A 57,671-nucleotide genomic window follows, 5' to 3' on the forward strand; every position below is an offset into this window, starting at 1 on the left:
GCTCGCGCCAAGCTGGTGCGTGACCTGGCCGCCAAGCACGGCCGCTTCGTCGCACTGCTGGGTGACCTGCAAGGCCCGAAGATCCGTATCGCCAAATTCGCCAACAAGCGGATCGAGCTGAAGATCGGTGACACCTTCACCTTCTCCACCAGCCACCCGCTGACCGAAGGCAACCAGCAAGTCGTGGGTATCGACTACCCGGACCTGGTGAAGGACTGCGGCGTCGGTGACGAACTGCTGCTGGACGATGGCCGCGTGGTCATGCGCGTCGACACCGCCACCGGCACCGAGCTGATCTGCACCGTGACCATCGGCGGCCCGCTGTCCGACCACAAAGGCATCAACCGTCGCGGTGGTGGCCTGACGGCACCGGCCCTGACGGAAAAAGACAAGGCAGACATCAAGCTCGCCGCCGAAATGGAAGTGGACTACCTCGCCGTGTCCTTCCCGCGTGACGCCGCCGACATGGAATACGCCCGTAAACTGCGCGACGAAGCCGGCGGTACCGCCTGGCTGGTAGCGAAGATCGAACGCGCCGAAGCCGTGGCCGACGACGAAACCCTCGACGGTCTGATCAAGGCCTCCGACGCGGTGATGGTTGCCCGTGGCGACCTCGGCGTGGAAATCGGTGACGCCGAGCTGATCGGTATCCAGAAGAAGATCATCCTGCACGCACGCCGCCACAACAAAGCAGTGATCGTGGCGACCCAGATGATGGAGTCGATGATCCAGAACCCGATGCCTACCCGTGCCGAAGTGTCCGACGTGGCCAACGCCGTGCTCGACTACACCGACGCCGTGATGCTCTCGGCTGAAAGTGCTGCTGGCCCGTACCCGCTGGAAGCCGTGCAGGCCATGGCGCGTATCTGCGTCGGCGCCGAAAAGCACCCGACCAGCAAGACCTCCAGCCACCGTATCGGTAAAGTGTTCGAAAGCTGCGACCAGAGCATCGCCCTGGCTGCCATGTACACCGCCAACCACTTCCCAGGCGTAAAGGCGATCATCGCCTTGACCGAAAGTGGCTACACGCCGTTGATCATGTCGCGCATCCGTTCGTCGGTGCCGATCTACGCGTTCACCCCGCACCGCGAAGCCCAGGCCCGCGCAGCGCTGTTCCGTGGCGTGTACACCATTCCGTTCGATCCGGCTTCGCTGGCACCGAACGAAGTCAGCCAGAAGGCGATTGACGAGCTGGTCAAGCGCGGCGTCGTGGAGCAAGGCGACTGGGTCATCCTGACCAAAGGCGACAGCTACCACACCACCGGTGGCACCAATGGCATGAAGATCCTGCACGTGGGCGACCCGCAGTACTGAGTGACACGCTGAAAAACAAAAGCCCCGCCATGTGAATGACGGGGCTTTTTGCATTGCAAGAGTTCGTGTCGAACTCGGTCAAATGTGGGAGCGTTACCGTCTCTGCAAATATGGCTTGATGAAAGCCATCAAGACAGTCGCTCCCACATTTTGATCAGCGCCGGGCGATAAACCCCGACAACGCCGCAATCGCCTCAGGCGATCTCAAGCGCTGGGTAAACAACGCCCCCTCCTCCTCGATCACCTGCCGCAACTGCTCACGATCAACACTCTTCATCAACTGCTTGGTTACCTGCACCGCCCCCGGCGCCAGGGTTTCGAAACGCTCCGCTACTTCCCGTGCCTTGGCCAAGGCCGCCTCGCCGCTGCCTAACGCCTCGGTGGCAATGCCCCACGCCGCCGCCTGCTCACCCGTAAACCCTTCACCCAACAGCAACAGTTCAGCCGCTTTCGCATGCCCCAGCAACCTCGGCAGGATCAGGCTCGAACCAAATTCCGGACACAGGCCCAGGTTGACGAACGGCATGCGCAACCGCGCATCTCGGCTGATGTACACCAGGTCGCAATGCAGCAACAGGGTTGTACCAATGCCCACGGCTGCGCCCGCCACAGCGGCAATCACCGGTTTTCGGCAGTTGAGCAGGCTCTTCATGAAATAAAACGGAGGGCTGTCGAGATCGCTGGGCGGCTGCTCGAGAAAATCGCCAATGTCGTTGCCAGCAGTGAAACACTCGCTGCTGCCCTGGATCAGCACACAGCGGATATCCCCATCCGCATCGGCCTGCTCCAGTGCCTCGGCCAGTTGCGTGTACATGGCACGGGTCAGCGCGTTCTTCTTGTCGGGGCGATTGAGCTGCAGGATCAGCAACCCGCGTTCGCGCGTTTGTTGGATGGCGTCGGTCATGGCGAATCTCGCGGCGGTGGCGTTCAGCGCTCAACCGCGGGGCAGGAACACATCCGCCAGCAGCTGATTACGCGGCAGTCCCGCCAGGAACAAGCGCTTGGAAAACGCCTCGACGCTGGCAGGGTGCCCGCAGAGTAAAGCCAGAGTTTGCCGCGAAACAAGCCGCAGTTGCGCCAATGCCTGGGCCGACCCGGCCGCGGTCCACAACTCCACCGCCAGGTTGGGATGCTGTGCAGCCAGTGCTGCCAGGGGTTCGGCCAGGTAATGGCCCTCGGCATCATGGGCCAGGTGAATCACACGGATGGCGCCCTGGTGATCCTGGCGCAGCGCCTCGCGCAATACGCCCCACAACGGGCCAAGCCCGGTGCCGGACGCCAGCAGCCACAAGGGCCGGGCTTGCCAGTCCGGGTCGTACTGCAGCGCGCCGCCGCGCAGCTCACCCAGGCGCAGGCGGTCGCCGACCTGAAACGTTCGAGCGGCATCGGTGAATTCACCGGGTTGGCGGCAATCGAGATGAAATTCCAGGTAGGGATCTTCCTGGGGCAGGCTGGCCAGGGAGTAAGGGCGCGCGACTTGCCCCGCCCACAACACCAGATGCTGACCAGCGCGATAACGCAGGCCTCGCTCCGGCTGCAAACGTAGGCGCAGCACCGTCACGTTCAACCAGTCGGCGCCCACCACCTCGGCCGGCAAACCATCGCGCGTCGGATCGTACGTTTCGACCTGCACGTCCCCCATCACCTGGCATTGGCACGCCAACCGCCAGCCGTCCTGGCGCTGCGCCGGGCTCAGGGTATCGGGCTGCTTGTCCTCGACCTCCCCCGCGCAACGCACCAGGCACGCATGGCAACTGCCGGCGCGGCAACTGTAGGGCACGGCCACACCCGCCTGGTTCAAGGCATCCAGCAGGTTGCTGCCGGCCGGTACCGACCAATGGCGTTCGCCGACGTACAGTTCAGGCATATAAGGACTCATCACAAGGGGCGTGCACAGGGAATCATGCCTGCGACAGTTTGACCATAGTCGGGTGTATCGGCCACCGCGTCGGGTTATACTGCCGCGCCTTTTTAGCGTCGCGCCAACAATACTTGCTCTTCTTGGCGACGCGCCTTGGAAAGGTGGCTTCAGCCGACCGATGCACTTCACTGAAGCCACCTTTATTGAATGTTCCCTTATAGAGGAGCGCGACTCATGACCGTGATCAAGCAAGACGACCTGATTCAGAGCGTTGCCGACGCCCTGCAATTCATTTCCTACTACCACCCCGTTGATTTCATCCAGGCCATGCACGAAGCCTACCTGCGCGAAGAGTCGCCAGCGGCCCGTGACTCCATTGCCCAGATCCTGATCAACTCGCGCATGTGCGCCACCGGCCATCGCCCGATCTGCCAGGACACCGGTATCGTCACCGTGTTCGTGCGCGTGGGCATGGACGTACGTTGGGATGGCGCCACCATGGGCCTGGACGACATGATCAACGAAGGCGTGCGTCGCGCCTACAACCTGCCGGAAAACGTCCTGCGCGCCTCCATCCTGGCCGACCCGGCAGGCGCGCGTAAAAACACCAAGGACAACACCCCGGCGGTCATCCACTACTCCATCGTCCCGGGCAACACCGTGGAAGTGGACGTGGCGGCCAAGGGCGGCGGTTCCGAGAACAAGTCGAAAATGGCCATGCTCAACCCGTCCGATTCGATCGTCGACTGGGTGCTCAAGACCGTTCCGACCATGGGCGCCGGCTGGTGCCCACCGGGCATGCTGGGTATCGGCATCGGCGGCACCGCCGAGAAAGCCGCGGTGATGGCCAAGGAAGTGTTGATGGAGTCCATCGACATCCACGAGCTGAAAAAGCGCGGCCCGCAGAACCGTATCGAAGAGATGCGCCTGGAGCTGTTCGAGAAGGTCAACCAACTGGGCATCGGCGCCCAGGGCCTGGGTGGCCTGACCACCGTGCTCGACGTGAAGATCATGGACTACCCGACCCACGCCGCCTCCTTGCCGGTGTGCATGATCCCCAACTGCGCCGCCACCCGTCACGCGCACTTTGTGCTCGACGGTTCGGGCCCGGCGTCGCTGGAAGCGCCACCGCTGGACGCCTACCCGGAAATCGTCTGGGAAGCCGGCCCATCGGCCCGCCGCGTCAACCTCGACACCCTGACCCCGGAAGAAGTGCAGAGCTGGCAGCCAGGCGAAACCGTGCTGCTCAACGGCAAGATGCTCACCGGCCGCGACGCTGCGCACAAGCGCATGGTCGAGATGCTGAACAAGGGCGAAACCCTGCCGGTGGACCTCAAGGGTCGTTTCATCTACTACGTCGGCCCGGTGGATCCGGTGCGCGAAGAAGTGGTTGGCCCGGCGGGCCCGACCACCGCGACGCGGATGGACAAGTTCACCCGTCAGATCCTCGAGCAAACCGGTCTGCTGGGCATGATCGGCAAGTCCGAGCGCGGCCCGACCGCGATCGAAGCGATCAAGGACCACAAGGCTGTTTACCTGATGGCCGTGGGCGGCGCTGCTTACCTGGTGGCGCAAGCCATCAAGAAGTCGCGCGTTGTCGCCTTCGCCGAACTGGGTATGGAAGCGATCTACGAGTTCGATGTGAAAGACATGCCGGTGACCGTTGCAGTCGATAGCAAAGGCGAATCCGTGCACATCACCGGTCCTGCCATCTGGCAGAAAAAGATCAGTGAAAGCCTGGCGGTAGAAGTGCAGTAAGCACTTCCCCTGCCGATAGAAAGGCGACTGCGGCTAAGGCCCGGTCGCCTTTTTTATGGCACATGGTATGGTGCTCACCCCTTACTGTGCCTGCCCATCACCGTATGATCGTGATCCCTCGCCCCCTGCGCCTGACGTTCTACTCCCTGCTGATCATCGCCGGTGCCGTGCTGGCTGCCGCCTTGGCCACCCGCCATGCCGAACGCCAGGCCCTGGTGGACGATGCCGCCCGTGCCAACCAGCAGTTGGCGCTGTATGCCAATTCCCTGCACACCCTGATCGAACGCTACCGCGCCCTGCCCGCCGTGCTGGCACTGGACTCGGAGATGATCAATGCCTTGAAGGGCCCGCTGGATACCACCACTCAGGACCTGCTCAACCGCAAGCTCGAACGCATCAACGGCGCAGCGCAGTCCTCCACACTGGAACTGATGGACCGTACCGGCCTGGCCGTGGCTGCCAGTAACTGGAACCTGCCCAGCAGTTATGTGGGGCATAACTATGCGTTCCGGCCTTACTTCAGCCAGACCTTGAGCCAGGGCACCGGGCGTTTTTATGCGGTGGGCGTGACCACCGGGATTCCTGGGTACTTCCTCTCCAGCGCGGTGCTGGATGAACGCGAGCAATTCCTCGGCGCCATGGTGGTCAAGCTGGAATTCCCCGAGCTTGAACGCGAGTGGGCCCAGGGCAATGACCTGCTGCTGGTCAGCGATGCCCGTGGCATCGTGTTTATCGCCAATCAACCCGGCTGGCGCTATCGCAACCTGCGACCGTTGTCGGCCAGTGACCTCGCCGAATTGAAGGCCACTCGCCAATACGACAAAAAACAACTGCAGCCGCTGGACACCCAGACGCTGCAGCGCTTTGACAAAAACAGCCACCTGATGCGCGTCAACGGCCCGGATGGCAACGCCAATTACATCTGGGAATCCCTCCCGCTGAAAGCCGAAGGCTGGACCCTGCACCTGCTGCGCAAGCCGCAGTTCGCCTTTGAGGATCAACGCAACGCTGGCCTGGCCGCCGCCGGTTCCTGGCTGGCGCTGGTGTTCCTGGTGCTGTTCCTGACTCAGCGCTGGCGCCTGGCCCGCTTGCGCCAGCGCAGTCGCGAGGAACTTGAGCAACTGGTAGAAGAACGCACCCAGGCACTGCGCACCGCCCAGGATGGCCTGGTGCAATCGGCCAAGTTGGCAGCGCTGGGGCAGATGTCCGCCGCCCTCGCCCACGAAATCAATCAGCCGCTGACGGCCCAGCGCATGCAGTTGGCTACCTTGCGCCTGCTGCTGGATCACGGTCGCATCGATGATGCCTACCAGGCGCTCACGCCACTGGACGATATGCTCACACGCATGGCCGCACTCACTGGCCACCTCAAGACCTTCGCGCGCAAGAGCCCGAGTGGCTTGCGCGAACGCCTGGACCTGGCCACCGTGGTCGATCAGTCCTTGCACTTGCTCGACGCACGCTTGCGCGACGAAGCCATCGGCGTGGTGCTGGACCTGACACGCCCCGCCTGGGTCCGCGGTGATGCGATCCGCCTGGAGCAGGTACTGATCAACCTGCTGCGCAACGCCCTTGATGCCATGGCCGACAAGCCGCGCAAACGCCTGGAAATCCGCCTGCATGCCGATCAACAGCTGTGGCAGCTCACCGTCAGCGACAGTGGCGGCGGAATTGCCGACGAACACCTGAACAGTGTGTTCGACCCGTTCTTCACCACCAAGCCCGTGGGTGACGGGCTCGGCTTGGGGCTGGCGGTGTCCTACGCTATCGTGCACGAACTGGGCGGACGCCTGATCGCCGGCAACCGTGGCGACGGTGCGGTGTTTACCCTGACCCTGCCCATTGCGCTGGAGACGCCCGACCTATGTTGAACGCAGTGATTGTGGTCGATGACGAAGCCAGTATTCGCACGGCCGTCGAGCAATGGTTGAGCTTGTCGGGGTTCGACGTGCAATTGTTCAACCGCGCCGAGGCGTGCCTGGCACAACTGCCCAAGGATTTTCCCGGCGTCATCTTGAGCGACGTGCGCATGCCGGGGCTCAGCGGCCTGGAGCTGCTGGCCGAAGTGCAGCGTCGCGATGCCGACTTACCAGTGATCCTCCTCACCGGCCATGGCGATGTGCCGATGGCTGTCGAAGCCATGCGCGACGGTGCCTACGACTTTCTGGAAAAACCCTTCAGCCCCGACGCCTTGCTCAACAGCCTGCGCCGCGCCCTGGACAAGCGTGGCTTGATCCTGGAAAACCGTCGCTTGCATCAACAGGCCGACCATCGGGCGCAGCTGGAATCGACGCTGCTGGGCGTGTCCCGGGGTTTGCAAACCTTGCGCCGCCAGGTGCTGGACCTGGCGAGCCTGCCGGTCAACGTGCTGATCCGTGGCGAGACCGGCAGCGGCAAGGAACTGGTCGCTCGCTGCCTGCACGACTTTGGCCCACGGGCGAAAAAACCCTTTGTGGCGCTCAATTGCGCCGCCATTCCCGAACAGCTGTTCGAAGCCGAGCTGTTCGGCCACGAAAGCGGCGCATTCACCGGCGCCCAAGGCAAGCGCATCGGCAAACTGGAATACGCCCACGGCGGCACGCTGTTCCTCGATGAAATCGAAAGCATGCCCCTGGCCCAGCAAGTGAAACTGCTGCGCGTGTTGCAGGAGCAGAAACTGGAGCGACTGGGCTCCAACCAAAGTATCCACGTCGACCTGCGCATCATTGCCGCCACCAAGCCGGATCTGCTGGACGAGGCCCGCGCCGGGCGCTTTCGCGAAGACCTGGCCTACCGCTTGAATGTCGCACAACTGCGCCTGCCGCCGTTGCGTGAGCGTCGAGAAGATATCCCGCTGCTGTTCGACCACTTTGCACAGAGTGCCGCCGAACGCCTGGGCCGTAATGTCGCCCCCCTGAGCGGCGCGCAACTGGGGCGCCTGCTCAGCCACGACTGGCCGGGCAATGTGCGTGAATTGGCCAACGTCGCCGAACGCCAGGTGCTGGGGCTTGGCGAACCGGAACCGGAAGGCATCGAGGCCGGGCAGTCACTGGCGGCGCAGCAGGAGGCCTTCGAGGCTCACTGCCTGAAAGCGGCGTTGACCCGGCACAAGGGCGATATCAAGGCCGTATTGGCCGAGCTGCAACTACCCCGGCGTACCTTCAATGAAAAGATGCAGCGCCATGGGCTCGTGCGGGAGACCTTCCTGTAGGACCCGGCTTGCCAGCGATGGCGTACTTGAGGACGCCATCGCTGGCAAGCCAGCTCCTACAATGGGCAGTGCGCGCCCGCGCCAATAAGCGGATTTCCGCTCACCCATCGAAAATCATCAGCGACTTTCCGCTCAAAAAAACCCTGGAACCCTTCTAGACCGGGCCTTCATCCACCTGGCACAGCTCCTGCTATAGCTCGAGCCAGGCAGCGTTCGCGCCGCTCCATAAAAACAACTAGATGAAGGATCCTTCAATGGATAACTCCAACGCCCTGCCTCTGGGGTCGGCGGCTGCGCCGGCGAAAGAGCGCACCACCTCCAGCCGTATCAAATCGATTTTCAGTGGTTCCGTCGGCAACATGGTCGAGTGGTACGACTGGTACGTCTATGCCGCCTTCTCGTTGTACTTCGCAAAAACCTTCTTCCCGAAAGGCGACACCACCGCCCAACTGCTCAACACCGCCGCGATCTTCGCCGTGGGCTTCCTGATGCGCCCCATCGGTGGCTGGCTGATGGGCCTGTACGCCGACAAAGTCGGGCGTAAAAAAGCCTTGATGGCCTCGGTCTACCTGATGTGCTTCGGCTCGCTGCTGATTGCCCTGAGCCCGGGCTATGAAATCATCGGTATCGGTGCGCCGATCCTGCTGGTATTTGCGCGCTTGCTGCAGGGCCTGTCGGTCGGCGGCGAATATGGCACCTCCGCCACTTACCTCAGCGAGATGGCCACCAAGGAGCGTCGTGGTTTCTACTCCAGCTTCCAGTACGTGACCCTGATCTCTGGCCAGCTCATCGCCCTGGCCGTGCTGATCGTGCTGCAACAATTGCTGACCACCGAGCAGCTGTATGCCTGGGGCTGGCGCATCCCGTTCGCCATTGGCGCGCTGTGCGCAGTGGTCGCGCTCTACCTGCGTCGCGGCATGGAAGAAACCGAGTCGTTCACCAAGAAGGAAAAAGCCAAGGAAAGCGCGATGCGCACCTTGATGCGCCATCCCAAGGAACTGCTGACCGTGGTCGGCCTGACCATGGGCGGCACCCTGGCGTTCTACACCTACACCACCTACATGCAGAAGTACCTGGTGAACACGGTCGGCATGAGTATTTCCGACTCCACCACCATCTCGGCAGCGACGTTGTTCCTGTTCATGTGCCTGCAACCGATCGTCGGCGGGTTGTCGGATAAAGTCGGCCGTCGGCCGATCCTGATCGCTTTCGGCATCCTCGGCACCCTGTTCACCGTGCCGATCCTCACCACCTTGCACACCATCCAGAGCTGGTGGGGCGCGTTCTTCCTGATCATGGCCGCACTGATCATCGTGAGCGGCTACACCTCGATCAACGCGGTGGTGAAGGCCGAGCTGTTCCCGACTGAAATCCGCGCCCTGGGCGTGGGCCTGCCATATGCCCTGACCGTATCGATCTTTGGCGGCACTGCTGAATACATCGCGCTGTGGTTCAAGAGCATCGGCATGGAAACCGGCTACTACTGGTACGTGACCGCGTGCATCGCGGTCTCGCTGGTGGTCTACGTGACCATGAAGGACACGCGTAAGCACTCGCGGATCACCACCGACTAACCGTTGAACGCAGTTCAAAATGTGGGAGCGGGCTTGCCCGCGAAAGCGGTGTGTCAGTCAACGATTGTAGAGACTGAACCACCGTATTCGCGGGCAAGCCCGCTCCCACATTGGGTATGATGCTGGTCCCGAAACCGAGAGCAGAACAGGCCATGTCCGACGATATCCATTTCTACGAACCCGCCAACGGCCACGGCCTGCCCCATGACCCGTTCAATGCCATCGTCGGCCCACGACCGATTGGCTGGATTTCGTCACACGACAGCGCCGGTCGCCTGAACCTGGCGCCCTACAGCTTTTTCAATGCGTTCAACTACATTCCGCCAATCATTGGGTTTTCCAGTGTCGGGCGTAAAGACAGCCTGAACAACATCGAACAGACCGGCGAGTTTGTGTGGAACCTGGCGACCCGCCCGCTGGCCGAGCAGATGAACCAGAGTTGCGCCGCCGTATCGCCCGAGGTCAACGAATTCGAATTGTCCGGCCTGACGCCGGTAGCATCGAAGATCGTTGGCGTACCTCGAGTGGGCGAGAGCCCGGTGTCGTTCGAGTGCAAGGTGACGCAGATCATCCAGCTTCAGCGCGCCGACACGGCATTGGTGCCTAGCTGGCTCGTGTTGGGCGAAGTGGTCGCGGTGCACATTGCCAAGTGGCTGCTCAAGGATGGCGTCTACGACACCGCCGCCGCCGAGCCGATTTTGCGCGGTGGCGGCCCGGCGGATTACTTCCAGTTGGGGCCGGAAGCGCTGTTCAAAATGTATCGCCCAGGCGCAACACCACGCTGACTGAAATGCAATAAAACCTGTGGGAGCGGGCTTGCTCGCGAAAGCGGTGGATCAGTCACAGCAGTATCGACTGACATGCCGGATTCGCGAGCAAGCCCGCTCCTACATTTGAATCAGCAGCGTTCTTTAGTTGGCAGCAGTAGCCCAAGAGAGTTGACCGTCTTCATCCACATCGACCAAGCACTCAAGCTGCAGGGTCGCCGCATCGTCGGCATCGGAGGCGGTCTTGAACTTTTGTCCATCAAGGATCTTGTGAAACTGCGGTGCGCCCATGCCATCCAGTGCCTTGACGGCGACGGCGGCGCTGTAGCCGCCTTCACCCGGTACTACGGCGGATACGGCTTCGTGGTGGGCAAATTGTTTACGTGCCATGTTGCAGGTCCTGGCCAATGGAAAAGTTGGCCATTCTAAACCTGATCAGCCGGCGAGTTGCAGGTACTCGCCGTAGGCGTGTGCAGCGGATGCATCGGTGAAGGTCTGGAAGTCCATGCTGCGCACAACCATGTCGTTCAACAGCTCGGTGAAGATCATCAGGGCCGGAGAGTTGAAGTAGGCGCTCATCGCCTGCTCGCTGCTCCAGAAGCCGGAGATCAACCAGACATCGGGATCGACCTGGGAATGCTGCAACGAGAATTGCAGGCAACCCTGAGCCTGACGGCCCGGTTCGATCAAACTGCTCAAGCGCGCACCGAGTTCGGTGCTGCACCCGGTGCGGGCGCGGATAAAGGCCATGTGGCTCGCGGGAATGGGGGTGGACATGTTCGACTCTCCCGTTGAGAAGTGATGCTCGGCAAGCACTGTGGGGGCGTGTTGCCACAGGATCAAAGATAACGGCGCGGGTGTGGGCGCGGTTAGTCGATTCCTGCCGGCTTATTGCACAATTCTGCGAGAAGCGTAAGCAAGACGTTCGGCGCTGCAGTTTTATTCCACAGGCCAACGCCTTGTTTCAGGGAGATGACAGGCATCACGATTGCCTGATTCACAATGTGTCGCAGGATCAGGCAAGGATTGTGCAGAATCGACGTAACACTGTTCGAAAAGCCGCCGCTAAGCTGGACCCCATCGAAGTAGCCAGTAGAGGACACGCCATGTCGTCGCCCGAACACCCATCCATCCCCCTTGATGCCGAGATGGAAAAACAGCGCGCCGAACTGGCCAGCATCGTGCACCGCCATACCTGGGAAGATGGTTCCTACGGTACGGCCATCACCACGTTGTTTCTGAACCGACACAACACACCGCGTGACTTCATGCCGGTGCTGGTGGAGCCTGCCCTGTGCATTCTTGCCAGCGGCAGCAAGGAAGTGCGCCTGGCCGACGAGATCTTTGCCTACGACCCGCTCAACTACCTGGTGTTCTCGGTCGCCATGCCGGTGGCCGGCCGGATCATCGATGCCACGCCGGAGGACCCGAACCTGTCGGTGCGCATCAATATCGACCCGGCGCAACTGACGGCCCTGATCGCCGAGGCCGGCCCGATGGGCGTGCCATCACGTCCGACCTCCCGTGGCATGTACGTCGACCGTATCGACAACCAATTGCTCGACGCTGTGCTGCGCCTGGCGCGCTTGCTCGATACGCCCAAAGACATTGCCATGCTCGCGCCCCTGATCAACCGCGAAATTCTTTATCGCCTGCTGCGCGGCCCACAGGGTTATCGGCTGTATGAAATCGCCGTCGCCAACAGCCAGAGCCATCGGGTCAGCCAGGCAATCAAGTGGTTGAACGGCAACTACGAACAACCGCTGCGCATCGATGACCTGGCCAAGGAAGTGAACCTGAGCGTCTCGACCTTGCATCATCGCTTCAAGGCAATCACCGCCATGAGCCCGCTGCAATACCAGAAGCAACTGCGCTTGCAGGAGGCGCGACGCTTGATGATTGCCGAAGGGCTGGAAGCCTCGGCGGCGGGCTATCGCGTGGGGTATGAAAGCCCGTCGCAGTTCAGTCGGGAATACAGCCGGTTGTTCGGCGCACCGCCGTTGCGCGACCTGGCCCGGTTGCGCCAAAGCATCTGACTAACCCTGACCGTGTAGGAGCCCGGCTTGCCGGCGATAGCGCCCTGAAGATCGCCCTCGCCGGCAAGCCGGGCTCCTACAGGGGGGTTGTTCAATCCAGGGTTCGGGGTAGCTGCAAGGTGACTCGCAAACCACCCTCGCGCAAATTCTGCAAACTCACTTCCCCGCCATGGCTGTGCGCAATGTTGCGCGCAATCCCCAGCCCCAGGCCGTAGCCTTGTTGCTGCCCGGCCAGGCGGAAGTGCGGCTCGAAGACTTGTTCCAGGCGCTGTTCCGGCACGCCAGGGCCTTCGTCATCCACGTGCAGGATGAACTCCGCACCATCGTCTTCGATGTGCAAATGGGCGTTCTGACCGTACTTCAACGCATTGTCGATCAGGTTGCCGATGCAGCGCTTGAGCGCCAGTGGCTTGCCCGGATAAGTCGTCAGGGCCCGGCCATGCTGGGTGACGCGGCCATTGCCGTTGGGCGCCAGGTACGGTTCCACCAGGCAGTCAAGCACGTGGTTCAAGTCCACCGGCTCGATGTTTTCGTGGATATCCGTATCTTTCACGCATTGCAGCGCGCCCTTCACCAGCAACTCCAGTTCATCCAGGTCACGGCCGAACTTGGTCTGCAGGTTTTCGTCTTCCAGCAATTCTACGCGCAGGCGCAGGCGGGTGATGGGTGTGCGCAAATCGTGGGAAATCGCGCTGAACAATTGGCTGCGTTCAGTGAGGTAGCGGCTGATGCGCTCACGCATGGCGTTGAACGCACGGCCCACTTCCACCACTTCACTGCCGCCGCCTTCGGCCACTGGCTCTACGTCTGCCCCCAGGGACATGTCCCGCGCCGCGCGCGCCAGGCGCTTGAGCGGCCGGCTCTGCCAGTGCACCAGCAGTCCGATGAACAGCAGCAGGAAACCGCTGGTCAGCACAATGAACCACACCTGCTGGGACGGCAGGCCTTGTTCTTCAAGGCTGGTGTAGGGCTCGGGCAACAGCGAGGCGATATACAGCCATTCGCCGGGTGCGAGCTGGATCTGGGTAACCAGCACCGGCGGGTTCACCGGTTCCAGGGTCAACGCGTAATGGGCCCAGGAGCGTGGCAGTTCATCGAGTTTCAGGCCGGCATTGAAGATGCGCAGGTCTTCTGCGCTGACGAACTCCACCGAGATATGCACGTCGGCGCCGAGGGTCTGTTTCAACACGTCATCCACCGCCTCGAGCACCGCCTGTTTACGCGGGGTCTGCGGCAGGATGGCCATGTCCAGCGGACGATCATTGAGGGTCACGACAAACCGCGTACCGCCCATGCTGCGCAACTGGTCCAGCACCAACGGCCGATACGCCACCGGCAACGAACGGAAATAACTCACGCTGGCCGTCATCGAATGCGCCAGGCTGCGGGCGCTGGTGACCAGGCCTTCGAGTTGGGTGGCGCGCAACTGCGACACCCAGATCACGCTGGACAGCGCCTGGGCAAACAACACCGCCAGCAGCGTCAACAGCAGCATGCGCCCCAGCAAGGAGCGCGGCACCGGGAAGCGCCGACGGCGCTCGGTCAAATGTTCAGTGGGCATTGCCGGCAACTACACTGGCTGCCAGTTGATAACCACTGCCGCGCACCGTGCGGATCAGCCTCGGCGGCTTCTCGGTATCGCGCAGGCGTTGGCGCAGGCGGCTGACGGCCATGTCGACGATACGGTCCAGCGGCATCAGGTCGCGGCCACGGGTGGCGTTGCCGATAGTGTCGCGGTCGAGGATCTGTTGCGGGTGGTCGAGAAACAATTTGAGCAGAGCAAAGTCGGCACCGGAGAGGATCACTTCTTCGCCGTCCACATGAAACAGGCGGTGGCTGATCATATCCAGGCGCCATTCATCAAACACCAGCACGTCCCCACCCACGCTGCGCTCCTGGCCGAACTGGCAACGGCGTAGCAAGGCCTTGATCCGTGCTTGCAGCTCGCGGGGGCTGAAAGGCTTGCCGATGTAGTCGTCGGCCCCCAGCTCCAGGCCGATCACGCGGTCGGCCTCGTCGGAACTGGCGGTGAGCATGATGATCGGCACCTGCGCCTGGCGCGGGTGCTGGCGGATCCAGCGGCAAAGGCTGAAACCGTCTTCGTCCGGCAACATCACATCGAGGATGACCAGGTCGCACGGCGCCTCGTTCATCGCCTGGCGGAACCCCGCGCCATCCGGCACGCCTCGCACCTGGAAACCGGCGCGACTGAGGTAGGTTTGCAGCAATTCGCGGATTTCCTGGTCGTCGTCGACGAGGAGAATCGATTTACTGATTACGCTCACGGGGTCCTCCTTGTTGTTATGGCCAAGCTTATGTCATTTGTTGTGTCTGAGGGCCTCATCGCCGGCAAGCCGGCTCCTACCGTTGATCGCGGTCCCCTGTAGGAGCCGGCTTGCCGGCGATGAGGCCATCACGACCTACGAAAAAGCCTGCTCCAGTGCCACCCCAGCCCCGGTCAACCCGGAATACGGCGCGGTCACCAACCACACCGGAATGCCCTTGAAGTAGTCGCTCATGCAGCCTTTGTCACTGAAGCTCTTGGCAAAGCCGCTGTTGATAAAGAAGTCGGCAAACCTCGGTATCACACCACCCACGATATACACACCACCGCGTCCACCGGTGGTCAGCACGTTGTTGCCCGCCACCCGGCCCAGCCAGATGCTGAACTGGTCCAGGACTTCCATGGCCACCGGGTCACCGGCCAGGCCTGCGGCCGTGATGGCCTCGGGTGTGTCCAGCACCGGCGCATGGCCATCGACTGCACAGATCGCCCGGTACAGACGCGGCAACCCGCCACCGCTCAAGGCGGTTTCGGCGCTGACATGGCCGATCTCAGTGTAAATGTGCTGCCACAACTGGGTTTCCCGCGGGCTGCTCAGGGGCAAGTCGACGTGCCCGCCCTCCCCCGGCAACGCTGCAAAGCGGCCGGCGCCGAGGTCCAGCAACGTGCCGACCCCCAGGCCGGTGCCCGGGCCGATCACCACGGCCGGACGCAATGGCTCCGGCGTGCCCTCGCAGACCACGCGGAATTCGTCGGGCTTGAGGCGGGTCATGCCCAGGGCCATGGCCGAGAAGTCATTGACCAGCAGCAATTCATCCACCTGCAAGGTTTTGCAAAAGGCGGTCTTGCTCAAGCGCCAGTGGTTGTTGGTGAATTTGAATTCATCACCGCTCACCGGCCCGGCCACTGACAGGCACACCGCGCCGATGTCGCCGATTTGCAGGCCTTCCTCGCGGAGGTAAACCTTGATCGCGTCCTCAGGGCCTGGGTAATCCGCCGTGGCATGCACACGGATCGAATGCAGTTCCTGATCCCGCCACAACGCAAAACGGGCGTTGGTACCCCCGATATCACCGACCAGCGCAAGCTTCACTTAAGCGTCTCCAAGGCAGAGGTAAAGGCGCTGGCGCCCTGCTCTGCGGAGCTTGCGGCCAAGCGCATAAATGCAAACAGCTCGCGACCGGCCCCCACGTTATTGCCCAACAGGCCCGTGGCAGGCGCGCGCGCTGCAAATTCTTCGGCGTCCACCTTAAGCTCCAAGGTGCCCTTAACGCCATCCACGCGAATGATATCGCCATCGCGCACCCGCGCCAGTGGCCCGCCGCTCTGGGCTTCGGGGTTGACGTGAATCGCGGCGGGGATCTTACCCGACGCGCCGGACATACGCCCGTCTGTTACCAGTGCGACCTTGAAGCCGCGGTCCTGCAATACGCCAAGGAACGGCGTCATCTTGTGCAATTCCGGCATGCCATTGGAGCGCGGGCCCTGGAAGCGCATCACTGCGACAAAGTCTTTTTCCAACTGACCGGCCTTGAACGCATCGGCCAGGTCCTGCTGGTCCTGGAACACCACGGCAGGTGCTTCGACGATCTGGTGCTCAAGGGCTACTGCAGAGACCTTCATCACGCCACGCCCGAGGTTGCCTTCCATCACGCGCAAGCCGCCCTCCGGCGAGAACGCACGGGCCACGGGGCGCAGGATGGTTTCGTCGAGGCTTTCGATGGGGCCGTCGCGCCAGACCAGTTCGCCGTCGACCAGGAACGGTTCCTGGATGTAACGGCTCAGGCCCTTGCCGGCCACGGTGTTGACGTCTTCGTGGAGCAGGCCGGCTTCGAGCAGCTCGCGGATCAGGAACGACATGCCGCCCGCCGCCTGGAAGTGGTTGATGTCAGCCTTGCCGTTTGGATACACGTGGGACAGGGTCGGCACCACCTCGGAGAGGTCGGCCATGTCCTGCCAGGTGAGGATGATGCCCGCGGACATGGCGATGGCCGGCATATGCAGGGTGTGGTTGGTGGAACCGCCGGTGGCGTTGAGGGCGACGATGGAGTTGACGATGGATTTCTCATCGACGATCTCGCCGATCGGCGTGAAGTTGCCGTTGGCCTTGGTCAGGCGCGTGACCTGGTGCGCGGCTTCGCGGGTCAGCGCATCACGCAGTGGCGTGTACGGGTTGACGAACGAGGCACCCGGCAGGTGCAGGCCCATCACTTCCATCAGCAGCTGGTTGGTGTTGGCGGTGCCGTAGAAGGTGCAGGTGCCGGGGCTGTGATAGGACTTCATCTCCGACTCCAGCAGCTCTTCGCGGGTGGCCTTGCCTTCGGCGTAGCGCTGGCGCACGTCGGCTTTCTGCTTGTTGGAGATACCCGACGGCATCGGCCCGCCCGGTACGAAGATCATCGGCAGGTGGCCGTAGCGCAGCGCGCCCATCATCAGGCCGGGGACGATCTTGTCGCAGATCCCCAGCATCAGCGCCGCATCGAACATGTTGTGGGACAGCGCTACCGCCGTGGACATGGCAATCACTTCACGACTGAGCAGGCTCAGCTCCATGCCGGGTTCGCCCTGGGTCACACCGTCGCACATGGCGGGGGTGCCGCCGGCGAACTGGCCGACCGAGCCGACTTCGCGCAGGGCTTTCTTGATCTGTTCCGGGAAGTGTTCGTACGGCTGATGCGCCGAGAGCATGTCGTTATATGACGAAACAATTGCCACGTTGGCGGCGTTCATCATGCGCAGGCTGTTTTTATCTTCGGTGCCGCAACCGGCCACGCCGTGGGCGAAGTTGGCGCATTGCAGCTTGCCGCGCATCGGACCGTCGCTGGCTGCGCCGCGAATGAGCGCAAGGTAAGCCTCGCGGGTGGCGCGGCTGCGGGCGATAAGCCGTTCGGTGACCTTAAGAACGCGGGGATGCATGTGTAGAACTCCAGGCTAACGGATGTGGCGACCTGAGTGTCTATGCTGATCAAACGCCCGCCGCGCATGGGATGGCAGGGAGTCGTTTGGATCATCGGACCAGTTGATTCAGGTCACTCGTTGTAGATTGAACAAAATATTGCCACTAAAAAGGCTTGTTTTCTATTTTTATGCGAATAATCTTGTAATTCTTACAACAAATCGACGACAGGCACTTTCCAATGACTCTTCGTATCGCAATCAATGGTTTTGGCCGTATCGGCCGTAATGTCCTGCGCGCACTGTATACCCAAGGCTATCGCCAGGATTTGCAGATCGTCGCCATCAATGATCTGGGCGACAGTTCGATCAATGCCCACCTGCTCAAATACGACACCGTGCATGGCACTTTCGAAGCAGAGGTCGCCCACGATCAGGAAAGCCTGACCGTCAATGGTGACCGGATTGCCGTCAGTGCCATTCGCAACCCGGCCGACCTGCCCTGGGCCGCGCACAAGATCGACGTGGTGTTCGAATGCACCGGCCTGTTCACCGACCGTGACAAGGCTGCTGCCCATATTACCGCTGGCGCGCGCAAGGTGATCATCTCGGCCCCGGCCAAGGGCGCGGATGCCACTGTGGTCTATGGCGTCAACCATGACATTTTGCGTCAATCCCACCAGATCATCTCCAATGCCTCGTGCACCACCAACTGCCTGGCGCCCGTGGCGCAGGTGCTGCACCGCGAGCTGGGGATCGAAAGCGGCCTGATGACCACGATTCATGCCTACACCAACGACCAGAACCTGACCGACGTCTACCACACCGACCCGTACCGCGCGCGCTCGGCCACCCAGAACATGATCCCGAGCAAGACCGGCGCCGCCGAAGCGGTAGGCCTGGTGCTGCCGGAACTGGCAGGCAAGCTGACCGGCATGGCCGTGCGGGTGCCGGTGATCAACGTGTCGCTGGTGGACCTCACCGTGCAGTTGAAAAAAGACGCCACGGCGGAAGAAGTCAACGCGCTGCTGAAAGAAGCCAGCCAGCACTCGAAGATCCTCGGCTACAACACCCTGCCGCTGGTTTCCAGTGACTTCAACCACAACCCGCTGTCGTCGATCTTCGATGCCAATCACACCAAGGTCAGCGGCAAACTGCTGAAAGTGCTGGCCTGGTACGACAACGAGTGGGGCTTCTCCAACCGCATGCTGGATAACTGCCTGGCGCTGTGCAACGCCGAGTAATCCTCGGCCGGAGCTCGCCTGTGTGGGAGCTGGCTTGCCTGCGATAGCATCGCCACGGTGTTACTGAAACACCGCGGTGCCTGCATCGCGGGCAAGCCCGGCTCCCACGGGGATCTTTGCAGCATCTCAAAGTGCCACTTGCCATTTGAGTTGATGATAAGCATTATCATTAACTGCAAACCGGTCTGGTATCACTGTGAGCCAATCTCGCTTCAACCACGTCTTTCTCACCCAACGGGTGATTCTGCTTCGCACCTTGCAGCGGATGGTGAATAATCACAGCACCGCCGAGGACCTGTTGCAGGAAACCTACCTGCGCGTCACCCGGGCCCTCAGCGAGCGGCCGATCGATCACCTTGAACCCTTCGTCTATCAAACTGCGCGCAACCTCGCGCTGGATCATCTGCGCGCGCGTCGGATCCAGGCCCGCACACTGCAGGAAGATGTCCCGCTGGACGTCCTGCAAAGCGTCGCCGCACCCATCAGTACGCCCGAAGATGCCACCCAGGCCGAACAGATGCTTGAGGCCCTGAGTGTCAGCCTCGGCCAGTTGAGCGCCCGCCAACAACGGATTTTCATCCTCAGCCGCCTGCATGGTTGCAGTTACCAGGAGATCGCCGATCAGTTGGACGTGTCCCTGAGCACCGTGCAAAAGGAACTGAAATTGATCATGGCCATCTGTGTAGGTGTGGCCGAACGGCTGGATCGGCCTTAAGCTTCGCCTGACAGAAGCATCGACCCAGACTGCAGGAAAATTGAATAGAACGTGGCGAAGACCCGAGGAACACCGTGACGGACCCGAATAAACTGCGCCCCCATGAGCTGGCTCATGAGGTGTTGCAAGACACGGCTATGGACCAAGCCCTCGACTGGCTGATCGCCTTGCAGTGCCCGCTGCCCGGACAGCAGGCCGAATTCGAAGCCTGGCTGGCCAGCGACCCCGCCCACGTCCACGCTTTCGGCAAGGCCCAGGCCGCCTGGGGTGGCGCGCCGGTGCACAGCGCCGCCGTCGCCCTGGCCGTACCCCGCAAGCCCAGTGCCTGGCGCCGGATCAAACCGCATTGGAAACCCCTGGCCACCGCCGCCGTGCTGCTGATCGGCCTGTTCAGCTTCAGCAACCTGCCAGTGCGCCTGCAAGCCGACCACCTCACCGTGGTGGGCGAACGCCAGCGCCTGCAACTGGACGACGGCTCGAAAGTGTTGCTCAACACCAACTCGGCGTTTTCCAGCAGCATCAAGGACCACCAGCGCATCGCCCGCCTGTATCAGGGCGAGGCGTTCTTCGAAATCGTGCCCAGCCACGGCCTGCCCCTGGAGATCGATGCCGGCCCCGTGCGCGCCAGCGTGCGCGATACAGCCTTCGCCGTGCGCTACCTCAATGGCGAAGCGCAGGTGCAAGTGCAGCGCGGCGATGTGGACCTGAGCAATACCTTCGACGATGCCCGCGTGCGCCTGCGCGCCGGTGAAAGTATCCGTATCGGGCCCAAGGGTTTCGGCCAGCCCGCCAAGCTGGACGCCAACAAAGACCTGGCCTGGGTGCAGGGTCGGCTGATCTTCGAAAACTGCCCGATGAGCGAAGTGCTTGCCGAACTGCGCCGCTATTACCCCGGCTGGATCGTCAACACCAACGACCGGCTTGCCAGCGTCGCCGTCACCGGCAATTACCGCCTCGACCAGCCTTTGGACGTCGTGCGTTCACTGGCGCACATCACCTCGGCCAAGCTGTCGGAATACCCGGCACTGGTGATCCTGAACTAAATGAGAATTATTTTTACTCGATAGCCAACGGCGGTACGTCTCGTCTTAGCCAATGCAACTGATTCCTATTTGTTTCAGTTCGCAACTATAAGATTCGTACCCCGGAGCGCTCTCGATGTCCTCTTGTTCCAACCGCCGGTCCTCTTCGCCCGTCCTGTCCTTGCTGACTGCAGCCATCCTGCTGGCCGGTGCGCCGGTCATGGCGGCCACCGCCGCCGAACCTGCCACCCGCAGCCAAGGCAACTACAACTTCAGCATCGAACAGCAACCGCTGGTCTCGGCGCTCAACGCCTTTACCGCCGTGACCGGCTGGCAAGTCGGCCTGCCGGCCGAGCTGGGCCAGGGCGTGTCATCCCCTGGCGTGCGCGGCCCGTTGTCGCCGGAAAAAGCCCTGGACCGGCTGTTGGTAGGGACCAACCTGAGCTACCGCAAACTGGGCAATAACAATATCGTGCTGGAAAAGCGCACGTCGGGCGGCACCCTCAACCTGCAACAGGTGACCATCAGCGCCACCCGTAACGAGCAGAACATCAGCAGCGTACCGAGCACCGTGACCGTGCAGGAGCGCGAGGAGCTGGACCGCCAGAACGTGAATACCATACGCGAACTGGTGCGTTACGAACCCAACGTCTCGGTCGGCGGTGCCGGTGGCCGCTCAAGCAATTCGGGCTACAACATTCGCGGCATCGACGGCGACCGCATCCTCACCCAGGTTGACGGTGTGGAAGTACCGGACAACTTCTTCAACGGCCCCTACGCCAAGACCCGCCGCAACTACGTCGACCCGGAAATCGTCAAGCGCGTGGAGATCCTGCGCGGCCCGGCCTCGGCCCTGTACGGCAGCAGCGCCATCGGCGGCGCCGTGAGCTACTTCACCCTCGACCCGGATGACATCATCAAGCCCGGCCAGGACTTCGGCGCCCGCCTGAAGACCGGCTACAGCTCCGCCGACGAAAGCTGGCTGACCTCTGGCACCGTCGCCGGCCGTGTGCAGGACTTCGACGGTTTGCTGCACTTGAGCCAGCGCAATGGCCATGAGATGGAATCCTACGATGGCAACAACGCCACGGGCCTGGCGCGCACCGGCGCCAACCCCGAGGATGCGCGCACGACCAACGTGCTGGCCAAGCTGGGCTGGAACTATGGCGATGACAATCGCCTGGGCCTGACCTACGAGAAGTACAAGGACGATCGCGACGTCAACCTCAAGAATGCCGTGGGCGGTCCGTTCACCGGCGGGAGCGGCTTCAACTTCTACCGGGCCCGTTCGGGCAACGACACCATCACCCGCGAGCGTTTTGGCATCGAAAACCGCTTCGCCCTGGACTCGCCGATTGCCGATCAGATCAAGACCAGCCTCAACTACCAGATCGCCAAGACCGACCAGTCCACCGCCGAAATCTACCAGCCGTCCCGCCGTGTCTTGCGCACCCGCGAAACCCTCTACGAAGAAAAACAATGGGTCTTCGATGCCCAGTTGGACAAGGCCTTCAGCATCGGCGACACCGATCACCAGGTCACTTACGGCACCACCCTCAGGCAGCAGAAGGTCACCGGCTCCCGCGAAGGCGCCGCGACCTGCCTGGCTGTCGGCGGCGGTTGCACGGCCATCGGCGCACCCAGCCCGACAGCCAGCGACAGCGTGAAGAAGGCCAGCGATTTCCCGGACCCGACCATCAACACGTACTCGCTGTTCGCGCAGGACCAGATCACCTGGGACAAGTGGACCTTCCTGCCCGCCGTGCGCTACGACTACACCCAACTCAAGCCCAAGTTGACTGAAGAGTTCCTCAACACCGTCGACCCGACGCGGATCTACGCCCACAGTGACAAGGAAAAAACCTGGCACCGCGTCACGCCAAAATTCGGCCTGACCTATGCGCTGACCGACCAGTACACCTGGTTCGGCCAATACGCCGAAGGCTTCCGCACACCTTCGGCCAAAGCCTTGTACGGCCGCTTTGAAAACCTGCAGCAGGGCTACACCGTCGAACCCAACCCGGACCTCAAGCCGGAAAGCAGCAAGGGCGTGGAAACCGGGATTCGCGGCAACTTCGACTCCGGTTCGTTTGATATCGCCGTGTTCTACAACAAATACCGCGACTTCATCGACGAGGACGCCTCCGTCGCCGGTGGTACCGCACAGCAATTCGAAGCCAACAACATCAAGCACGCCACGATCAAGGGGATCGAGGCCAAAGGGCGCCTGAACCTCGACGCGTTCGGTGCACCGCAAGGCCTGTACACCCAGGGTTCGGTTGGCTACACCTATGGCCGCAACGACGACAATGGCGAGCCGCTCAACAGCGTCAACCCGCTCAAGGGCGTATTCGGCCTGGGCTACGACCAGGACAACTACGGTGGCCTGCTGAGCTGGACCCTGGTGAAACAGCAGAACCGCGTCGACAGCACCACCTTCCACGCGCCTGACGGCAGCACCACCGGCCCGTTCAAGACCCCAGGCTTCGGCATCCTCGACCTGACCGGCTTCTACAAGGTCACCAATGACGTGACCATCAACGGCGGCCTCTACAACCTCACCGACAAGAAGTACTGGAACTGGGATGACGTGCGCAGCTACGACGGCGTCGGCGAAGCCGGTGTGACCTCCCCGGCCAACCTCGACCGCCTGACCCAGCCGGGTCGCAACTTTGCGATCAACGTGATCTGGGACATCTGAAGAAACCCGACTCACCCCGGCGTAATTATTCAACGCCGGGGTGAGGATTTTTTACTGTGCCGCGTCTTCTTGTTCGTCTAGTTGATAACAGCTCTCTTTCGGGCACCAAGGCGCTTCCCTTCTCAAGGACTTTTTTCATGACCGCTTCCCTAACCGCAGAACGTGCGAGCCTGCGCTCCCAGCGCCTGAACCAGATCACCAACGAGCCACACACCAAGCTCGATGCACTGGTCAAGGCCCACGCCCCGTTTGAAACCCAGGCCAACTTCGCCCGTTTCGTGGTCGCGCAATACCTGTTCCAGTCGGAACTGGTAGCCCTGTACAACGACCCCGAGCTGATCAAGATCGTGCCGGACCTGGCCGAGCGCTGCCGCGCCGAAGCCGCCAAGCTGGATCTGGGCGACCTGGACACCGAAGTGCCTGCCCCGGTCGCCGGCGCCGTGAAGAACCCAAGCAAGGCCGAAGCCCTGGGCTGGTTGTTCGTCTCCGAAGGCTCCAAGCTGGGCGCCGCGTTCCTGATCAAGCGCGCCGTGGGCCTGGGCCTGAGCGAAACCTTCGGTGCCCGTCACCTGGGTGAGCCGGCCGGTGGTCGTGCCGAAGGCTGGAAAAGCTTCACCCGTACCCTCGACGCCCTGGAATTCAGCGCCGAAGAAGAAGCCGCGGTGGAAAAAGGCGCAATCGACGCGTTCGTACGCTTCACCGTGCTGCTGGAACAGGCGTACGCTAGCGCCCCGGAACTGGCGTAATGTTCCGGTAGAAACCGGATCAATGTGGGAGCTGGCTTGCCTGCGATAGCGGTGCGTCAGGTATAGATGCAGTGACTGACACACCGCTATCGCAGGCAAGCCAGCTCCCACACTTGATTGCATTCCAACTCAGATAATCTGCATTTTCCCTACCAGATAAGCTTCACCATGACCGGCAAAACCCAATCCACCTCGAAAATCGCCCGGCTCCTCTTCGGTCTGCTGGCCTACGTCAGCCTGGGCATCGGGTTGGTGGCGATTGTCGTACCGGGTTTGCCCACCACCGAATTCATCCTGCTCGCTGCCTGGGCTGCCACCAAAAGCTCGCCGCGCCTCAGCGCCTGGCTGGAAAACCATCGGCTGTTCGGGCCGATCCTGTCCAATTGGCGCAACGGCAAGATCATCGCCCGCCGGGCCAAGGTCAGCGCCACCGTGAGCATGCTGCTATGCGCCACCCTGATGCTGGTGATACTTGATCAAGGCTGGCCGATCTACCTGGCGATTGCCGGAATGAGCCTGGGCAACCTGTGGATCTGGTCGCGACCGGAACGGCTTGCAGCGCCCGTGTAACGCTGCGTGCAGGGTTTTCCCTACCGCTCATCGCCTACTTCTCATGAAATGGTTTGTTACGCCGATGTTCCAGACATAGCGCTGAATGGACTTGGCCTGCACTGCGTGCTTTTCCACACGTCCATTCGCGAGTGAGCCTATGTTCAACACCCTCTCCATCCGCCTGAAAATCGTGCTGTTGTCCGGCCTTTGCCTGCTGGGGGTGATTGCGCTGGTCGTCAGCATCAATATCTACAACACCACCCAGAATGATCAGTTGGTCAGCGATTCAAGCTCGCGCATGCTCACCGCCAGTGTGGAACAACTGCTGCAGGCCAAGGCTGCCGAACAAGCGGTGCAGTTGCAGAAAACCTTTGGCGACAGCCTGGTGGCCGTGACCGCCCTGGCCGACCAGATCAAGGACCTGCGCAGCCTGGCCGCCCAACGCGGACTGGAGGCCGGCGCGCTGCGCGAAGCACTCAACCAGAGCCTGAAAACCGCCTTCGAGCGCAACAGCAAGGTGCTGGGCATCTGGCTTTCATTCGAGCCCAATGCCCTGGATGGCAAAGACAATGAATTCATCGACGACAAGGCCCGCGTCTCCAACGAGAAAGGCCGGTTCTCCAGCTACTGGAGCCGCGCCGGTGGTGAAGGCCTGAACACCATCATGGTCGAGGACGACCTGACCAAGACCACCCTCAACCTCAGCGGCACGCCCTATAACATCTGGTACACCTGCCCACGGGATACCCGCAACACCTGCCTGCTTGACCCGTACGAAGACACGGTGGCCGGCCAACCCGTGTTGATGACCACCATTTCCTTGCCCTTGCTGGTGGACGGCAAAGTCATCGGCGTCGTCGGTGTCGATATCGCCCTCACCTCCCTGCAAGCCACCACCGACGCCGCACAGAAAGACCTGTTCAACGGCGCGGCGCACCTGGAAATTCTATCCAGCAGCGGTTTGATTGCTGCCTACAGCGGCGAGCCGGCCAAGGTCGGCAAGAACCTGACCGACACCCTCGGCGCCGAAGGCAAGGAAATCGTGCAACTGCTGGCCAACGACACCCGCATGATCCGCGAACAGGCCGACACCATTCGTGCCGTGTACCCGGTCAAGCCGATTGCCGACGCCAAGCCCTGGGGCGTGGTGATCAAGCTGTCGAAAACCGTGCTGCTCGCTGATAACGTCAAGCTGCAAGCCGTGCTCGACGATGCCCAAGCGACCGGCACCCTCAAGGCACTGCTGGTGGCCGCTGTGGCCGGCGTGCTGGGCCTGCTGCTGATCTGGCTGACCGCCACCGGCGTCACCCGTCCGATCAACAGCGTGGCAGCCATGCTCAAGGACATCGCCAGCGGTGACGGCGACCTCACCCAACGCCTGGCGTACGCGAAGAAGGATGAACTGGGCGAGTTGGTGAACTGGTTCAACCGTTTCCTCGACAAGCTGCAACCGACCATCGCGCAGATCAAGCAGAGCATCACCGAAGCTCGCGGCACCGCTGACCAGTCATCCGCCATCGCCCGCCAGACCAGCGAGGGTATGCAGGTGCAGTTCCGCGAGATCGACCAGGTCGCCACCGCATCCAATGAAATGAGCGCCACTGCCCACGACGTCGCCAACAGCGCCTCGAATGCCGCCAGTGCGGCACGCGGTGCCGATCAGTCGGCGCGCGAAGGCATGTCGATCATCGAGCAGAGCACCCGCGATATCACCTCCCTGGCCGAAGAGGTCAGCAAGGCCGTGGGCGAAGTCGAAGCCCTGGCGGTCAACAGCGAGCAGATTGGTTCAGTGCTGGAAGTGATCCGCAGCATTGCCGAGCAGACCAACCTGCTGGCACTCAACGCCGCCATCGAAGCCGCGCGCGCCGGGGAAAGCGGCCGGGGGTTTGCGGTGGTGGCCGACGAAGTGCGCAACCTGGCCAAGCGCACCCAGGATTCGGTGGAGGAAATCCGCCTGGTGATCGAACGCATCCAGAGCGGCACCCGTGGCGTGGTTGCCACCATGCACTCGAGCCAGAACCAGGCCCAGAGCAACGCGGGGCAGATCCATCAAGCGGTACAGGCTCTGGGCAAGATCAGCGATGCCGTCACCGTGATCAGCGACATGAACCTGCAGATCGCCAGTGCCGCCGAACAACAGAGCGCCGTGGCCGAAGAGGTCAACCGCAACGTCTCGGCGATCCGCACCGTGACCGAAACCCTCACCGGCCAGGCCACCGAGTCAGCGGCCATCAGCAGCCAACTCAATGCATTGGCCAGCCAGCAGATGAAGTTGATGGATCAGTTCAGGGTCTGACAGCTTGCACGAAACCCTGCAGGACCCGGCTTGCCGGCGATGGCAGCCTTGAAATTGATGCAACTCTCAAGGGCCTCATCGCCGGCAAGCCGGCCCCTACCATTAGAGACCAGTCCAAGCCTGGACAAACGCCGCCACATCCTCTTTAGCCGCCGTACGCGGCGGGTTCTGCGGCGTCCCCAGGTAGAGAAAGCCGATCACTTCCTCATTCGCCGTCAACCCCAGGCCTTTGGCAACGTGGGCCGAGTAGGACAATTCGCCCGTGCGCCACACCGCACCGATCCCCTGGGCATACGCGGCCAACAGGATACCGTGGGCGGCGCAGGCGGCAGCCAGCAGTTGCTCGGACTTGGGCACCTTGAAGTGTTCCTGCAGACGGGCAATCACCACCACCACCAGCGGCGCGCGCAATGGGCCGTTCTGCGCCTTGTCGATGGCGGCTTGCGGTGCATCGGCGTCCTGCAGGCGCGCAGCTTCGGCCAGCAGCGTGCCCATCTGCTCACGAGCAGCCCCTTCAACCGTCAGGAAACGCCAAGGGCGCAGTTGGCCGTGGTCAGGCGCGCGCATCGCCGCGGCGAACAGCACGTCGCGCTGCTCCTGGGTCGGTGCCGGCTCCAGCAGACGCGGCACGGAAACACGGTTGAGCAAAGCGTCGAGAGCCTGCATTGGCCACCTCCAGAAAAAAATGTGCGGTCATTCTAGCGGGAATGAATCGGGATGCCACCAAACGATAATTGCTCTTATTCATTGAGCCCCGCCCTGTTAGACTTTGCGACCATCTTTTTCGCCATCGCTTCAGGAAACTCGATGTTCCGTTCGCTTTTTCGCCTGTCTGCAGCGTTGCTGGCCTTGAGCCTGGCAGCCTGCGATGACGCGCCAAGGTTTACCAAGGCCGAGCCGGGTGAATCACGGGCGGGCGGCGCTGCGACGGTGAACAAGCGCGACCAGAACGCGTTTTCCCTGCCCTCGGCGAACCTGTCGCCCACGCGCCGCCTGGACTTCAGCGTCGGCAACAGTTTCTTTCGCAGCCCGTGGGTGATCGCGCCGTCCACCACCACGGCGCGTGATGGCCTGGGCCCGTTGTTCAATACCAATGCCTGCCAGAACTGCCATATCAAGGACGGCCGCGGCCACCCGCCGCTGCCCGACGCACCCAATGCGGTGTCGATGCTGGTGCGCCTGTCGATTCCGGATACCCCGTCCTACGCCAAGCTCATCGAACAGGTTGGCGTAGTGCCCGAGCCCGTCTACGGCGGACAACTGCAAGACATGGCGGTGCCCGGCGTCGTGCCGGAAGGCAAGGTGCGGGTCGACTACACGCCGGTCAACGTGACGTTCAAGGACGGCACCGTGGTCGAGCTGCGCAAGCCGGACCTGCAGATCACCCAGCTTGGCTACGGCCCGATGCATCCGGACACACGTTTCTCCGCCCGCATCGCCCCGCCGATGATCGGCCTGGGCCTGCTCGAAGCCATCAGCGACGCCGATATCCTGCGCAACACCGACCCGAAGACCGCCGACAAGGAAGCCATCGTCGGGCGCGCCAACTGGGTCTGGGACGATGCCCAGCAAAAAACCGTGCTCGGGCGTTTTGGCTGGAAAGCCGGGCAGCCCAACCTCAATCAACAAAATGTTCACGCGTTCTCTGGTGATATGGGCCTCACCACCACCCTGAGACCGTTCGATGACTGCACCGATGCCCAGGTCGCCTGCAAACAGGCCCCCAACGGCAATGGCGCCGACGGCGAGCAGGAAGTCAGCGACAATATCCTGCGCCTGGTGCTGTTCTACACCCGCAACCTGGCTGTGCCGGCGCGCCGTGGCGTCAATACGCCGCAGGTGCTGGCTGGCAAGAACCTGTTCTATCAAGCGGGCTGCCAGGGTTGCCACACGCCCGCGTTCACCACGGCCGCGAACGCCGCCGAACCGGAACTGGCCAACCAGGTGATCCGCCCCTACAGCGACCTGCTGTTGCACGACATGGGCGATGGCCTGGCCGACAACCGCAGTGAATTCAAGGCCGGTGGCCGCGACTGGCGCACGCCGCCGTTGTGGGGCATCGGCCTGACGCAAACCGTCAGTGGCCACACCCAGTTTTTGCATGATGGCCGCGCCCGCGACCTGCTCGAAGCCGTGCTGTGGCATGGCGGCGAAGCACAAGCGGCGCAGCAGCATGTGTTGTCCTTCAATGCCGAGCAGCGCGCTGCGTTGCTGGCGTTCCTGAATTCTTTATAAGCTTTGCCCCAATTACAGAAGGGAGCTCGACATGTTCCGTCCCAAGTTGTTGTTCACCAGCCTTGCCGCCCTCGCCCTCGGCGCCTGCTCGCCTCAGGACCCGCAAGCGGTGACCTCGGCGGCCATCGCCAAGCAAGTGATCCTGCCGACCTACAGCCGTTGGGTCGAAGCCGACCGCCAGTTGGCCGTCAGCGCCCTGGCCTACTGCCAGGGCAAGGAAAGCCTGGAGACCGCGCGTGCCGATTTCCTCCACGCACAAAAGGCCTGGGCCGAGTTGCAACCGCTGCTGATCGGCCCGCTGGCTGAAGGCAACCGCGCCTGGCAGGTACAGTTCTGGCCGGACAAGAAAAACCTGGTCGGTCGCCAGGTCGAGCAACTGGTCACTGCCCAGCCACAGATCGACGGCGCCGCCCTGGCCAAGTCCAGCGTGGTGGTGCAAGGCCTGTCGGCCTACGAATACATCCTCTACGACGCCAAGACCGAGATCGCCGACGAAACCCAGAAGGCCCGTTACTGCCCGCTGCTGGTGGCCATTGGTGACCGTCAGAAGGCCCTGGCCGAAGAGATCCTGGCCAGCTGGAACAGCACCGACGGCATGCTGGCGCAGATGACCAAGTTTCCGAACCAGCGCTACGCCGACTCCCACGAAGCCATTGCCGACCTGCTGCGCGTCCAAGTGACCGCACTGGACACCCTGAAGAAAAAACTCGGCACGCCAATGGGCCGCCAGACCAAGGGTATTCCACAACCGTTCCAGGCCGATGCGTGGCGCAGCCAGTCGTCCCTGCAAAGCCTGGAAGCCAGCCTTGCGGCAGCCCAGACCGTGTGGGTCGGGGTCGACAACAAAGGCCTGCGTGGCCTGCTGCCTTCCGAGCAGAAACCATTGGCCGACAAGATCGACGCCGCCTATGCCGCGTCGCTGAAACTGTTCGCCAGCAACCAGCGCACCCTCAATGAACTGCTGGCCGACGACGCCGGGCGCCAGCAGCTCAACGATATCTACGACAGCCTCAACGTCGTCCACCGCCTGCATGAAGGCGAATTGGCCAAGGCGCTGGGCATCCAACTGGGCTTCAATGCCAACGACGGTGACTGATGATGCTCAGGCGACAGGCTTTGGCGGTTGGCAGCGTGCTGCTCAGCGCCCTCACGTTGGGTGGCTGGACGCTGTTCAAAGGGAAGGACAAGGGGCCGCTGCTGCTGTCGGCGCGGGATGATGCGGACGGCAAGCACTATGCCGTGGGCTACCGCCTGGACGGCAAGCAGGTGTTTGCCACCCAGGTCGGCCAGCGTTGTCACGACATCATCAACCACCCGACACTGCCGATCGCACTGTTTGTCGCCCGGCGCCCGGGCACCGAGAGTTACCTGATCGACCTGCGTGATGGCGCGCTGCTGCAAACCATCACCTCGAACGCCAATCGCCACTTCTATGGCCATGCGGTCATTCACAAGAGCGGCGACTGGCTGTACGCCACCGAAAACGACACGTCCAACCCCGGCCGTGGCCTGCTCGGCGTGTACAGGTTCGACGGCGAGCGGCTGGTGCACAGTGGCGAAATCTCCACCCACGGTATCGGCCCGCATCAGGTGTCGTGGATGCCTGACGGCGAAACCCTGGTGGTGGCCAACGGCGGCATTCGTACCGAAGCCGAAAGCCGCGTGGAGATGAACCTCAACGCCATGGAACCGAGCCTGGTGCTGATGCACCGCGACGGCACCTTGATCAGCAAGGAAACCCTGGGCCAGCAGATGAACAGCGTGCGCCATATGGGGATCGCCAGCGATGGCACCCTCCTCACCGGGCAGCAGTTCATGGGACCGTCCCAGGAGCGTTCCGAGTTGTTGGCGATCAAGCGCCCTGGGCAGCCGTTCGTGGCCTTCCCGGTGGCCGATGAGCAGTTGCAGGCCATGGGGCACTACACCGCCAGCGTGGCGGTGCACAGTGAACTGCGCCTGGTGGCGTTGACCGCCCCGCGAGGCAACCGCTTCTTTATCTGGGACATAGACAGCGGTGAGCTGCGGCTGGATGGACCGTTGCCCGATTGTGCCGGTGTAGGTGCCGTAGAGGACGGCTTCGTCGTGACGTCCGGCCAGGGCCGCTGCCGCTTCTACGATTGCCGCCAAAAACAACTGGTAGCAAAACCGTTGGAATTGCCGGCCGGGCTCTGGGACAACCATCTGCATCTGATCTGACGCGCCACGCTTAACGGGGCCGATCCTGGCCCTGTTACCTGTCAAAAATACCGTCTGGATTCCCCACTACACTCTGTAGGCGCGAGCTTGCTCGCGAAGACCGTCAACGAAAACACAACGTCCCCAGGCCGTACGCGCCGCCCTCGCACCTGCAGCCCAGAGCCGTTTTTCGAGCGCAAAAAAAAGGCCTCGCATCGCAAGGCCCTTTTCCGGGGGGGGTGAATCGTTTCAACTCTGCGGCCTCATGCCTTGGGACATGCCAAACATGAACAGCAACAGCTCATGATCAGGCTTGACCGCCACACTCGCCTTGGCGACGCGCGGCAGCAGGCATTGCCCATCGCCCTGCGTTGCACTCAACACCTGTGTGCGAGGCAGTTCCCAGGCCGCCAGCGCCAGGGCTGCAACGCCCAGCGCTCCGACCAGGAACAAACCTCGTGCTATTTCTAGCTTCATCTGGTTAAACCCTTGATAGCGCTGCCAAACGCCGTCTCGTAAAAGTAGCTGAGTTTCTTCCAGTCGGTATCGTTCCACGACGAATGGCGGCGCAATTGCAGCATGTCATGGGAGGCCGCCCGATAAGCGGTCAAGCGCTGACGGCATTTTTCGAAATCCAGCAACGCCACTTCCACGTTGGCCGAATCACCTTCACCCGTCACCCGCACGAAAATATGCTTGATGTACAGGCAACCGTGCTGCCAACGGCCCTTGTGCATCCGCGCCAGCGTCCCGGCCAATTCCTTGAGTAAACGCTCATGCACCCACTCGCCGTAGTGCTCGCGGCCACCGGCGGCGTACCAGTTTTCAATTTCGTCGAAACCGTCGAGGGCGGCGGTGACCAACAGGGCCTTCCATTGGTGTTCGGGGTCGCGACGCGCCTCGCAAAACACCATTTCCGGCACACGCACATCCAACAGGCGCAGGCCCTTGATGGCATCGCGTTCGCGCAACACCGTGGGGCGACCGAAGGGGTGCAACCAGCTGCGGTAGATATGCCCGGTCTGGCGTTTGCTGTAGAGCAGGCGCCCATTGGGGCCCGTCACCCGCTGCACGCCACTTTCACCACCACGCCGACGGTTGGGCTCCTCGACCCACTCGCCCTGCTGGCGCCAGAAATACTCAAATCGCTCTTCGGGAGCTACGTGACTGCCTGCTACGCACTCAACTGCCATCCTGTTACCTCTTGCGCAATACATACACTCGCCACATGGCGTAGAGCGGTATGAAGTCCAGCGACTCCTGGACACGGAAACCGGCTTCCTCGAATTCTGCTTCAACGGTAGCAGCCGGTAACACAAACCGGTTTTGGTAACCTTCCTGCTCACCTTTCTTGCGACGTTTTACTTCGGCGCGCTTGCGTTTCCAGGCCTTGAAATTGCCGTCCACCCACAGCGAAACGATCACGCTGTCGCGGGTAACACGCTGAAACTCCCGCAATATCGCCAGCCTGTGCGCCGGCTCACCAATGTGGTGCATGAGCCGCATGCAGAAGATGCTGTCGACCGAGTTATCTGGCAGATCGATATCAAAGGCAGATGTCTGCAAGGGCCGTACCCGTTTCACCACGTCCGCCGGTTGGGCGATCGTCGCGACCTTCAACATCGACGCCGAATTGTCGGCACCGATAATCACGCGGTTGGGTTTCTCGGCCAGCAGCGGCCAGAACCGCCCGGCCCCGCATGGCAGGTCCAGCACCAGCCCCGGCTCACCGGCCATGGCCAGCGCGCCGCGCGCCAATTGCTCGTCGCGTTTGTGGGACAGCCGGCGAGCCAGATTGTCCTGATGCTTGAGCAAATAATTTTGCGCGTGCTCGTCGTCGTACTTTTCGGAAAATTCGAGCTTGATCGGGGTAGACATCACTGATCTCCAGTTACTGATGCCTACAACCTTAAGCAGTGAACTGTGAGCAACTGGTCAACCAAGTGTGAAAAAGTTGTCCTGTCCAATCTCATACATTTCAAGACTTTACAGACACAAGCGATATCACGGGGCCATCTTCGCCGAATAGCGGCGATCTCTGGCAGGATAGCGGCAGGGGGTGGAGTCAGGCGTTGACCTGACTCAATTGCACATGAAAGCGGCAGCCGTTGGGCTCCATGGTGCTGAGGCTCACGCTCCAGCCCTGGTTCTCGCAGATCCGCTGGACCAGCGACAACCCCAGGCCAAGGCCTTCACCGCGCTTCTCGTTGCCGCGCACGAACGGCTCGAACATCGCTTCGCGCTTGTCTTCGGGAATGCCGACGCCGGTGTCTTCCACCACAAAGCCGTCCGGCTCCAGGGTCAGGCGGATAAAGCCGTGCTCGGTGTAGTGCAAGGCATTGCGCAACAGGTTGCCCATCACCGCGTGCAGGAAGGTGGCGTTGTAACGGGTATCCAGCGGGTTGCCGGGCTGGTAGATCAATTCCAGCCCCTTGCGCTCGATGGGCTCGCGCCAGATGCCAAGCAGATCGTCGGCCACTTGCTCCAGGCTGACCTGGGGCGACATGGTGCCGTCGTCATGTTCGGCACGCGCCAGCATCAGGAAGGTTTGCACCAGTTCGCGCATTTCTTCACAGGCACGGGCGATGCGCTCGACCTGATTACGCCCGCGCTGGTCAATGGCCGGGTTTTCCAGCAACAGCTCGCAGGAACTGGCCAGCACCATCAACGGCGTGCGCAATTCGTGGCTGACATCGCTGGTAAACAGCTGCTCACGGGACAGCGCCTGGCGCAGGCGCCCCAGCGTGGCATCGAAAGCCACGGCCAATTCGCCCACTTCGTCCGCCGCATAGTCCGGCGCCAGGGGCGGTGCCAGGCCCAGCAGTTGGTCGCGATGACGTACCTGACGAGCCAGGCGCACCACCGGTGCCATCACTTTGCGCGCCAGCACCCAGCCGAGGAACACTGCCAGCGCCAGGCTGAGTACGAAACCCACCAACACGACGGCAAACAGCACGCGCTCGCGCTCTTCGAAATCGCTCTGATCCTGCAACAGCACGTAGCGCCTTCCGTCGACCACTTCGACCATGGCGTGGTACGACAGTGCTTCGCGGAACACTTCATGAAAGCCAGGCTCAAGATGGCGCAGATCCTTGGGCAACTCAAAGTCGCCTGGCCCGCCGCTGAAATAAAACAGTTGGTCCGGCTCGGGCCGGTGGCGCCAGTCCTCGACCGTGTCCATCAGCAGCAGTCGCTGCAAGTCACCGCCCAGGCCCGCCGAGATCAATTTCTCTTCCACCAGGTGCACAGTCGCAACGATACCCATGGCGAAGGCCCCCGCCACCAACGCACTCATCAAGGCAAAGGCAATGATGATCCGCTGGGCAAGGCTTTGCTTAAACTCCATCTCGACCCTCGGCCAAGCGATAACCGACGCCGTGCACCGTTTGCAGAAGCGGCTTGGCGAACGGTTTATCGATCACTTGACGCAATTGGTGAACGTGGCTGCGCAGGCTGTCGCTGTCCGGGCAGTCATCGCCCCACAGGGCCTCTTCGAGAATTTCGCGGCGCAGCACATGCGGGCTCTTCTGCATCAACACCGCCAGCAACTTCAGGCCGACCGGGTTGAGCTTGAGCAGGCGCCCTTCACGGGTCACTTCCAGGGTATCGAGGTCGTAGCTCAAGTCACCCACCTGCAGGGCACGGCGACCGCCACCCTGGGCCCGACGCAGCACGGCTTCGATACGCGCGGCCAGCTCCGAGAGGGCAAACGGCTTGAGCAGGTAATCATCGGCGCCGGACTTGAAGCCCTGCAGCCGGTCATCCAACTGGTCACGGGCGGTGAGCATGATCACCGGCGTGTCCCGGCGTGCGTCTTCACGCAGGCGCTTGCACAGGGTGTAGCCATCGATGCCAGGCAACATGATGTCGAGCACGATCAGGTCGTAATGCTCGGTGGCGGCCAGGTGCAGGCCTGACAAACCGTCCTGCGCACAGTCCACGGTATAGCCCTTCAAACCCAGGTAATCCGCCAGGTTGGCCAGAATATCGCGGTTGTCTTCAACCAATAAAATTCGCATGGGCAGTGTCTCCGTACGCGGTAACGGCCGTGTTGGCTCGCGCAGCTTAAGGCCAAGTGTGGCTTACGACTAGGGCAGCGGCGCGACTCTATAAGTTTTTTCAACCAATTGATTCGCTTCACGAGTTTTTCACTATCGCTTCACCCGGAGCCCACAGAAAGGCTGCCAGGATGATGCCCCCTCACGCCTGGCGAAACCCAGGCATAAAAAAACCCCGCCGGCATCACTGCCCGCGGGGCTTTTTCAGTACAGGGGTAAGGCTGGCTTACATCATGCCGCCCATGCCACCCATACCGCCCATATCTGGCATACCGCCGCCAGCCGCGCCTTCAGCCTTCGGCTCGTCGGCAATTGCAGCTTCGGTGGTCAGGATCAGACCGCCGATGGAAGCCGCGGCTTGCAGCGCGGAACGAGTCACCTTGGTAGGGTCCAGGATGCCCATTTCGATCATGTCGCCATAGACGCCAGTCGCAGCGTTGTAACCGTAGTTACCTTTGCCGTTCTTGACTTCGTTGACCACAACACTTGGCTCGTCGCCGGAGTTGGCAGCGATCTGGCGCAGTGGCGCTTCAACAGCGCGACGCAGTACTGCGATACCGACGTTCTGGTCGGCGTTGTCGCCGGTCAGGTTGGTCAAGGCTTCCAGAGCACGGATCAGCGCAACGCCACCGCCAGGTACCACGCCTTCTTCAACGGCTGCACGGGTTGCGTGCAGGGCGTCTTCAACGCGGGCTTTCTTCTCTTTCATTTCAACTTCGGAACCAGCGCCAACCTTGATCACTGCAACGCCGCCAGACAGTTTGGCCAGACGCTCTTGCAGTTTTTCACGGTCGTAGTCCGAGGACGTTTCGGCAACCTGGGCACGGATCTGAGTGATGCGCGACTGGATGTCGACTTCAACGCCAGCACCGTCAACGATGATGGTGTTTTCCTTGGAGATGGTCACGCGCTTGGCGCTACCCAGGTTTTCCAGGGTGGCGCTTTCCAGGCTCAGGCCGATCTCTTCGGAGATAACGGTACCGCCGGTCAGAACGGCGATATCCTGCAGCATGGCCTTGCGACGATCGCCGAAGCCTGGCGCCTTGACGGCTGCGACTTTGACGATGCCACGCATGTTGTTCACAACCAGAGTCGCCAAGGCTTCGCCTTCAACGTCTTCGGAAACGATCAACAGTGGGCGGCCGGCTTTGGCAACGGCTTCCAGCACTGGCAGCATTTCGCGGATGTTCGAGATCTTTTTGTCGACCAGCAGGATCAGCGGGCTGTCCAGCTCGGCAACCATGGTGTCTGGCTTGTTGACGAAGTACGGGGACAGGTAGCCACGGTCGAACTGCATGCCTTCTACAACCGACAGTTCGTTTTCCAGGCCAGTGCCTTCTTCAACGGTGATCACGCCTTCTTTACCGACTTTTTCCATGGCTTCGGCAATGATGTCGCCGATGGAGCTGTCGGAGTTGGCGGAGATGGTACCTACCTGAGCGATAGCCTTGGTGTCAGCGCATGGCTTGGACAGGTTTTTCAGCTCGGCGACGATGGCGATGGTGGCCTTGTCGATGCCGCGCTTGAGGTCCATCGGGTTCATACCGGCAGCGACGGCTTTGTAGCCTTCGTTGACGATCGCCTGGGCCAGAACGGTAGCGGTGGTGGTGCCGTCGCCTGCATCATCGTTGGCACGGGAGGCAACGTCTTTGACCAGCTGCGCGCCCATGTTTTCGAAACGGTCTTTGAGTTCGATTTCTTTGGCGACGGAAACGCCGTCCTTGGTGATGGTCGGAGCGCCGAAGCTCTTCTCGATGATCACGTTACGGCCTTTTGGGCCCAGGGTCGCTTTTACTGCGTCAGCCAGGATGTTGACACCGGTGAGCATTTTCTTGCGGGCGGAATCGCCGAATTTAACTTCTTTAGCAGCCATGATCGATAGTCCTTAAATACTTTGGAATAACGGGAAAATGAGCGGGAAATCAGCCTTCCAGTACGGCGAGAATCTCGTTCTCAGCCATGACCAGCAGGTCTTCGCCGTCGACTTTCACAGTGTTGCTGCCGGAGTAAGGGCCAAATACAACCTTGTCACCGACTTTAACGGCCAGCGCACGTACTTCACCGTTTTCCAGCGTCTTGCCTGGGCCAGCAGCGACGATCACACCGTGGTTGGCTTTTTCAGCAGCCGAACCTGGCAGAACGATCCCGCCGGCGGTTTTCTTTTCTTCTTCGCTGCGACGGATTACGACGCGGTCGTGCAGAGGACGAAGCTTGCTCATTGTCGATCTCTCCTAATTGTGTTTTTCATCGGCCGGTGTCTGTACCGGCGGGTTGTATTCCGGCGGTGCCGGTCGCGTCTCGCCAGGCAAGACGCGGAAGTCTGTCTGGTGTTGCCACCAGAAACCTTGCGGTGACCGTTACATAAGGGCGCATAAGCTTATTACAAGGGGCCTCGGCGGATTTTTTTTGCAGGTGCCGACGGCTGAAAGCAACACGGCACCCGAAGGTGCCGTGCCAGTAAAGCGGTTATTTGCTGTCGCGGTGTTCGAACTCGCCTTCGATCACATCACCTTCACGCCCCAACGGCTGGCGTGGCGCCGGACCGCCACGGGGTTGCAGGTCGTCGGCGAAAGCGCGCTGGCGAATCGCAGCCTCTTCGGCACGCTGGCGCATTTTGCCGGCCAGCAGCTTGCGGGTGACTGGCAACAGCATGACCAGGCCGACCACGTCACTGATGAAGCCCGGCAGGATCAACAGGCCACCGGCCAGGGCCATCATCAGGCCTTCAAGCATGGTCTGGGCGGGCAGTTCACCGCGGTTCAGGCTTTCACGGGCACGCAGTGCCGTGGCCAGGCCGGCGACGCGCAGCACCAGGACGCCGAGCATCGAGCCGAGAATGATCAGCAGCAGCGCCGGGAAAAACCCGATCGCACCGCTGACTTGAACGAATACGAACAGCTCCAACACCGGGAACAGCAGAAAGAGCAATAAAAAAGGGCGCATCAAATGGTTCCTCAACGCAAGAATGCCTTGCCAGTCCACCTTAGATGACGTCGCCATTTCGTGAATTCAAGCGTTGGCGGGCTCTTTTTTCGGCCAGACCTCGGCGTGAGCCAATGAAACCAGGGCCTCGCGGACTTGTGTCGGCGTGTTGCAAGACTCTGCAAACGGCAACCAATGCAGCGACTGGCCAATACGCAGGTGCATGCCCTCACTGTCGATACCGGCCAATTGTGCAGGCTCGGTGGCAGGCAGGCCCGCCAGCTCGACGTAGTGGGCGATGGCCTTGGTGTGATCGCTGTTCATGTGTTCGATCATGCTGCGTTCCGCCTTGCCGGCGAACGGGTTGGCCAGGGTCAATTGGTCGACCCAGTGAATCGCCCCGAAGCCGCCGATGTAACGGTGGCGTACCGGCTTGAGTACCCAGAAATCGAAGTCATGGGCCTTGTGGTAGTTGGCCGAATCGGGGAAGTAGCGGTAATAACGCTCGGCCGCCGCCTCGATGGCATCGCCCTCTTCCAGTTTCTCGGCTTCGGCCAGGTACGTCAGGCGCCCGACGGCCTGCACGTCATCGGCCTCACGCTCGCCTACCAGCAAGGAGCACTTGGGGTCTTTTTGCAGGTTATGGGTGTGCTGGGCAATGCGGCTGATCAGGATCAGCGGACGGCCCTGCTCGTCGAGGCAATACGGCACGACCGAACCGAAAGGGAAGCCGGGCATGGCTTTGGACAATGTGGAGAGAGCCCCACGGTATTCCTTGAGCAACAGCTCTCGGGCGTTCTTGGCAACCTGTGCGCTCAACGTATGACTCCTCGGGTATTCAGCCGCCCATGGCATATGGGAATGGATCTCAACACAAGGTAATCATTATCCGCAAAGGTTGCCAAGCAGGTTTTGTCCGGCTTTGTTACCAGGCCACGCCGAAGCCTGCGGTATAGCGAGTCTTGCTCAGGCTGCTGTCGGAGTCTCCACTGATAACGTCGCGTTCGGCCTTGAGGTTGAGCGACGCCCACTCGGTGACCTTGTAGCGCAGGCCCATTTCTGCGTCCAACGAGTATTCCGCCGGACCGCCGATGGGCTTGCCCACTTCGCCGTTGGTGAAGAATTCGACGGTCTTGCCCACCAGGTAGCGGTTGTAATTCCACTTCATGGCCAGGGAATAGAAGTTGTCCTTGCCGCCGTCGGCGTATTCATAGTCGGTGCGGTTGACCAGCGAGCCCAGGGAGAACGCGCCCAATTCATCGTCCCAGAACTGATAGCCCGGGCCCGTGCCGACGGTGCGCTGACGGGACAGGTCTTCAACCTTGTCGCGTTTGTAGGTCAAGCGCCCCTGCCAGAACCAGTGCTCGGTCAGGAAACGGTCGAGGTCGTATTCCAGGGCCCAGTTGTCGGTGGTGGTGACGTCGTCCTGGAACTCGCGGTTGTACTCGCCCTGCCCGGTATGGCGCCATTGACCATGGCGGGCGGTGGTCTTGAAGTCGATGTCGTAGTCGTTGGTGTCTTTATCGGCGCGTTTATAGTCCAGCGCCATGTCTACATTGCCCTTCCACACCAGGTCTTCGACCACCGGCTTGGGCTTGATGATCTGCTGGATGCTGGCCAGTTCGACGGTCTTGGGCGCTTCGCCGTTGGCCAGGACCACTTTGCCATCGTCCGCCGCTTTCAGGGACTTGGCCTTCTCGCCGGTATAGGCGTCCTGCTTGACCAGCAGCTCCTGGTCGCTCTCCAGGGTTTTCACCTGTTTCCAGTCTACCGGGATGGCGCCTGCGTAATCGGTCTGGATCAGCAGCTTGCCCCCGTCGAAGACTTTGATCTTGCCGGTCAGGCGGTCACCGTTCTTCAACCAGACGGTATCGGCCAACAAGGGCGTGGAGGCGCTGAAAACAGCGAGGCATAGCAGGGTTCTGGACAACATAAGCGGATAAGGAGCTCAAGGTTGGCGAAAAGGGGCGATTATCGTGTTAGATAGCTAGGACTGACTCAAGGATTTATGTTGAGTTCAATTCTCATCAGCACACTTACAGACCTTTCCTACAATTGTGCCGTCGGTATCAATGGATATGCCTACCGTGAATCAGCCCGCCGAACCACCACAAAGCCCCGCCGAAATGCGCCGTACCGCGCTGTACCTGACCCTGGCGCAAGTGCCCGAAGGTTGCGTGGTGAGTTACGGTGAGCTGGCGCACCTGGCTGGCCTCGGCCGTGCGGCACGCTGGGTGGGACGCACGTTGAGCCAGCTTCCCGAAGACACCAGGCTGCCCTGGCACCGCGTGCTGGGTGCCGGTGGTCGGATAAGTCTGCCGGTGGGCAGTGCGTCAGGTGATGAACAACGCGCGCGTTTGCGCGATGAAGGCGTCACTGTCCGCAACAATCGCGTGGATATTCAGCGCCATGGCTGGCGCCCGGTAGAGCACAGCGGTTAGAGTGCGCGCTTTGTTTCCGCAAATCTGAGGCAGACTCCAGCCCATGCCCCGTAAAACCTGGCGCGCCGCGCTCGCCGCCTATGCCAGCCCTTCGACGTTAGTGCTGTTGTTGCTCGGCTTTGCCGCCGGCTTGCCTTACATGTTGGTGTTCTCGACGCTTTCAGTGTGGTTGCGTGAGGCCGGTGTGGCCCGCGAGACCATCGGCTATGCGAGCCTGATCGGCCTGGCGTATGCCTTTAAATGGGTGTGGTCGCCACTGCTCGACCAATGGCGCCTGCCGCTGCTCGGCAAACTCGGGCGTCGTCGCTCCTGGCTGGTACTGGCCCAATCGCTGGTGATCCTCGGATTGATCGGCATGGGCTTTTGCGACCCGCAGAAACACCTGTCCTGGCTGATCGCTATCGCCGTCATCGTCGCCTTTGCGTCCGCCACCCAAGACATCGCCGTCGACGCCTACCGCCTGGAGATCGCCGACGACAGCCGCCAGGCCGCCCTGGCCGCCAGCTACATGTCCGGTTACCGCATCGCCGCCCTGCTGGCCACCGCGGGTGCACTGTTTTTCGCCGAAGGTTTTGGCTCCACCGGCTTCAACTATAAGCACTCGGCCTGGACCGGCACCTATGTGCTGTTCGGCGTGTTGATGATTCCGGCGCTGCTGACCACCCTGTTCATGCGCGAACCCAATGTGCCGCTGCGTACCCAACTGCAGGCCGGGCGCTACAGCTTCGTGCATCAGTTGGTCTCGGTGTTTGTACTGATCGTGCTGCTGGTGTCGGTACCGGCGATGTTCACCCAACTGTTCAACACCGATTTCGCCAGCGTGCTGTTCCACGGGGTCAGCCTGTGGGAGCTGCTGATGGAGGACCGCGCCTTCCTGCGTGCCATCCTCTATATCACCCTCACCGCCCTGTGCCTCTCGGCCATGGGCCGCCGTGGCCTGGCCCCCGTGCTGACGCCGGTCAACGACTTCATCCTGCGCTACCGCTGGCAGGCGTTGCTGTTGTTGGGGCTGATCGCTACCTATCGCATGTCCGACACCGTGATGGGTGTGATGGCCAACGTGTTCTACATCGACCAGGGCTTTACCAAGGACCAGATCGCCGGGGTCAGCAAGATCTTCGGCCTGATCATGACCCTGCTGGGCGCCGGCATGGGTGGCCTGCTGATCGTGCGTTTCGGTATCCTGCCGATCCTGTTCATCGGCGGCGTGGCGTCGGCGGGCACCAACCTGCTGTTCGTGATGCTCGCCGACATGGGCCCGGACCTGCAGATGCTGATCTTCACCATCTCCCTGGACAACTTCAGCTCCGGGCTGGCGACCTCGGCGTTTGTCGCCTATCTGTCGAGCCTGACCAACCTGAAGTTCTCCGCCACTCAATACGCCTTGCTCAGCTCGATCATGCTGTTGCTGCCGCGCCTGATCGGCGGGTACTCGGGGGTGATGGTGGAGAAGTTCGGGTATCACAACTTCTTCCTGATCACCTGCATGCTGGGTGTACCGACGCTGCTGCTGATTGCCTTGCATTGGTATCAGGAGAATCGGCGGGCGCGGTTGAGTCCGCCGGTCGAAGACTGATATTGGGGGGCCCTTTAAAAGCTGGACCGAGGTGCCCCCAATCGCGAGCAAGCTCTGCTCCTACAGACAGCCCAACATTCTGATGCCTGTACGGCGACAGCTTGCGCCCGTACAATCCCAAGTCATTTCAAGTCCAAGCAACCGACAACGGCCTACCATGCGTACCAGTCAATATTTGCTCGCCACACAGAAAGAAACGCCTTCCGACGCGGTCGTGATCAGTCACCAGCTGATGCTGCGTGCCGGCATGATCCGCAAACTGGCCTCCGGCCTGTACACCTGGCTGCCCATGGGCTTGAAGGTGATGCGCAAGGTCGAAGCCATCGTTCGTGAAGAAATGAACGCCGCCGGCTCTCTGGAAGTGTTGATGCCGAGCACCCAACCGGCTGAACTGTGGCAGGAATCCGGGCGCTGGGAAGAGTACGGCCCTGAGTTGCTGCGCTTCAAGGATCGTCATGGCCGCGATTTCTGCGCCGGCCCGACCCACGAAGAAGTGATCACCGACCTGATGCGCAACGAGCTGAGCAGCTACAAGCAGCTGCCGCTGAACCTGTATCAGATCCAGACCAAGTTCCGTGACGAAATCCGCCCACGCTTCGGTCTGATGCGCGGCCGTGAATTCATCATGAAGGACGCCTATTCGTTCCACGCTGACCAGGCTTCGCTGCAGGTCACCTACGACCGCATGCACACTGCCTACTGCAACGTGTTCACGCGCCTGGGCCTGAAATTCCGCCCGGTTGAAGCGGATAACGGCTCCATCGGCGGCGCCGGCTCCCACGAGTTCCACGTACTGGCCGAGTCCGGCGAAGACGACATCGTGTTCAGCAACGGCTCCGACTACGCAGCGAACATCGAAAAAGCCGAAGCCGTGCCACGGGAAACCTCCCGCGCAGCACCGACTGAGGAGCTGCGCCTGGTGGACACGCCGGACACCAAGACCATCGCGGCCCTGGTGGAAAAATTCAATCTGCCGATTGAAAAGACCATCAAGACCCTGATCGTGCGCGCCGAAGAAGAAGGCAAGCTGATCGCCCTGGTGATCCGTGGCGACCACGAACTCAACGAAATCAAGGCTGCCCAGCAACCTGGCGTGGCCAGCCCGCTGGTCATGGCTACCGACGCCGAACTGCGCGACGCCATTGGCGCCGGTGCCGGCTCGCTCGGCCCACTGAACCTGCCGCTGCCGATCATCATCGACCGCTCGGTCGAGCTGATGAGCGACTTCGGTATCGGTGCCAACATCGACGACAAGCACTACTTCGGCGTGAACTGGGAGCGTGACCTGCCAGTTCCGACCGTGGCCGACCTGCGCAACGTGGTGGCCGGTGACCCAAGCCCGGATGGCAAGGGCACCCTGGAAATCAAGCGCGGCATCGAAGTCGGGCACATCTTCCAGCTGGGCAACAAGTACAGCAAGGCGATGAAGTGCGAAGTGCTGGGCGAGAACGGCAAGCCGATCACCCTGGAAATGGGTTGCTACGGCATTGGCGTATCCCGCGTGGTGGCGGCTGCCATCGAGCAGAACAACGACGAGAAAGGCATCATCTGGAGTGACGCTTTGGCGCCGTTCCAGGTCGCCCTGGTACCGCTGCGGTATGAAACCGAGCAAGTACGCGAAGCCACCGACAAGCTGTACGCCGAACTGACGGCTGCTGGTTTTGAAGTGCTGCTCGATGACCGGGACAAGAAAACCAGCCCGGGCATCAAGTTCGCCGACATGGAGCTGATTGGCATCCCGCACCGGATCGTGGTCAGTGACCGCGGCCTGGCCGATGGCAATCTGGAATACAAGAGCCGGACCGAAGCCGAAGCCCAACCGTTGCCGGTGGCTGACGTGCTGTCTTTCCTTCAGGCGCGTATTCGTCGCTGAAAACCAGATCAAGAGAAGTCATGTTCAAGCGAAACACCAGAGCCCTGGGGGGCGCCGCCTTGTGCGGCGCCCTGCTGGTCAGCGGCTGCGCCAACCAGATGTCGCAACGCAGTGAGCACGAGGAGCGGGTCGAGCGTAAGTTGCTCGACCACAGCCTGCAGATCGATGTAGGCGACCCCAAAGTGTTGGAACTGCCGCAACGCCGAGTTCGCATTCACGAGCAGAAGACCTTCGAGGTCACCGAGTTCGAAGTCACCCGTCGCTACGACCGCTACACCCCCTATCAACCCTGGCGCAAACTCTATGAGATGCCACTGGGGGCGGTCGCCTTGGTGGCGGGCGCGGGCGCCAACGTGGCGAATATCTTCGCCCTCGGCAACCTGCCGACCAGCATGACTCACGACTGGCTGACCTACGGCGTGGACGGCCTCAACCCGTTCATGAACGTGCAATCCCACGGCCGTGCGCAACAGAACCTGGCGGGTATCGATGAAGTCCAGCGTGACAAGCGTGTGGAGTATTCGAGCCTGCCCTGGAGCGAACGCCCGGTGCAGGTCACTGCGGGCAAGCAAGTGCATGAGCTGACCACCGACCGCAACGGCGTCCTGCGCCTGAACCTGTTGGACAGCCCGTTTGCCGAGCAGGACCTGAACCGCGTCACGACCTTGAAAATCAGCGTGGAAGATGGCCAGGACGACGTGCATTCGGACTCGACACTGGCGATCAGCAACACCCTGCGCGGCAAGTTGCTGGAAGCCCACGGCCTGATCTACGACGATCTGGAAGACGACGAAGTCAGCCAGTGGGTGCACCGCGTCAAGCGCTTGTCGGAGCTGGGCCTGGAAGAAGAAGCCAGCGAGCTGGAACAAAGCCTGATCGAACTGACCCGCAATGATCCCGAGTTGCAGCAGGAATTCCTGCAGGCGCTCACCAAGGATGCGGGGCGGTTGGTGGCAGATCCTGGCGCTCGCTAAGCACAACGACGATAAAACTGTAGGAGCTGGCTTGCCAGCGATGGCGCCAGGTCAGCTTGCACATGAGGCGGCTGGTAGATCGCCATCGCCGGCAAGCCGGCGACTTATAGGTTTTTAATCCGGTTTCTACCAGGAGAATTCAAGTTGTTCGTTGCCATTGCTTAAATCCAACAACCGCACGCCGATCCCCAGCAACCGCACCGGTTTCCCGCCGCGATTGAATGCCTGCGTCAGCAGCTGTTGATAACTCTCCAGGTCCCGCCCTGCCCCCGCCTGCTCCAGTGTCGTCTGGGTAAAATCATGAAACTTCACCTTGACGAACGGCTTGCCCGCCCGGTAACTGCTGTCGATGCGCGCCATGCGCCCGGCCAGGGTGTCCATCAGTTCGGGGAGTTTGGCCAGGCAGCTTGAGAGATCGGGCAAGTCCACGTCGTAGGTGTTTTCCACACTGATCGATTGCCGGCGACTGTCGTTCTGCACCACACGGTCATCGATCCCACGTGCCAGGCTCCACAGCCGCTCGCCAAAACTGCCGAACTCGCGCACCAGCGCCAGCTTGTTCCATTCGCGCAGTTGCAGGCAGTCTTCGATTCCCAGACGCGCGAGCTTGTCCGCCGTGACCTTGCCAACACCGTGCAACTTGCTCACGCGCAACTGCGAGACGAAGTCCTCGACCTGGTCCGGCGTGATCACGAACAACCCATTGGGTTTCTTCCAGTCGCTGGCGATCTTCGCCAGGAACTTGTTCGGCGCCACACCGGCGGACACGGTGATGTGCAACTGGTTGGAGACGCGGCGGCGAATGTCCTGGGCAATGCGCGTGGCACTGCCGCCAAAGTGCGGGCTGTCGGACACGTCCAGATAGGCTTCATCCAGCGACAGCGGTTCGATCAGGTCGGTGTAGTCGCGGAAGATCGACTGGATTTCCTTCGACGCTTCCTTATAGGCATCCATGCGCGGCTTGACGATGGTGAGGTCCGGGCACAGCTTCAAGGCATGGCGCGATGACATGGCCGAGCGCACGCCATAGGCACGCGCCTCGTAGTTGCAGGTCGCAATCACGCCGCGCCGGTCCGCCGAGCCGCCCACCGCCAGTGGCTTTTGCGCCAGGCTCGGGTCATCGCGCATCTCGATGGCGGCGTAGAAGCAATCACAGTCGACGTGGATGATTTTGCGCTGCGTCATATAAACGGGGTGTGTACCTACGGGTGTCCAGTATCGCATCCACCCCTGTATATAGCACCAGTAGTTTGAATCTTCCGCTTGAGCGGTAGGAAAATTCCCGGATGAATTTATTTTCTCAATCGAATCTGGCATGCCGATAGAGCTGAAACCCTCGGCCAGACTGGGCTCGCAGGGTATCAAGAGGCCTTCATGGAGAGCTAACCGATTGAACCACAAGCGCTTTTCTTCAACTCACGGGTTGACACACCGGCGTTCATCTGTAGAATGCCGACACACAGACGCGGGATGGAGCAGTCTGGTAGCTCGTCGGGCTCATAACCCGAAGGTCGTCGGTTCAAATCCGGCTCCCGCAACCAAACATCAAGAAAGGCTACTCGAAAGAGTGGCCTTTTTTGTGCGTGCCTGTTTTGTAGTGAGCGGGCTTGCCCCGAGCCGGGTGGCGAAGCCACCGCAAACCCGGCGACCTGGCTTATCAGGGGCTCGGCGGTGCCTTTGTTGGGGCGGCTTCGCCACCCGGCGCGGGGCAAGCCCGCTCACCACAACCAGCCCGCTCAATACAAAAACCTTTTCCAATCTGAAACTTAGGTTGCCTGAGCAACAATTCCACACTTATTTGACCGATACATCCATTAACGGTTGACACCTCGCCGCTGGGCTGTAGAATGCCGCCCACAGACGCGGGATGGAGCAGTCTGGTAGCTCGTCGGGCTCATAACCCGAAGGTCGTCGGTTCAAATCCGGCTCCCGCAACCAAACATCAAAAAAGGCTACTCGAAAGAGTGGCCTTTTTTGTATCCGGTAAAAAAGTTCTTCTGAAACAATGGCATGGCATCTTTCATGAAACCGTACACGGTTTGTTGAGTCCATTTCCTTGCAAGCTATGCTCAATGCTCAAGCGCTACCCTCTACGACCAATGGCCGCTGTCGCCGCCCCCGGTGATACGCGTTAATATTTGCAATTATTTTGTCCATAGGGATTGGTAACTTGGCTGGATACCTCCATCCTGTCGCGCACAATCCACGAGGTGATTGATGCGCGCCAACTCGTCTGAACCACAAGACACTGTCACAGCAGAACAACCGATCACTCCTACTCGTTTGCGCTGGCTGGATCTGGTGAGCAAGTACCGGCAACCCCTTGGGCTGGCCGTCACGTTGTTGCTGTTCGCCATCGCCCTGATCGCCTGCCGCCACCTGCTGCTGGAACTCGACCTCTACGCCCTCCACGATTCGATCCTGGAAGTGCCCAAGCCTGCCCTGCTCGGCGCATTGGCGGCAGCTGTCGCCGGTTTCGTCATTCTATTGGGCTACGAATTTTCCGGCGCACGCTACGCGGGGGTAAAACTGCCCGCCAAGACCCTGGCCCTAGGTGGCTTTACCGCATTTGCCATCGGCAATGCGATTGGCCTGTCGATGCTTTCGGGTGGTTCGGTACGCTACCGTTTATATGCACGCCATGGCATCGGGGCCTCGGAAGTCGCGCACATGACCGTGTTCGCCAGCCTGGCCCTGGGCTGCGCGCTGCCACCGCTGGCCGCCTTGGCCACATTGAGCAACTTGCCGGCGGCATCCACCTACCTGCATCTGTCACAAAGCCTGCTCGGCGGCATTGCCGGCGCCGTGCTGCTGTTGTCGGCGGTGTTGTGCATCGGTATTTATCGCCGTCGCCTGCCCGAACAGCCTTATCCGGACAACCTACTGGTCAAGGCCGGCCGCCGCACCCTGCGCCTGCCTGGCCGGCGCTTGACGTTCCTGCAGTTGATCATCACCGCATTGGACGTCGCCGCTGCCGCCACTGTCCTTTATATGCTGCTGCCGGAAGCACCGCCCTTCGGCCCCTTCCTGCTCGTGTACCTGCTGGCTTTGGCCGCCGGTGTGCTCAGCCATGTACCGGGCGGCGTGGGCGTATTCGAAGCGATCCTGCTGGCGGCCTTCGCCGACAAACTGGGCGCCGCGCCCCTGGCCGCTGCCCTGCTGCTGTACCGCATGATCTACGTGGTGCTGCCGCTGCTGATCGCCTGCGTGTTCCTGCTGGTCAACGAAGCACAGCGCCTGTTCCAGACCCAGCAAAGCCTGCGGGTCGCATCAGGGCTGGCAGCGCCAGTACTGGCCGTCCTGGTTTTTTTGTCTGGCGTGGTCCTGCTGTTTTCTGGCGCCACGCCCGAAATCGACTCACGCCTGGAAAACATCGGTTTCCTGATTCCCCACCGCCTGATTGACGCCTCGCACTTTGGCGCCAGCCTGATCGGCGTGCTGTGCCTGCTGCTGGCCCAGGGCCTGCGTCGACGTTTGTCGGCCGCCTGGATGCTGACCATGGTGCTGCTATTGGTGGGTGCCCTGCTCTCGCTGCTCAAAGGGTTCGACTGGGAAGAAGCCAGCCTGATGACCATGACCGCCATCCTGCTGGCGATCTTCCGACGCTCGTTCTACCGCGCCAGCCGCCTCACCGAACTGCCCTTCTCGCCGCTGTACCTGGTGGCCAGTGTCTGCGTGCTGGGGGCTTCGATCTGGCTGCTGCTGTTCGCCTATCAGGACGTGCCTTACAGCCACCAGCTGTGGTGGCAGTTCACCCTGGACGCCAACGCCCCCCGCGGCCTGCGTTCGCTGCTGGGTGCCGCCGTGTTGCTGGTCATCGTGTCCCTGACCTGGCTGCTGCGCACTGCGCGCCCGGTGATCCACCTGCCCACCCCTGACGAACTGGAACGCGCCAGCAAGATCCTGATGGCCTCGTCCCAACCCGACGGCGGCCTGGCGCTCACGGGCGACAAGGCGCTGCTGTTCCACCCCAACGACGAAGCCTTCCTGATGTACGCCCGTCGCGGGCGCAGCCTGGTGGCGTTGTATGACCCGATCGGCCCGACCCAGCCACGGGCCGAAATGATCTGGCAGTTCCGCGACCTGTGCGACATTCACCACGCGCGCCCGGTGTTTTACCAGGTCCGTGCAGAGAACCTGCCGTACTACATGGACATCGGCCTCACCGCGATCAAGCTGGGCGAAGAAGCCCGCGTCGACCTGAAACGCTTTGACCTGGAAGCCAAGGGCAAAGAGATGAAGGACCTGCGCTACACCTGGAACCGCGGCTCGCGGGACGGCCTGTCCCTGGAGATCTTTGAACCGGGCACGGCACCGATGGACGAGCTCAAGGTCATCTCCGATGCCTGGTTGACCGGCAAGAACGTGCGGGAAAAAGGCTTTTCCCTGGGACGCTTCAGCGATGACTACCTCAAGCACTTTCGCATTGCGATCATTCGCTTCGAAGGGCGCCCGGTGGCCTTCGCCAACCTGCTCGAAACCTACAACCACGACCTGGCCAGTCTCGACCTGATGCGCGCCCACCCGGACGCGCCCAAGCTGACCATGGAATTCATGATGGTCGGCCTGATTCAACATTATAAGAGTCACGGCTACGCCCGCTTCAGCCTCGGCATGGTGCCGTTGTCGGGCCTGCAACCACGACGTGGCGCCCCGCTGACCCAACGCCTGGGCTCAATGGTGTTCCGTCGCGGCGAGCAACTGTATAACTTCCAAGGTTTGCGCCGCTTCAAAGACAAGTTCCAGCCTGACTGGGAACCCCGTTACATGGCCGTGCCCGCAGGACTTGATCCGCTGGTGGCGCTGGCCGATACCGCCGCCCTGATCGCGGGCGGCTTGACTGGATTGGTGAAACGCTGATGATTCGACGCTCCTGGCGGTATGTATTGGCCTTTGTAGTGCTGCTCGCCCTGATCCTGGGTGGCGGCTATTGGTACTGGAACCGCCCTGCCCCGCAGCCGACCCTGGAGCAACTGCCCCAGGCCGACGGTTCGGTCATGACCCGCGTGACCCCGAACGGCACGCCCAAAGCCCGTGTGGCTGTAGCCGTGATGGCAGATGCAACCCTGACAGACAGCCAACTGATTGCCTTGAGCCAAGGCGGCAAGGCGCAGATTGTCCAGGTGATCCTGCCCAAGGACGACTGCAAGCTGCAGGAACAAGCGCTGCAAAGCGCCCTGGGCCAGCTCAAGGGCCCGGCCACCCTGGTCAGCGGCATCGGCCCTGGCGCAAGCCTGGCATGGCGCTGGCTGGCCGCACAGAACGACGACAAGGCCAATGCCATCTCCGTCGGTTTCGCCATGACCCAGGAAGGCTGCAAGGACCCGCTGCCGAAAACGGCAGCCCACGGCAGTTGGCTGGTGGCCTGGAACGACAACCCTGACGATGATGCCGCCAGCTTCGTACGCGACACACCACGCGCCACCACCAGCATCAGCGACTACGACATTCATTACCCGCAAGTGCTGAACAACGAGTTGCGCAAGCAACTGGTGGGCTCGGACAACGGCGGCCTGGCGATCCCGGTGGTTGAAGTACCGGCTGGCCAAGCCAAGGACACCGTCACCCTGTTCCTCTCCGGCGACGGCGGCTGGCGTGACCTCGACCGCGACGTCGCCGGTGAAATGGCCAAGATCGGCTACCCGGTGGTCGGCATCGACACCCTGCGCTACTACTGGCAGCACAAGACCCCGGAACAAAGCGCCAAGGACCTCACCGAACTGATGCAGCACTACCGCCAGAAGTGGGGCACCAAGCGCTTCGTGCTGACCGGTTACTCGTTCGGCGCCGATGTATTGCCGGCCATCTACAACCGCCTGCCGGAAAACGAGCAGCAGCGCGTGGACGCAATCATCCTGCTGGCGTTTGCACGCACTGGCAGCTTCGAGATTGAAGTGGAAGGTTGGCTGGGCAACGCCGGCAAAGAAGCCGCCACCGGCCCGGAAATGGCCAAGCTGCCCCCCGAGAAAGTGGTGTGCATCTACGGTGCAGAAGAAGTCGACGAGAGCGGCTGCACCGACAAGACAGCCGTGGGTGAAGCCCTGAAGTTGCCAGGCGGGCATCACTTCGACGAGAACTACCCGGCGCTGGCCAAGCGCTTGGTGGATATCATCGTGAAGCACCAGGCCAAGGATAAAGCCGAGTAACGCCGACCCTGTGATGGGCTGGCCATGATGAGCCGCTTGTTGTGGTGAGCGGGCTTGCCCCGCGCTGGGTGGCGGAGCCGCCCTACAACCAGACGCCGCATTTCTGCCTGACAGAATGCGGCGTTTTTATTGGGGCTGCTTCGCTGCCCAGCGCGGGGCAAGCCCGCTCACCACAACAAGCCCGCTCATTACAGCAAGTCCATTGCACATTGGCTTTACGGTGTGGCTGAACGCTAGCGCGGTTCGATATGCGCAATCATCAGCTGCACGGTTTCATTGCCCCGAAACTCGTTCACATCCAGCTTGTAAGCCAACTCTACCCAACGCACCGTCGGATTCGGCCAGACTTCACGGTCTACCCCGAACGCAATGCCATCAAGCTTCACGGACCCGCATTCGCTCTTGAGCACGACCTTCAAGTGCCGCTCGCCCACCACGCGCTGTTCCACCAACTGAAACACGCCGTGAAACAACGGTTCGGGAAAGTGCTGCCCCCAGGGCCCGGCATGCCGCAATGCGCGGGCCAGCTCCAGGTGAAACTCTTCCACCGCCAGGGTGCCGTCGGACAGCAGGCGCCCGGTGAGGTCTTCTTCGCGCAATTGCCGACGCACTTCGGCATCAAAGGCCTCGGCAAACAGTGGGAAGTTTTCCTCGGGCAGTGTCAGACCGGCCGCCATGGCGTGGCCGCCGTATTTGGTGATCAGGTTGGGATGCTGGCTTGCGACCACCGCCAGGGCATCACGGATATGAAACCCCTGCACAGAGCGCCCTGAGCCCTTGAGCAGGCCATCGCCGGCATCGGCAAAGGCAATGGTCGGACGGAAATAGCGCTCTTTCATGCGCGACGCCAGAATACCGATCACGCCCTGGTGCCATTCCGGGTCGAACAGGCACAAGCCATAGGGCATCGACTCCACCGGCAAGTCCTTGAGCTGGGCCAGGGCCTCGCGCTGCATGCCTTGCTCGATGGACTTGCGATCCTGGTTCATGCCATCCAGTTGCGCGGCCATTTCACGGGCCGCGGCAACGTCGGTGGTGAGCAGGCATTCGATCCCCAGGCTCATGTCATCCAGGCGCCCGGCGGCATTCAGGCGCGGGCCGAGGATAAAACCCAGGTCGGTGGAGGTGATGCGAGCCGCATCGCGCTTGGCCACTTCCAGGATCGCCTTGATCCCCGGCCGCGCACGACCGGCGCGAATACGCTCCAGGCCCTGGTGCACCAGGATGCGGTTGTTGGCGTCCAGGGGCACCACGTCGGCGACGCTGCCCAGCGCGACGAGGTCAAGCAGCTCGCCGATGTTGGGTTGTGGCTTGCTCTCGTACCAGCCCAAGCTGCGCAGGCGCGCGCGCAGGGCCATCAGCACGTAAAAGATCACGCCGACCCCCGCCAGGGCCTTGCTCGGGAACTCACAGCCGGGCTGGTTCGGGTTGACGATAGCGTCCGCTGCCGGCAACTCGTCGCCGGGCAAGTGGTGGTCGGTCACCAGCACCTGCAACCCCGCCGCTTTCGCCGCCGCCACGCCTTCAACACTGGAGATACCGTTGTCCACGGTAATCAGCAGTTGTGGCTCGCGCTGCAGTGCAACGGCGACAATCTCCGGGGTCAGGCCGTAGCCGTACTCGAAGCGGTTCGGCACCAGGTAGTCGACATGCGCCGCACCGAGCAGGCGCAAGCCCAGGGTGCCCACGGTGCTGGCAGTGGCGCCGTCGGCGTCGAAGTCGCCGACGATGAGGATGCGCTGGCGCTGCTCCAGCGCAGTCACCAGCAGGTCCACCGCTGCGTCGATGCCCTTGAGCTGCTGATAGGGAATCAACCGCGCCAGGCTTTTATCCAGCTCGGCCTCGGACTGCACCCCGCGCGCGGCGTAGAGACGGGTCAACAGCGGTGGCAATTCACCGAGAAACGGCAGGACAGCAGGCAACGGACGAGGATCGATACGCATGGGGTGACGGGAGCTTCTCTTCTATTCGACAGTTAGTTAGCAAGGCTAAGGGCAACGCAGGTCAAATGTGGGAGCTGGCTTGTTGTGGCGAGGGCGCTTGCTCCCGTTGGCTGCGCAGCAGCCTCTCGCTTTTTGGGGGGCGCTTCGCACCCCAGCGCAAGCAAGCTTGCTCACCACAATAAGCCGGCTCCTACAGGTTTAGCCGCGTTCGCCGACCAGCCATTGCAGTTGTACTTCATGTTGGCCGCGATCATCGGTGACGAAGATCGTGCCTTCGCTGATCATCACGTCCCACTTGATAACACGCGGCATGTCCTTGGCCAGGGTCTCGAGGACTTCCTGAGGCACGGCGGCGATGTGCACGTTTTTCAGGTTATTGGCCACCGGCACCACCTTGCCTTCCCACACGCGCAGGCTGCCATAGGCCAGCAGGCTGGTGCGTTCGGTGCGACGCGAGCACCAGGTGAGGCGGTCGGCGTCGGGCTGGCCGACTTCGATCCAGTGCAGAACCCGGTCATCCAGGCTTTTTTCCCACAGGGCTGGCTCGTCTACATCTGACAGGCCACGGCCGAACGCCAACTGCTCGTTGTACCAGAGCGCGTAGGCCAAAAGACGCACGGTCATGCGCTCTTCGGTTTCCGAAGGGTGGCGGGCGATGGTCTGTTTAACGCTCTCGTACACCGAGCGATCGAGGTCGGTGAGGTTGAGTTCGAATTTGTAGGTCGTGGACGGCTGGGCCATGAACGGACTTCTAGAGACAGGGAAAGGCGGCCAGTCTAACCGATGGCGACGCGATTCAACGAATCCTGCGCTGCATCATCCTTATCCCAGGGGCACTCGGCTATGTTAAAAGGCATCACACCACCGCCCTGCGCAGACAAGGATCCCCATGTCGTTTAATGCCAAACCGCTTGCCGGCCTGAAAGTCATCGAACTCGGCACCCTGATCGCCGGCCCGTTCGCCTCACGTATCTGTGCGGAATTCGGTGCCGAGGTGATCAAGGTCGAATCGCCGGACGGCGGCGACCCGCTGCGCAAATGGCGCAAGCTGTACGAAGGCACTTCGCTGTGGTGGTTCGTGCAGGCGCGCAACAAGCAGTCGCTGACATTGAACCTCAAGCACCCGGACGGCCTGGCGATCCTCAAACACTTGCTGGCGGACGCCGACATCCTGATCGAGAACTTCCGCCCCGGCGTGCTGGAAAAGCTCGGCCTGAGCTGGGAAACCCTGCACGCCCTAAACCCCAAGCTGGTGATGGTGCGCCTCTCCGGCTTTGGCCAGACCGGGCCGATGAAAGACCAGCCAGGGTTCGGTGCGGTGGGTGAGTCCATGGGCGGCCTGCGCTACATCACCGGTTTCGAAGACCGGCCGCCTGTGCGTACCGGCATTTCCATCGGCGATTCAATTGCCGCGCTGTGGGCAGTGATCGGCGCGCTGATGGCGCTGCGTCATCGCGAAGTCAACGGCGGCCAGGGCCAGGTGGTGGATGTGGCGCTGTATGAAGCCATCTTCGCCATGATGGAAAGCATGATCCCGGAGTTTGACGTATTCGGCTTTATTCGCGAACGCACCGGCAACATCATGCCGGGCATCACGCCGTCCTCGATCCACACCAGCGCCGACGGCAAGCATGTGCAGATCGGCGCCAACGGCGATGCGATCTTCAAGCGCTTCATGTGCGCCATTGGCCGCGAAGACCTGGCCAATGATCCTGTGCTTGCCAGCAATGACGGACGCGATAGCCGCCGTGACGAGCTGTATGGAGTGATCGATCGCTGGGTGAACTCGTTGCCGCTGGATCAGGTGGTCGACCTGCTGAACAAAGCCGACGTGCCTGCCAGCCGGATCTACAGTGCCGAGGACATGCTCGGCGACCCGCAATTCCTCGCCAGGGAGATGTTCCTCAAGGCCCAGCTTCCCGGCGGCAAGGACTTCAAGATGCCGGGCATCGTGCCCAAGCTGTCGGACACACCGGGCAGCTGCGAATGGGTGGGGCCACAGTTGGGTGAACACAACAGCGTGGTGCTGGGCGGACTCGGTTATGACGCTGCCGCCATTGCGCGTTTACGCGAGGAAGGCGCGATCTGATGACTCGCCGGCTTGTTCAGCTGTGTCTCACTGTCATGCTGGCCTGCGGCTGGCGCCTGGCGGCCAGCGCTGAAGACACGCTGATCTGGCTATTGCGTGACCTGCCGCCCTTGACCATTTTCGAAGGCCCGCGCAAAGGCCAGGGCGCACTGGACCAGCTGTCGCCGAGACTGATCAAACGCCTGCCGGAATATCGGCACCAGGTATTGCGCGAGATTCCCCAGGAAGCGGTACAGCAGTCGTATGCCTCATGGCTGGACCCGATCATGCGCGCGCATTACCTGCGGGATAACCCGAGTTTCTTCCAGGATTCGCCGGAGCCCTGAGCACTCACGGGATAAATCGCAGGCAAAAAGAAACCCCGAAGCGTGGGGAGACACTTCAGGGTTAAACGTGGCCTACAAAGACCAGTACAACAAGGCACAAACACCGGAGCACAATGTTTGCTCTTGCTGTTACAAAATCTGACCGGCCACGCTGTAGGAAGTTTCCGTATATAAACAATTCTTCATGCGACGGCGGCGCTGCGGGTCTGGGCAGCGTTGCGCAAGGCCGCAATGACCGACGGTTCCAGGCGCCCTTCGGCAATCTTGAGGTCGCGCAACAGGCAATCCACCACATCTACCAGTACGCGCTTGTCCATCAATTGTGCGCGATCGACTTCACGTTCGACCACGATAGCGCCGGCAGGATTCTTCACGGTCACCAGGCACTCGTCCTGCACACCAGAGGTGGTCAGCGTAACCTGATAAGGGCTCAGTGCTTCTTCGAGCAATAGGCTGATACTTTCCATCTCGATCACCACTCAATAGTTCGGGAACAATCGTTTCAACGGGAGCTGCATCTATCCTAAGTGACTGTTTGTGACGTAGGAAAGTTCGCTTTATCGTCTTTATGGGGCCGTCAGGGGGTGACGGATTCCAGCATGCGCTTGCAACATGACAACGAAAAAACGGCCGCACATAAGTGCTTACGCAATGGGCGGCTGTTTTCAGGGTTTCCGGGCGCTGAGGGCAAAGGTGAATCCTATACTCGGTGGGCGCTGATCACTTTGCCTTGCAGGCAGGAGCGCAGGTCAAAAGGCCCTTATTGCGAAGGATAAAAACGATGCTGGAACACGACAAAGAGCAAGCTGCGTTAGAGAAGATTCACGCCGACATATCACGCATCTACGCAGAGCAACGCAAACTCACTGCCGAAGCACATAAAATAACCCGTGAGAATTTCTGGTATCCCCTGGGGGTCGTCATGGCCATGTTTACGGCGTTCAGCACTGTGTTAGCCATCGCGCAGAAACTACTCACGTAGCCGCTTACACCCAGCGGGGCCTGCCAGAAACGAAAAACGCCGCTGACCCAAGGAAGGGAAAGCGGCGTTTTTGTCTACGCGGTGTGCCTTACAGCGGCTTACCCCGGTTGCCGTGCTGGCTCACGAACGCTTGCACGGCCTTCAGGTCATTGGCCAAGACGGTGCAACGCTCTTCACGCTCGAACAGGTCAGCCAGGTGCACCGGCAATTCCAGGGCCTTGCCAACGCCGGCCTTCTCCACCGCTTCCGGGAATTTCACCGGATGGGCGGTACCGAGGATCACCATCGGGATGTCCAGGCTGCGACGGCATTCACGGGCCGCCTTAACGCCGATGGCGGTGTGCGGGTCAAGCAGCTCGCCGGTCTGGGCGTAGACTTCTGCGATGGTTTCGCAGGTCTGCGCGTCGTCTACAGCCAGGGAGTCGAACAGCTTGCGGGTTTCGGTCCAGCGCTCCTCGTCGACGCTGAAGCCGCCACCGCTCTTGAAGGTGTCCATCAAGCCGGCAATGGCCGAGCCGTTGCGACCGTGCATGTCGAACAGCAGGCGCTCGAAGTTCGAGGAAACCATGATGTCCATGGACGGCGACAGGGTCGCGTGCAGGGTTTCCTTGACGTACTGGTTGCCGCTCATGAAGCGGTGCAGGATGTCGTTGCGGTTGGTGGCGACGATCAACTGGTTGATCGGCAGGCCCATGTTGCGCGCCAGGTAACCGGCGAAAATATCGCCGAAGTTGCCAGTCGGCACCGAGAACGACACCGAACGCGCCGGCCCGCCCAACTGCAGCGATGCATGGAAGTAGTAGACGACCTGGGCCATGATCCGCGCCCAGTTGATCGAGTTCACTGCCACCAGGCGCGTGCCTTTCAGGAAGCTCTGGTCAGCGAAGCTGTTCTTGACCATTTCCTGGCAGTCATCGAAGTTGCCTTCGATGGCGATGTTGTGGATGTTCTCACCAAAAATGGTGGTCATCTGCCG

The 57,671-nt window shown here is 61.5% G+C and carries 48 protein-coding genes, 2 tRNA genes and 3 pseudogenes (2 of these 53 only partly in view); 29 read left to right on the top strand and 24 right to left on the bottom strand.

The genetic code is table 11. From position 1 onward, the window contains the following. Window positions 1-1,314, top strand: the 3' portion of a protein-coding gene (pyk, locus tag BM70_RS0103910) for a pyruvate kinase (protein WP_025854788.1). Its footprint begins 138 nt before the window's first position; the window shows 1,314 of its 1,452 coding nt (coding positions 139-1,452); its start codon lies off the left edge, out of view; it ends in the stop codon at window positions 1,312-1,314. Between the two features lie 154 nt (window positions 1,315-1,468). Here the strand turns inward: pyk and BM70_RS0103915 are convergent, their stop codons facing one another. Together BM70_RS0103915 and BM70_RS0103920 are read right to left on the bottom strand one after the other, a co-directional pair. Continuing rightward, on the bottom strand, window positions 1,469-2,218 hold the full coding sequence (locus tag BM70_RS0103915; protein ID WP_025854789.1) for an enoyl-CoA hydratase-related protein: 750 nt from the start codon (window positions 2,216-2,218) through the stop codon (window positions 1,469-1,471). Between the two features lie 30 nt (window positions 2,219-2,248). Further along, a complete protein-coding gene (locus tag BM70_RS0103920; protein WP_025854790.1) occupies window positions 2,249-3,181 on the bottom strand; it encodes an iron-sulfur-binding ferredoxin reductase in 933 nt (310 codons plus the stop codon). 228 nt (window positions 3,182-3,409) lie between these two features. On the opposite strand from BM70_RS0103920, the gene BM70_RS0103925 reads away from it, so the two are divergent. The 5 genes from BM70_RS0103925 (at window position 3,410) to BM70_RS0103945 (ending at window position 10,482) form a co-directional block, all read left to right on the top strand. Next, on the top strand, window positions 3,410-4,933 hold the full coding sequence (locus BM70_RS0103925; protein WP_016971118.1) for a fumarate hydratase: 1,524 nt from the start codon (window positions 3,410-3,412) through the stop codon (window positions 4,931-4,933). A 104-nt stretch (window positions 4,934-5,037) separates the two neighbouring features. Beyond that, the gene (locus BM70_RS0103930; RefSeq protein WP_025854791.1) at window positions 5,038-6,804 is read left to right on the top strand and encodes an ATP-binding protein; all 1,767 of its coding nucleotides are present in this window, start codon (window positions 5,038-5,040) and stop codon (window positions 6,802-6,804) included. After that, entirely contained in the window at window positions 6,798-8,123 is a 1,326-nt protein-coding gene (locus tag BM70_RS0103935) for a sigma-54 dependent transcriptional regulator (RefSeq protein ID WP_025854792.1), read from the top strand. The genes BM70_RS0103930 and BM70_RS0103935 overlap by 7 nt, the downstream gene beginning before the upstream one ends. Before the next feature lie 254 nt (window positions 8,124-8,377). After that, complete coding sequence (locus tag BM70_RS0103940; RefSeq protein ID WP_025854793.1) at window positions 8,378-9,697, top strand: MFS transporter; 1,320 nt, start codon at window positions 8,378-8,380, stop codon at window positions 9,695-9,697. 152 nt (window positions 9,698-9,849) lie between these two features. Then, the gene (locus tag BM70_RS0103945; protein ID WP_025854794.1) at window positions 9,850-10,482 is read left to right on the top strand and encodes a flavin reductase family protein; all 633 of its coding nucleotides are present in this window, start codon (window positions 9,850-9,852) and stop codon (window positions 10,480-10,482) included. A 126-nt stretch (window positions 10,483-10,608) separates the two neighbouring features. Here BM70_RS0103945 and BM70_RS0103950 read toward each other — a convergent pair whose 3' ends face one another. Then, window positions 10,609-10,854 carry a hypothetical protein gene (locus tag BM70_RS0103950; RefSeq protein ID WP_025854795.1) on the bottom strand — a complete coding sequence of 82 codons (246 nt, stop codon included), beginning with the start codon at window positions 10,852-10,854 and terminating at the stop codon, window positions 10,609-10,611. 45 nt (window positions 10,855-10,899) lie between these two features. Then, window positions 10,900-11,241: an antibiotic biosynthesis monooxygenase family protein gene (locus BM70_RS0103955; protein ID WP_010208042.1), complete on the bottom strand. Its 342-nt coding sequence runs from the start codon at window positions 11,239-11,241 to the stop codon at window positions 10,900-10,902. Window positions 11,242-11,570: 329 nt separating this feature from the next. Here BM70_RS0103955 and BM70_RS0103960 point away from each other — a divergent pair, with 329 nt between their 5' ends. After that, window positions 11,571-12,500 carry an AraC family transcriptional regulator gene (locus BM70_RS0103960; RefSeq protein WP_025854796.1) on the top strand — a complete coding sequence of 310 codons (930 nt, stop codon included), beginning with the start codon at window positions 11,571-11,573 and terminating at the stop codon, window positions 12,498-12,500. 91 nt (window positions 12,501-12,591) lie between these two features. Here BM70_RS0103960 and BM70_RS0103965 read toward each other — a convergent pair whose 3' ends face one another. The 4 genes from BM70_RS0103965 to edd all read right to left on the bottom strand — a co-directional run bounded on the left by BM70_RS0103965 (window position 12,592) and on the right by edd (window position 17,700). After that, window positions 12,592-14,019 carry an ATP-binding protein gene (locus BM70_RS0103965; RefSeq protein WP_177326530.1) on the bottom strand — a complete coding sequence of 476 codons (1,428 nt, stop codon included), beginning with the start codon at window positions 14,017-14,019 and terminating at the stop codon, window positions 12,592-12,594. A gap of 31 nt (window positions 14,020-14,050) precedes the next feature. Continuing rightward, a complete protein-coding gene (locus BM70_RS0103970) occupies window positions 14,051-14,785 on the bottom strand; it encodes a response regulator (protein WP_025854798.1) in 735 nt (244 codons plus the stop codon). A gap of 135 nt (window positions 14,786-14,920) precedes the next feature. Beyond that, on the bottom strand, window positions 14,921-15,877 hold the full coding sequence (locus tag BM70_RS0103975; RefSeq protein WP_025854799.1) for a glucokinase: 957 nt from the start codon (window positions 15,875-15,877) through the stop codon (window positions 14,921-14,923). Then, window positions 15,874-17,700, bottom strand: coding sequence for a phosphogluconate dehydratase (gene edd, locus BM70_RS0103980; RefSeq protein WP_025854800.1), 1,827 nt, complete (start codon window positions 17,698-17,700; stop codon window positions 15,874-15,876). The genes BM70_RS0103975 and edd overlap by 4 nt, the downstream gene beginning before the upstream one ends. Before the next feature lie 221 nt (window positions 17,701-17,921). On the opposite strand from edd, the gene gap reads away from it, so the two are divergent. The 8 genes and pseudogenes from gap to BM70_RS33885 all read left to right on the top strand — a co-directional run. Then, window positions 17,922-18,923, top strand: coding sequence for a type I glyceraldehyde-3-phosphate dehydrogenase (gene gap / locus BM70_RS0103985; RefSeq protein WP_010208035.1), 1,002 nt, complete (start codon window positions 17,922-17,924; stop codon window positions 18,921-18,923). 196 nt (window positions 18,924-19,119) lie between these two features. Continuing rightward, window positions 19,120-19,638 (top strand): RNA polymerase sigma factor, encoded by a 519-nt coding sequence (locus BM70_RS0103990; protein ID WP_025854801.1) that lies wholly within the window; start codon window positions 19,120-19,122, stop codon window positions 19,636-19,638. Between the two features lie 74 nt (window positions 19,639-19,712). Beyond that, the gene (locus BM70_RS0103995; protein WP_025854802.1) at window positions 19,713-20,681 is read left to right on the top strand and encodes a FecR domain-containing protein; all 969 of its coding nucleotides are present in this window, start codon (window positions 19,713-19,715) and stop codon (window positions 20,679-20,681) included. A gap of 115 nt (window positions 20,682-20,796) precedes the next feature. Further along, window positions 20,797-23,361 (top strand): TonB-dependent receptor, encoded by a 2,565-nt coding sequence (locus BM70_RS0104000; RefSeq protein ID WP_025854803.1) that lies wholly within the window; start codon window positions 20,797-20,799, stop codon window positions 23,359-23,361. Window positions 23,362-23,498: 137 nt separating this feature from the next. Further along, window positions 23,499-24,107 (top strand): biliverdin-producing heme oxygenase, encoded by a 609-nt coding sequence (locus BM70_RS0104005; protein WP_025854804.1) that lies wholly within the window; start codon window positions 23,499-23,501, stop codon window positions 24,105-24,107. Between the two features lie 168 nt (window positions 24,108-24,275). Further along, a complete protein-coding gene (locus BM70_RS0104010) occupies window positions 24,276-24,677 on the top strand; it encodes a YbaN family protein (protein ID WP_025854805.1) in 402 nt (133 codons plus the stop codon). 280 nt (window positions 24,678-24,957) lie between these two features. Further along, a pseudogene (locus BM70_RS33880) lies at window positions 24,958-26,049 on the top strand (chemotaxis protein); the annotation flags it as partial. A 366-nt stretch (window positions 26,050-26,415) separates the two neighbouring features. After that, window positions 26,416-26,955 (top strand): annotated as a pseudogene (locus BM70_RS33885) (methyl-accepting chemotaxis protein); the annotation flags it as partial. A 102-nt stretch (window positions 26,956-27,057) separates the two neighbouring features. On the opposite strand, the gene BM70_RS0104020 reads toward BM70_RS33885, so the two are convergent. Next, the gene (locus tag BM70_RS0104020; protein WP_025854807.1) at window positions 27,058-27,621 is read right to left on the bottom strand and encodes an NAD(P)H nitroreductase; all 564 of its coding nucleotides are present in this window, start codon (window positions 27,619-27,621) and stop codon (window positions 27,058-27,060) included. A 141-nt stretch (window positions 27,622-27,762) separates the two neighbouring features. Between BM70_RS0104020 and BM70_RS0104025 the strand changes: the two genes are divergently transcribed. The 3 genes from BM70_RS0104025 to BM70_RS0104035 are packed head-to-tail and all read left to right on the top strand — an operon-like array spanning window position 27,763 to window position 31,386. After that, the gene (locus BM70_RS0104025; protein ID WP_025854808.1) at window positions 27,763-29,190 is read left to right on the top strand and encodes a di-heme oxidoredictase family protein; all 1,428 of its coding nucleotides are present in this window, start codon (window positions 27,763-27,765) and stop codon (window positions 29,188-29,190) included. A gap of 31 nt (window positions 29,191-29,221) precedes the next feature. Further along, on the top strand, window positions 29,222-30,286 hold the full coding sequence (locus BM70_RS0104030; RefSeq protein WP_025854809.1) for an imelysin family protein: 1,065 nt from the start codon (window positions 29,222-29,224) through the stop codon (window positions 30,284-30,286). Between the two features lie 2 nt (window positions 30,287-30,288). Further along, window positions 30,289-31,386, top strand: a complete 1,098-nt coding sequence (locus tag BM70_RS0104035) for a DUF1513 domain-containing protein (protein ID WP_025854810.1) — start codon at window positions 30,289-30,291, stop codon at window positions 31,384-31,386. A 228-nt stretch (window positions 31,387-31,614) separates the two neighbouring features. On the opposite strand, the gene BM70_RS0104040 is transcribed toward BM70_RS0104035, so the two are convergent. The 10 genes from BM70_RS0104040 to BM70_RS0104085 form a co-directional block, all read right to left on the bottom strand. Continuing rightward, a complete protein-coding gene (locus BM70_RS0104040; protein WP_025854811.1) occupies window positions 31,615-31,842 on the bottom strand; it encodes a hypothetical protein in 228 nt (75 codons plus the stop codon). Further along, window positions 31,839-32,558 (bottom strand): lipopolysaccharide kinase InaA family protein, encoded by a 720-nt coding sequence (locus tag BM70_RS0104045; RefSeq protein WP_025854812.1) that lies wholly within the window; start codon window positions 32,556-32,558, stop codon window positions 31,839-31,841. The genes BM70_RS0104040 and BM70_RS0104045 overlap by 4 nt, the downstream gene beginning before the upstream one ends. 4 nt (window positions 32,559-32,562) lie before the next feature. Beyond that, window positions 32,563-33,243 (bottom strand): class I SAM-dependent methyltransferase, encoded by a 681-nt coding sequence (locus tag BM70_RS0104050; RefSeq protein WP_025854813.1) that lies wholly within the window; start codon window positions 33,241-33,243, stop codon window positions 32,563-32,565. A gap of 187 nt (window positions 33,244-33,430) precedes the next feature. Further along, window positions 33,431-34,711, bottom strand: a complete 1,281-nt coding sequence (locus BM70_RS0104055; protein ID WP_025854814.1) for a HAMP domain-containing sensor histidine kinase — start codon at window positions 34,709-34,711, stop codon at window positions 33,431-33,433. Then, complete coding sequence (gene colR / locus BM70_RS0104060; RefSeq protein ID WP_003175870.1) at window positions 34,701-35,384, bottom strand: two-component system response regulator ColR; 684 nt, start codon at window positions 35,382-35,384, stop codon at window positions 34,701-34,703. The genes BM70_RS0104055 and colR overlap by 11 nt, the downstream gene beginning before the upstream one ends. 265 nt (window positions 35,385-35,649) lie before the next feature. Then, window positions 35,650-37,296, bottom strand: coding sequence for a chaperonin GroEL (groL, locus tag BM70_RS0104065; protein ID WP_025854815.1), 1,647 nt, complete (start codon window positions 37,294-37,296; stop codon window positions 35,650-35,652). 49 nt (window positions 37,297-37,345) lie between these two features. Further along, on the bottom strand, window positions 37,346-37,642 hold the full coding sequence (groES, locus tag BM70_RS0104070) for a co-chaperone GroES (RefSeq protein WP_017846112.1): 297 nt from the start codon (window positions 37,640-37,642) through the stop codon (window positions 37,346-37,348). Window positions 37,643-37,889: 247 nt separating this feature from the next. Next, the gene (locus BM70_RS0104075) at window positions 37,890-38,366 is read right to left on the bottom strand and encodes an FxsA family protein (RefSeq protein ID WP_025854816.1); all 477 of its coding nucleotides are present in this window, start codon (window positions 38,364-38,366) and stop codon (window positions 37,890-37,892) included. Window positions 38,367-38,432: 66 nt separating this feature from the next. Beyond that, entirely contained in the window at window positions 38,433-39,164 is a 732-nt protein-coding gene (locus BM70_RS0104080; RefSeq protein ID WP_025854817.1) for a HugZ family protein, read from the bottom strand. Between the two features lie 106 nt (window positions 39,165-39,270). Continuing rightward, window positions 39,271-40,278, bottom strand: a complete 1,008-nt coding sequence (locus tag BM70_RS0104085; protein WP_025854818.1) for a DUF481 domain-containing protein — start codon at window positions 40,276-40,278, stop codon at window positions 39,271-39,273. 145 nt (window positions 40,279-40,423) lie between these two features. On the opposite strand from BM70_RS0104085, the gene BM70_RS0104090 reads away from it, so the two are divergent. The 4 genes from BM70_RS0104090 to BM70_RS0104105 all read left to right on the top strand — a co-directional run bounded on the left by BM70_RS0104090 (window position 40,424) and on the right by BM70_RS0104105 (window position 45,209). After that, window positions 40,424-40,786: an MGMT family protein gene (locus BM70_RS0104090; protein ID WP_043274157.1), complete on the top strand. Its 363-nt coding sequence runs from the start codon at window positions 40,424-40,426 to the stop codon at window positions 40,784-40,786. Between the two features lie 43 nt (window positions 40,787-40,829). Then, window positions 40,830-42,362: an AmpG family muropeptide MFS transporter gene (locus BM70_RS0104095; RefSeq protein ID WP_025854820.1), complete on the top strand. Its 1,533-nt coding sequence runs from the start codon at window positions 40,830-40,832 to the stop codon at window positions 42,360-42,362. A 157-nt stretch (window positions 42,363-42,519) separates the two neighbouring features. Then, the gene (locus tag BM70_RS0104100) at window positions 42,520-44,235 is read left to right on the top strand and encodes a proline--tRNA ligase (RefSeq protein ID WP_025854821.1); all 1,716 of its coding nucleotides are present in this window, start codon (window positions 42,520-42,522) and stop codon (window positions 44,233-44,235) included. A 20-nt stretch (window positions 44,236-44,255) separates the two neighbouring features. Beyond that, complete coding sequence (locus tag BM70_RS0104105; RefSeq protein ID WP_025854822.1) at window positions 44,256-45,209, top strand: hypothetical protein; 954 nt, start codon at window positions 44,256-44,258, stop codon at window positions 45,207-45,209. Between the two features lie 126 nt (window positions 45,210-45,335). Here BM70_RS0104105 and dinB read toward each other — a convergent pair whose 3' ends face one another. Next, a complete protein-coding gene (gene dinB, locus BM70_RS0104110; protein WP_025854823.1) occupies window positions 45,336-46,394 on the bottom strand; it encodes a DNA polymerase IV in 1,059 nt (352 codons plus the stop codon). 279 nt (window positions 46,395-46,673) lie between these two features. Between dinB and BM70_RS0104115 the strand changes: the two genes are divergently transcribed. The 4 genes from BM70_RS0104115 to BM70_RS0104130 all read left to right on the top strand — a co-directional run bounded on the left by BM70_RS0104115 (window position 46,674) and on the right by BM70_RS0104130 (window position 51,355). After that, a tRNA-Met gene (locus tag BM70_RS0104115) sits at window positions 46,674-46,750 on the top strand. Between the two features lie 320 nt (window positions 46,751-47,070). Further along, a tRNA-Met gene (locus BM70_RS0104120) sits at window positions 47,071-47,147 on the top strand. A 279-nt stretch (window positions 47,148-47,426) separates the two neighbouring features. Then, a complete protein-coding gene (mprF, locus tag BM70_RS0104125; protein WP_025854824.1) occupies window positions 47,427-50,069 on the top strand; it encodes a bifunctional lysylphosphatidylglycerol flippase/synthetase MprF in 2,643 nt (880 codons plus the stop codon). Then, window positions 50,069-51,355, top strand: coding sequence for a virulence factor family protein (locus BM70_RS0104130; RefSeq protein WP_025854825.1), 1,287 nt, complete (start codon window positions 50,069-50,071; stop codon window positions 51,353-51,355). The genes mprF and BM70_RS0104130 overlap by 1 nt, the downstream gene beginning before the upstream one ends. A gap of 233 nt (window positions 51,356-51,588) precedes the next feature. Here BM70_RS0104130 and recJ read toward each other — a convergent pair whose 3' ends face one another. Both recJ and BM70_RS0104140 read right to left on the bottom strand, forming a co-directional pair. Beyond that, complete coding sequence (recJ, locus tag BM70_RS0104135) at window positions 51,589-53,298, bottom strand: single-stranded-DNA-specific exonuclease RecJ (protein WP_025854826.1); 1,710 nt, start codon at window positions 53,296-53,298, stop codon at window positions 51,589-51,591. A gap of 198 nt (window positions 53,299-53,496) precedes the next feature. Further along, on the bottom strand, window positions 53,497-54,039 hold the full coding sequence (locus BM70_RS0104140; protein ID WP_003193952.1) for a YaeQ family protein: 543 nt from the start codon (window positions 54,037-54,039) through the stop codon (window positions 53,497-53,499). Between the two features lie 148 nt (window positions 54,040-54,187). Between BM70_RS0104140 and BM70_RS0104145 the strand changes: the two genes are divergently transcribed. Together BM70_RS0104145 and BM70_RS33890 are read left to right on the top strand one after the other, a co-directional pair. Beyond that, complete coding sequence (locus BM70_RS0104145) at window positions 54,188-55,387, top strand: CaiB/BaiF CoA-transferase family protein (RefSeq protein ID WP_025854827.1); 1,200 nt, start codon at window positions 54,188-54,190, stop codon at window positions 55,385-55,387. Further along, window positions 55,387-55,596, top strand: a pseudogene (locus BM70_RS33890) (hypothetical protein); the annotation flags it as partial. The gene BM70_RS0104145 and the pseudogene BM70_RS33890, both read left to right, overlap by 1 nt. A gap of 299 nt (window positions 55,597-55,895) precedes the next feature. Here the strand turns inward: BM70_RS33890 and BM70_RS0104155 are convergent. Then, window positions 55,896-56,180 carry a DUF3509 domain-containing protein gene (locus BM70_RS0104155; RefSeq protein WP_025854829.1) on the bottom strand — a complete coding sequence of 95 codons (285 nt, stop codon included), beginning with the start codon at window positions 56,178-56,180 and terminating at the stop codon, window positions 55,896-55,898. 314 nt (window positions 56,181-56,494) lie between these two features. Between BM70_RS0104155 and BM70_RS0104160 the strand changes: the two genes are divergently transcribed. Then, a complete protein-coding gene (locus BM70_RS0104160; RefSeq protein ID WP_025854830.1) occupies window positions 56,495-56,695 on the top strand; it encodes a hypothetical protein in 201 nt (66 codons plus the stop codon). 88 nt (window positions 56,696-56,783) lie between these two features. Here BM70_RS0104160 and thrC read toward each other — a convergent pair whose 3' ends face one another. Continuing rightward, a protein-coding gene (gene thrC, locus BM70_RS0104165) for a threonine synthase (protein ID WP_025854831.1) crosses the window boundary here: on the bottom strand, window positions 56,784-57,671 show its 3' portion. It continues 522 nt past the right edge of the window; only the last 888 of its 1,410 coding nucleotides appear in the window; its start codon lies off the right edge, out of view; it ends in the stop codon at window positions 56,784-56,786.

Source organism: Pseudomonas sp. CHM02 (assembly GCF_000612585.1).
Taxonomy (GTDB): domain Bacteria; phylum Pseudomonadota; class Gammaproteobacteria; order Pseudomonadales; family Pseudomonadaceae; genus Aquipseudomonas.

Coding starts and splice junctions, on each gene's coding strand:
- BM70_RS0103915 (WP_025854789.1), bottom strand. CDS start 2,218: ATGACCGACGCCATCCAACAAACGCGCGAACGCGGGTTGCTGATCCTG.
- BM70_RS0103920 (WP_025854790.1), bottom strand. CDS start 3,181: ATGCCTGAACTGTACGTCGGCGAACGCCATTGGTCGGTACCGGCCGGC.
- BM70_RS0103925 (WP_016971118.1), top strand. CDS start 3,410: ATGACCGTGATCAAGCAAGACGACCTGATTCAGAGCGTTGCCGACGCC.
- BM70_RS0103930 (WP_025854791.1), top strand. CDS start 5,038: ATGATCGTGATCCCTCGCCCCCTGCGCCTGACGTTCTACTCCCTGCTG.
- BM70_RS0103935 (WP_025854792.1), top strand. CDS start 6,798: ATGTTGAACGCAGTGATTGTGGTCGATGACGAAGCCAGTATTCGCACG.
- BM70_RS0103940 (WP_025854793.1), top strand. CDS start 8,378: ATGGATAACTCCAACGCCCTGCCTCTGGGGTCGGCGGCTGCGCCGGCG.
- BM70_RS0103945 (WP_025854794.1), top strand. CDS start 9,850: ATGTCCGACGATATCCATTTCTACGAACCCGCCAACGGCCACGGCCTG.
- BM70_RS0103950 (WP_025854795.1), bottom strand. CDS start 10,854: ATGGCACGTAAACAATTTGCCCACCACGAAGCCGTATCCGCCGTAGTA.
- BM70_RS0103955 (WP_010208042.1), bottom strand. CDS start 11,241: ATGTCCACCCCCATTCCCGCGAGCCACATGGCCTTTATCCGCGCCCGC.
- BM70_RS0103960 (WP_025854796.1), top strand. CDS start 11,571: ATGTCGTCGCCCGAACACCCATCCATCCCCCTTGATGCCGAGATGGAA.
- edd (WP_025854800.1), bottom strand. CDS start 17,700: ATGCATCCCCGCGTTCTTAAGGTCACCGAACGGCTTATCGCCCGCAGC.
- gap (WP_010208035.1), top strand. CDS start 17,922: ATGACTCTTCGTATCGCAATCAATGGTTTTGGCCGTATCGGCCGTAAT.
- BM70_RS0104000 (WP_025854803.1), top strand. CDS start 20,797: ATGTCCTCTTGTTCCAACCGCCGGTCCTCTTCGCCCGTCCTGTCCTTG.
- BM70_RS0104005 (WP_025854804.1), top strand. CDS start 23,499: ATGACCGCTTCCCTAACCGCAGAACGTGCGAGCCTGCGCTCCCAGCGC.
- BM70_RS0104010 (WP_025854805.1), top strand. CDS start 24,276: ATGACCGGCAAAACCCAATCCACCTCGAAAATCGCCCGGCTCCTCTTC.
- BM70_RS0104020 (WP_025854807.1), bottom strand. CDS start 27,621: ATGCAGGCTCTCGACGCTTTGCTCAACCGTGTTTCCGTGCCGCGTCTG.
- BM70_RS0104025 (WP_025854808.1), top strand. CDS start 27,763: ATGTTCCGTTCGCTTTTTCGCCTGTCTGCAGCGTTGCTGGCCTTGAGC.
- BM70_RS0104030 (WP_025854809.1), top strand. CDS start 29,222: ATGTTCCGTCCCAAGTTGTTGTTCACCAGCCTTGCCGCCCTCGCCCTC.
- BM70_RS0104035 (WP_025854810.1), top strand. CDS start 30,289: ATGCTCAGGCGACAGGCTTTGGCGGTTGGCAGCGTGCTGCTCAGCGCC.
- BM70_RS0104040 (WP_025854811.1), bottom strand. CDS start 31,842: ATGAAGCTAGAAATAGCACGAGGTTTGTTCCTGGTCGGAGCGCTGGGC.
- BM70_RS0104045 (WP_025854812.1), bottom strand. CDS start 32,558: ATGGCAGTTGAGTGCGTAGCAGGCAGTCACGTAGCTCCCGAAGAGCGA.
- BM70_RS0104050 (WP_025854813.1), bottom strand. CDS start 33,243: ATGTCTACCCCGATCAAGCTCGAATTTTCCGAAAAGTACGACGACGAG.
- BM70_RS0104055 (WP_025854814.1), bottom strand. CDS start 34,711: ATGGAGTTTAAGCAAAGCCTTGCCCAGCGGATCATCATTGCCTTTGCC.
- colR (WP_003175870.1), bottom strand. CDS start 35,384: ATGCGAATTTTATTGGTTGAAGACAACCGCGATATTCTGGCCAACCTG.
- groL (WP_025854815.1), bottom strand. CDS start 37,296: ATGGCTGCTAAAGAAGTTAAATTCGGCGATTCCGCCCGCAAGAAAATG.
- groES (WP_017846112.1), bottom strand. CDS start 37,642: ATGAGCAAGCTTCGTCCTCTGCACGACCGCGTCGTAATCCGTCGCAGC.
- BM70_RS0104075 (WP_025854816.1), bottom strand. CDS start 38,366: ATGCGCCCTTTTTTATTGCTCTTTCTGCTGTTCCCGGTGTTGGAGCTG.
- BM70_RS0104085 (WP_025854818.1), bottom strand. CDS start 40,278: ATGTTGTCCAGAACCCTGCTATGCCTCGCTGTTTTCAGCGCCTCCACG.
- BM70_RS0104090 (WP_043274157.1), top strand. CDS start 40,424: ATGCCTACCGTGAATCAGCCCGCCGAACCACCACAAAGCCCCGCCGAA.
- BM70_RS0104095 (WP_025854820.1), top strand. CDS start 40,830: ATGCCCCGTAAAACCTGGCGCGCCGCGCTCGCCGCCTATGCCAGCCCT.
- BM70_RS0104100 (WP_025854821.1), top strand. CDS start 42,520: ATGCGTACCAGTCAATATTTGCTCGCCACACAGAAAGAAACGCCTTCC.
- BM70_RS0104105 (WP_025854822.1), top strand. CDS start 44,256: ATGTTCAAGCGAAACACCAGAGCCCTGGGGGGCGCCGCCTTGTGCGGC.
- dinB (WP_025854823.1), bottom strand. CDS start 46,394: ATGACGCAGCGCAAAATCATCCACGTCGACTGTGATTGCTTCTACGCC.
- mprF (WP_025854824.1), top strand. CDS start 47,427: ATGCGCGCCAACTCGTCTGAACCACAAGACACTGTCACAGCAGAACAA.
- BM70_RS0104130 (WP_025854825.1), top strand. CDS start 50,069: ATGATTCGACGCTCCTGGCGGTATGTATTGGCCTTTGTAGTGCTGCTC.
- recJ (WP_025854826.1), bottom strand. CDS start 53,298: ATGCGTATCGATCCTCGTCCGTTGCCTGCTGTCCTGCCGTTTCTCGGT.
- BM70_RS0104140 (WP_003193952.1), bottom strand. CDS start 54,039: ATGGCCCAGCCGTCCACGACCTACAAATTCGAACTCAACCTCACCGAC.
- BM70_RS0104145 (WP_025854827.1), top strand. CDS start 54,188: ATGTCGTTTAATGCCAAACCGCTTGCCGGCCTGAAAGTCATCGAACTC.
- BM70_RS0104155 (WP_025854829.1), bottom strand. CDS start 56,180: ATGGAAAGTATCAGCCTATTGCTCGAAGAAGCACTGAGCCCTTATCAG.
- BM70_RS0104160 (WP_025854830.1), top strand. CDS start 56,495: ATGCTGGAACACGACAAAGAGCAAGCTGCGTTAGAGAAGATTCACGCC.